Annotated in this window: 50 protein-coding genes, 1 tRNA gene and 1 pseudogene (1 of these 52 only partly in view); 30 read left to right on the top strand and 22 right to left on the bottom strand. The window is 63.4% G+C overall.

Annotated elements, in window-relative coordinates:
- From J5M58_RS05670 to J5M58_RS05620, 11 genes are all read left to right on the top strand, one after another.
- Window positions 1–803: the 3' portion of a major capsid protein gene (locus J5M58_RS05670; protein WP_207877445.1), read on the top strand. The gene continues 193 nt to the left of window position 1, outside the view; 803 of the gene's 996 nt are visible here — the last part of the coding sequence; the start codon falls outside the window, past its left edge; its stop codon occupies window positions 801–803.
- A 13-nt stretch (window positions 804–816) separates the two neighbouring features.
- Entirely contained in the window at window positions 817–1,209 is a 393-nt protein-coding gene (locus J5M58_RS05665) for a Bbp16 family capsid cement protein (RefSeq protein ID WP_207877443.1), read from the top strand.
- Complete coding sequence (locus tag J5M58_RS05660) at window positions 1,202–1,447, top strand: hypothetical protein (protein ID WP_207877441.1); 246 nt, start codon at window positions 1,202–1,204, stop codon at window positions 1,445–1,447. Before J5M58_RS05665 ends, J5M58_RS05660 begins: the two co-directional genes overlap by 8 nt.
- A 56-nt stretch (window positions 1,448–1,503) precedes the next feature.
- Window positions 1,504–2,139 carry a hypothetical protein gene (locus J5M58_RS05655; protein WP_207877439.1) on the top strand — a complete coding sequence of 212 codons (636 nt, stop codon included), beginning with the start codon at window positions 1,504–1,506 and terminating at the stop codon, window positions 2,137–2,139.
- On the top strand, window positions 2,136–4,460 hold the full coding sequence (locus J5M58_RS05650) for a hypothetical protein (RefSeq protein WP_207877437.1): 2,325 nt from the start codon (window positions 2,136–2,138) through the stop codon (window positions 4,458–4,460). Before J5M58_RS05655 ends, J5M58_RS05650 begins: the two co-directional genes overlap by 4 nt.
- A gap of 1 nt (window position 4,461) precedes the next feature.
- The gene (locus J5M58_RS05645) at window positions 4,462–4,905 is read left to right on the top strand and encodes a hypothetical protein (RefSeq protein WP_243432214.1); all 444 of its coding nucleotides are present in this window, start codon (window positions 4,462–4,464) and stop codon (window positions 4,903–4,905) included.
- Window positions 4,905–5,366 carry a hypothetical protein gene (locus J5M58_RS05640; protein ID WP_207877433.1) on the top strand — a complete coding sequence of 154 codons (462 nt, stop codon included), beginning with the start codon at window positions 4,905–4,907 and terminating at the stop codon, window positions 5,364–5,366. Before J5M58_RS05645 ends, J5M58_RS05640 begins: the two co-directional genes overlap by 1 nt.
- A 2-nt stretch (window positions 5,367–5,368) precedes the next feature.
- On the top strand, window positions 5,369–7,480 hold the full coding sequence (locus J5M58_RS05635) for a hypothetical protein (RefSeq protein ID WP_207877431.1): 2,112 nt from the start codon (window positions 5,369–5,371) through the stop codon (window positions 7,478–7,480).
- A complete protein-coding gene (locus tag J5M58_RS05630) occupies window positions 7,477–9,231 on the top strand; it encodes a hypothetical protein (protein WP_207877429.1) in 1,755 nt (584 codons plus the stop codon). Before J5M58_RS05635 ends, J5M58_RS05630 begins: the two co-directional genes overlap by 4 nt.
- Window positions 9,231–11,798, top strand: a complete 2,568-nt coding sequence (locus tag J5M58_RS05625; protein ID WP_207877427.1) for a hypothetical protein — start codon at window positions 9,231–9,233, stop codon at window positions 11,796–11,798. The genes J5M58_RS05630 and J5M58_RS05625 overlap by 1 nt, the downstream gene beginning before the upstream one ends.
- A gap of 116 nt (window positions 11,799–11,914) precedes the next feature.
- Window positions 11,915–14,242, top strand: coding sequence for a hypothetical protein (locus J5M58_RS05620; RefSeq protein WP_207877425.1), 2,328 nt, complete (start codon window positions 11,915–11,917; stop codon window positions 14,240–14,242).
- A 35-nt stretch (window positions 14,243–14,277) separates the two neighbouring features.
- Here the strand turns inward: J5M58_RS05620 and J5M58_RS05615 are convergent, their stop codons facing one another.
- On the bottom strand, window positions 14,278–15,942 hold the full coding sequence (locus J5M58_RS05615; protein WP_207877423.1) for a D-glucuronyl C5-epimerase family protein: 1,665 nt from the start codon (window positions 15,940–15,942) through the stop codon (window positions 14,278–14,280).
- 182 nt (window positions 15,943–16,124) lie between these two features.
- Here J5M58_RS05615 and J5M58_RS28435 point away from each other — a divergent pair.
- Window positions 16,125–16,304: pseudogene (locus J5M58_RS28435) on the top strand (hypothetical protein); the annotation flags it as partial.
- 15 nt (window positions 16,305–16,319) lie between these two features.
- Here J5M58_RS28435 and J5M58_RS05610 read toward each other — a convergent pair.
- Complete coding sequence (locus J5M58_RS05610; RefSeq protein ID WP_207877421.1) at window positions 16,320–17,498, bottom strand: tyrosine-type recombinase/integrase; 1,179 nt, start codon at window positions 17,496–17,498, stop codon at window positions 16,320–16,322.
- A gap of 236 nt (window positions 17,499–17,734) precedes the next feature.
- Window positions 17,735–18,814: a patatin-like phospholipase family protein gene (locus J5M58_RS05605; RefSeq protein ID WP_207877419.1), complete on the bottom strand. Its 1,080-nt coding sequence runs from the start codon at window positions 18,812–18,814 to the stop codon at window positions 17,735–17,737.
- A 279-nt stretch (window positions 18,815–19,093) separates the two neighbouring features.
- Here J5M58_RS05605 and J5M58_RS05600 point away from each other — a divergent pair, with 279 nt between their 5' ends.
- The 5 genes from J5M58_RS05600 to J5M58_RS05580 all read left to right on the top strand — a co-directional run bounded on the left by J5M58_RS05600 (window position 19,094) and on the right by J5M58_RS05580 (window position 23,200).
- Window positions 19,094–19,405 carry a PepSY domain-containing protein gene (locus tag J5M58_RS05600; RefSeq protein ID WP_112252336.1) on the top strand — a complete coding sequence of 104 codons (312 nt, stop codon included), beginning with the start codon at window positions 19,094–19,096 and terminating at the stop codon, window positions 19,403–19,405.
- Window positions 19,405–19,719: a PepSY domain-containing protein gene (locus tag J5M58_RS05595; RefSeq protein ID WP_133971027.1), complete on the top strand. Its 315-nt coding sequence runs from the start codon at window positions 19,405–19,407 to the stop codon at window positions 19,717–19,719. The genes J5M58_RS05600 and J5M58_RS05595 overlap by 1 nt, the downstream gene beginning before the upstream one ends.
- On the top strand, window positions 19,720–20,388 hold the full coding sequence (locus tag J5M58_RS05590) for a response regulator transcription factor (protein ID WP_112252338.1): 669 nt from the start codon (window positions 19,720–19,722) through the stop codon (window positions 20,386–20,388).
- The gene (locus tag J5M58_RS05585; protein ID WP_112252339.1) at window positions 20,385–21,704 is read left to right on the top strand and encodes a sensor histidine kinase; all 1,320 of its coding nucleotides are present in this window, start codon (window positions 20,385–20,387) and stop codon (window positions 21,702–21,704) included. Before J5M58_RS05590 ends, J5M58_RS05585 begins: the two co-directional genes overlap by 4 nt.
- Window positions 21,705–22,045: 341 nt before the next feature.
- Entirely contained in the window at window positions 22,046–23,200 is a 1,155-nt protein-coding gene (locus tag J5M58_RS05580; RefSeq protein WP_207877417.1) for an HPP family protein, read from the top strand.
- On the opposite strand, the gene J5M58_RS05575 is transcribed toward J5M58_RS05580, so the two are convergent.
- A complete protein-coding gene (locus J5M58_RS05575) occupies window positions 23,174–24,040 on the bottom strand; it encodes a LysR family transcriptional regulator (protein WP_112252341.1) in 867 nt (288 codons plus the stop codon). The genes J5M58_RS05580 and J5M58_RS05575 overlap by 27 nt on opposite strands.
- A 180-nt stretch (window positions 24,041–24,220) precedes the next feature.
- Here J5M58_RS05575 and J5M58_RS05570 point away from each other — a divergent pair, with 180 nt between their 5' ends.
- Window positions 24,221–26,110 (top strand): propionyl-CoA synthetase, encoded by a 1,890-nt coding sequence (locus J5M58_RS05570; RefSeq protein WP_207877414.1) that lies wholly within the window; start codon window positions 24,221–24,223, stop codon window positions 26,108–26,110.
- A 127-nt stretch (window positions 26,111–26,237) separates the two neighbouring features.
- On the opposite strand, the gene zapE is transcribed toward J5M58_RS05570, so the two are convergent.
- Window positions 26,238–27,308 (bottom strand): cell division protein ZapE, encoded by a 1,071-nt coding sequence (gene zapE / locus J5M58_RS05565; protein WP_207877412.1) that lies wholly within the window; start codon window positions 27,306–27,308, stop codon window positions 26,238–26,240.
- A 167-nt stretch (window positions 27,309–27,475) separates the two neighbouring features.
- Here zapE and J5M58_RS05560 point away from each other — a divergent pair, with 167 nt between their 5' ends.
- Window positions 27,476–27,901, top strand: a complete 426-nt coding sequence (locus tag J5M58_RS05560; RefSeq protein WP_112252344.1) for a DUF1810 domain-containing protein — start codon at window positions 27,476–27,478, stop codon at window positions 27,899–27,901.
- Between the two features lies 1 nt (window position 27,902).
- On the opposite strand, the gene J5M58_RS05555 is transcribed toward J5M58_RS05560, so the two are convergent.
- Complete coding sequence (locus J5M58_RS05555) at window positions 27,903–28,145, bottom strand: hypothetical protein (RefSeq protein WP_085624636.1); 243 nt, start codon at window positions 28,143–28,145, stop codon at window positions 27,903–27,905.
- Window positions 28,146–28,406: 261 nt separating this feature from the next.
- Here J5M58_RS05555 and J5M58_RS05550 point away from each other — a divergent pair.
- Window positions 28,407–28,481 (top strand) — tRNA-Gln (locus J5M58_RS05550).
- Between the two features lie 92 nt (window positions 28,482–28,573).
- On the opposite strand, the gene J5M58_RS05545 is transcribed toward J5M58_RS05550, so the two are convergent.
- Genes J5M58_RS05545 through J5M58_RS05535 form a run of 3 tightly spaced genes read right to left on the bottom strand, consistent with a single transcriptional unit; the run spans window position 28,574 to window position 33,701 of the window.
- On the bottom strand, window positions 28,574–30,961 hold the full coding sequence (locus J5M58_RS05545) for a response regulator (protein WP_112252345.1): 2,388 nt from the start codon (window positions 30,959–30,961) through the stop codon (window positions 28,574–28,576).
- Window positions 30,962–30,974: 13 nt separating this feature from the next.
- Window positions 30,975–31,436, bottom strand: a complete 462-nt coding sequence (locus J5M58_RS05540; protein WP_112252346.1) for a response regulator — start codon at window positions 31,434–31,436, stop codon at window positions 30,975–30,977.
- A gap of 15 nt (window positions 31,437–31,451) precedes the next feature.
- Entirely contained in the window at window positions 31,452–33,701 is a 2,250-nt protein-coding gene (locus J5M58_RS05535; RefSeq protein WP_207877410.1) for an ATP-binding protein, read from the bottom strand.
- 263 nt (window positions 33,702–33,964) lie between these two features.
- Here J5M58_RS05535 and J5M58_RS05530 point away from each other — a divergent pair, with 263 nt between their 5' ends.
- The 7 genes from J5M58_RS05530 (at window position 33,965) to J5M58_RS05500 (ending at window position 40,302) form a co-directional block, all read left to right on the top strand.
- Window positions 33,965–34,492 (top strand): spore coat U domain-containing protein, encoded by a 528-nt coding sequence (locus J5M58_RS05530; protein ID WP_207877408.1) that lies wholly within the window; start codon window positions 33,965–33,967, stop codon window positions 34,490–34,492.
- Window positions 34,493–34,522: 30 nt separating this feature from the next.
- Entirely contained in the window at window positions 34,523–35,059 is a 537-nt protein-coding gene (locus J5M58_RS05525) for a spore coat U domain-containing protein (RefSeq protein WP_112252349.1), read from the top strand.
- Between the two features lie 18 nt (window positions 35,060–35,077).
- Complete coding sequence (locus J5M58_RS05520; RefSeq protein WP_112252350.1) at window positions 35,078–35,608, top strand: spore coat U domain-containing protein; 531 nt, start codon at window positions 35,078–35,080, stop codon at window positions 35,606–35,608.
- Between the two features lie 3 nt (window positions 35,609–35,611).
- On the top strand, window positions 35,612–36,115 hold the full coding sequence (locus J5M58_RS05515) for a spore coat U domain-containing protein (RefSeq protein WP_112252351.1): 504 nt from the start codon (window positions 35,612–35,614) through the stop codon (window positions 36,113–36,115).
- A 39-nt stretch (window positions 36,116–36,154) separates the two neighbouring features.
- Window positions 36,155–36,931: a molecular chaperone gene (locus tag J5M58_RS05510; RefSeq protein WP_207877406.1), complete on the top strand. Its 777-nt coding sequence runs from the start codon at window positions 36,155–36,157 to the stop codon at window positions 36,929–36,931.
- A 108-nt stretch (window positions 36,932–37,039) separates the two neighbouring features.
- Window positions 37,040–39,337: a fimbria/pilus outer membrane usher protein gene (locus tag J5M58_RS05505; RefSeq protein ID WP_207877570.1), complete on the top strand. Its 2,298-nt coding sequence runs from the start codon at window positions 37,040–37,042 to the stop codon at window positions 39,335–39,337.
- Window positions 39,334–40,302, top strand: a complete 969-nt coding sequence (locus J5M58_RS05500) for a spore coat U domain-containing protein (RefSeq protein ID WP_112252353.1) — start codon at window positions 39,334–39,336, stop codon at window positions 40,300–40,302. The genes J5M58_RS05505 and J5M58_RS05500 overlap by 4 nt, the downstream gene beginning before the upstream one ends.
- Before the next feature lie 167 nt (window positions 40,303–40,469).
- Here the strand turns inward: J5M58_RS05500 and J5M58_RS05495 are convergent, their stop codons facing one another.
- From J5M58_RS05495 to J5M58_RS05475, 5 genes are all read right to left on the bottom strand, one after another.
- Window positions 40,470–41,618 (bottom strand): M14-type cytosolic carboxypeptidase, encoded by a 1,149-nt coding sequence (locus tag J5M58_RS05495; protein ID WP_207877404.1) that lies wholly within the window; start codon window positions 41,616–41,618, stop codon window positions 40,470–40,472.
- A 109-nt stretch (window positions 41,619–41,727) separates the two neighbouring features.
- Window positions 41,728–42,501 carry a helix-turn-helix transcriptional regulator gene (locus tag J5M58_RS05490; RefSeq protein WP_207877403.1) on the bottom strand — a complete coding sequence of 258 codons (774 nt, stop codon included), beginning with the start codon at window positions 42,499–42,501 and terminating at the stop codon, window positions 41,728–41,730.
- A gap of 39 nt (window positions 42,502–42,540) precedes the next feature.
- Window positions 42,541–43,773 (bottom strand): MFS transporter, encoded by a 1,233-nt coding sequence (locus J5M58_RS05485; RefSeq protein ID WP_207877401.1) that lies wholly within the window; start codon window positions 43,771–43,773, stop codon window positions 42,541–42,543.
- Between the two features lie 328 nt (window positions 43,774–44,101).
- Window positions 44,102–44,311 carry a hypothetical protein gene (locus J5M58_RS05480; RefSeq protein WP_112252357.1) on the bottom strand — a complete coding sequence of 70 codons (210 nt, stop codon included), beginning with the start codon at window positions 44,309–44,311 and terminating at the stop codon, window positions 44,102–44,104.
- Window positions 44,312–44,324: 13 nt separating this feature from the next.
- Window positions 44,325–45,107, bottom strand: coding sequence for a VacJ family lipoprotein (locus J5M58_RS05475; protein ID WP_207877399.1), 783 nt, complete (start codon window positions 45,105–45,107; stop codon window positions 44,325–44,327).
- Window positions 45,108–45,273: 166 nt separating this feature from the next.
- On the opposite strand from J5M58_RS05475, the gene J5M58_RS05470 reads away from it, so the two are divergent.
- Together J5M58_RS05470 and J5M58_RS05465 are read left to right on the top strand one after the other, a co-directional pair.
- Window positions 45,274–45,984, top strand: coding sequence for a response regulator (locus J5M58_RS05470; protein ID WP_112252439.1), 711 nt, complete (start codon window positions 45,274–45,276; stop codon window positions 45,982–45,984).
- Window positions 45,981–47,336: an ATP-binding protein gene (locus J5M58_RS05465; protein ID WP_112252359.1), complete on the top strand. Its 1,356-nt coding sequence runs from the start codon at window positions 45,981–45,983 to the stop codon at window positions 47,334–47,336. The genes J5M58_RS05470 and J5M58_RS05465 overlap by 4 nt, the downstream gene beginning before the upstream one ends.
- On the opposite strand, the gene J5M58_RS05460 is transcribed toward J5M58_RS05465, so the two are convergent.
- From J5M58_RS05460 to J5M58_RS05430, 7 genes are all read right to left on the bottom strand, one after another.
- Window positions 47,337–47,801 (bottom strand): nuclear transport factor 2 family protein, encoded by a 465-nt coding sequence (locus tag J5M58_RS05460; RefSeq protein ID WP_085592957.1) that lies wholly within the window; start codon window positions 47,799–47,801, stop codon window positions 47,337–47,339.
- A 260-nt stretch (window positions 47,802–48,061) separates the two neighbouring features.
- The gene (locus J5M58_RS05455; protein WP_207877397.1) at window positions 48,062–49,234 is read right to left on the bottom strand and encodes an MFS transporter; all 1,173 of its coding nucleotides are present in this window, start codon (window positions 49,232–49,234) and stop codon (window positions 48,062–48,064) included.
- Window positions 49,231–50,223 (bottom strand): TIGR03571 family LLM class oxidoreductase, encoded by a 993-nt coding sequence (locus J5M58_RS05450; RefSeq protein WP_112252361.1) that lies wholly within the window; start codon window positions 50,221–50,223, stop codon window positions 49,231–49,233. The genes J5M58_RS05455 and J5M58_RS05450 overlap by 4 nt, the downstream gene beginning before the upstream one ends.
- A 4-nt stretch (window positions 50,224–50,227) precedes the next feature.
- A complete protein-coding gene (gene dkgB, locus J5M58_RS05445; RefSeq protein WP_112252362.1) occupies window positions 50,228–51,031 on the bottom strand; it encodes a 2,5-didehydrogluconate reductase DkgB in 804 nt (267 codons plus the stop codon).
- 223 nt (window positions 51,032–51,254) lie between these two features.
- Window positions 51,255–52,826, bottom strand: coding sequence for a hypothetical protein (locus J5M58_RS05440; protein ID WP_207877395.1), 1,572 nt, complete (start codon window positions 52,824–52,826; stop codon window positions 51,255–51,257).
- Window positions 52,827–52,950: 124 nt separating this feature from the next.
- Window positions 52,951–53,445 carry a DUF934 domain-containing protein gene (locus J5M58_RS05435; RefSeq protein ID WP_013971943.1) on the bottom strand — a complete coding sequence of 165 codons (495 nt, stop codon included), beginning with the start codon at window positions 53,443–53,445 and terminating at the stop codon, window positions 52,951–52,953.
- A complete protein-coding gene (locus J5M58_RS05430) occupies window positions 53,429–55,081 on the bottom strand; it encodes a nitrite/sulfite reductase (RefSeq protein ID WP_112252363.1) in 1,653 nt (550 codons plus the stop codon). The genes J5M58_RS05435 and J5M58_RS05430 overlap by 17 nt, the downstream gene beginning before the upstream one ends.
- A 213-nt stretch (window positions 55,082–55,294) precedes the next feature.
- On the opposite strand from J5M58_RS05430, the gene J5M58_RS05425 reads away from it, so the two are divergent.
- On the top strand, window positions 55,295–56,371 hold the full coding sequence (locus tag J5M58_RS05425) for an ABC transporter substrate-binding protein (RefSeq protein WP_207877393.1): 1,077 nt from the start codon (window positions 55,295–55,297) through the stop codon (window positions 56,369–56,371).
- A 378-nt stretch (window positions 56,372–56,749) separates the two neighbouring features.
- Here J5M58_RS05425 and J5M58_RS05420 read toward each other — a convergent pair whose 3' ends face one another.
- Entirely contained in the window at window positions 56,750–56,965 is a 216-nt protein-coding gene (locus J5M58_RS05420) for a DUF2970 domain-containing protein (RefSeq protein WP_112252365.1), read from the bottom strand.
- Between the last annotated feature and the right edge of the window lie 137 nt (window positions 56,966–57,102).

Here is a 57,102-nt window from a genome sequence, read left to right as displayed (position 1 = left end):
GGCGCATGTTCAACCAGGGCGTGCAGCCAAGCAAATCGACCACCGTCCCGGTGCTGGACACCACCGGCATGATGGAGGACTACGGCCTGGTGGATAAGGGTCTGGCTGACCTTTCCGGTAACGAGGCTGCATTCCGCGCCTCTGAAAACCTGGGCAAGCTGCAAGGCTTCAACAACAAGGCCTCGCGCTACATGTTCTACGGCAACACCCAGACCGAGCCACAGGCCTTCCTGGGCCTGTCTCCGCGCTACAACTCGCTCGCTGCCGAGTCCGGGCGAAACATCGTTGACGCCGGTGGCACTGGCTCGACCAACACCTCGATCTGGTTCGTGACCTGGGGCGAACTGACCACCCACCTGCTGTACCCGAAGGGCAGCGTGGCCGGCTTCCAGCACCGCAATCTGGGTGAAGATACCGTCAAGGACGACGTAGGCGGCGAGTTCCAGGCCTATCGCGACCACTTCAAGTGGGACATCGGCATGTCGGTTCGCGACTGGCGCGCCAACGCACGCGTGGCAAACATCGATGTCACCACCCTGACCTCGGATGCGGCCTCTGGCGCGAAGCTGATCGAAAACATGATCAAGGCCTACTACCTGCTGGAAAACCCAATGCAGGGCGAAGGCAAGACCGTGATCTATTGCAACCGCACCATCCAGACATTCCTGCACCTGCAGGCGATGAACTCGAAAAACGTCAACCTCACCCTGGGCGAGTACGCCGGTCGCAAGATCCCTGAGCTTCTGGGCATCCCGATCAAGCGTTGCGACGAGCTACTCAACACCGAAGCCCGCGTTGTCTAAAGGAGAACAGATCATGCTTTTCGACAAGAAACTGCTCATGTCGAACGCCCAGGCGATCACCGCCTCGGCGGCTTCGACCGACGTAATCGACCGTGGCGACACCAAGGACGTTGGGCGCGCGGGCGACATCCCTCTGTGCGTCCAGGTAGTCGAGGCTTTCAATACCCTCACCAGCCTGACCATCGAGCTGCAGGCTGACGACAACTCGTCGTTCAGCTCGCCCCGCATCCTGTTCACCACGGTGGTCCCTCTGGCCGACCTGAAAGCCGGCTACCAGACCCCGGTAATCACCCTGCCGCAGAAGACCGAGCGCTATCTGCGCATGAACTACACCGTGACTGGTACCGCGCCAACCACTGGCAAGGTAACCGCCGGCATCGTTGCGGGGGTGCAGACCAATGCCTAGCACCTATGAAGTGCTCGAGCGCTCGTTCATCAACGGGCAGCTCTACGAGAAGGGCGCCAAGATCGTACTGGAAATCGACGGTCATGGCGGCAACCTGAAACTGGTCGATGCTGGCGATGCTGATGGCGATGAGAGGGATGCAATCATCGCCGAACTGAAGGCTTTGGGTGTCGATGTGGACAAGCGCACCGGCCTTGAAAAGCTCCGCGCCAAGCTCGCAGAAGTCAAAGGCGAGTAATCCAGCCAGCAATGCCAAGGGCCCTTCGGGGCCCTTTTTCATGGAGCCATCAACCAATGTCATCTGTGATCGACATCTGCAACATGGCGATCTTCCGCATCGGCAACGGCACCCGCATCGATGACCTGGAAGAAAACAGCCAGCCGGCCAGGATCTGCAAGCAGTTCTACGAGAGCAGCCGCGACTTTGTGCTGCGTGCCGACTGCGACTGGGGCTTCGCCACCGCTTTTGCGCAGCTCGCTGAGGTGGCCGACAACCCGAACCCCGATTTTCAGTACGCCTACGCCGTGCCGAATGACTGTATGCGCGTGCGCCGAATCGTCAACCCTGGCTGGCCGCAGGGCGCTATCCCGGTTGGCTATGAGTGCTACATGCCTGAGCTGCCGCGCATCCCGTTCCGGGTGGTAAACGGTTCGAGCCAGCGCCTGATCAGCACCAGCGTGAGCCCGGCTACCCTGGAGTACACGCTCAAGGTCACTTCGCCTGAGCTGTTCGACCCGATCTTCGTGTCGGCCCTGGCCTGGTACTTGGCCAGCGAGATCGCCGGGCCGCTGGCCAAGGACGCCGGCATTACCAGCGCCTGCTTTGGCCAGTACAAGGCCACGGTGCTGGAGGCCGCTGCTACCGCGCTTAACGAGGGCACCACCCAGTACCAGCGCGAATCGGTCTTCATCACGGGGCGCGGGGCATGACTGAAGTTATCCAACCGTCCTTCAGCGCTGGCGAAGTGTCGCCGGCCACATACGCACGGGTTGACCTGGGCCGCTATTACACCGCGCTCAAGACCTGCCGCAACTATCAGGTGCTGCCCGAGGGCGGCGCGCAAAACCGATCCGGCACGCGCTACGTCGTCGAGACCAAGAACAGTGCTGCCAAGTCGCGGCTGATTCCGTTCCAGTTCTCGACCGAACAGACCTACATCCTGGAGTTCGGCAACCTGTATATCCGCTTCATCAGCATGGGCGGGCAGGTTGTGAGCGGCGGTCTGCCCTATGAGATCGTTTCGCCGTATACCTCGGCGCAGCTGTCGGCGCTGAAGTTCACCCAATCGGCCGATGTGCTGACCATTGTTCACCCGGATCATCCGCCGCGAGAGCTTTCTCGCCTCGGCCCAACGAACTGGACCCTGACGGCAATTGTGTTCGAGCCCAGCATCGCAGCGCCGACCGGGTTGTCGGCAACTGCACGCACGGGTGGCTCGGGCGATACCACCGAGTACCAATACAAGGTGACAGCCGTCAGCAGCATTTCCGAGGGCTCGGTCGAGTCGAACGCCAGCAACACCGCCACGGTGAACAGCTTCGACAACAAGCCAGGGGCCAGCCTGAGCTGGACGGCATCGGCCGGGGCCGACCACTACAACATCTACAAGAACAAGTCTTCGGGCGTGTTCGGGTTCATCGGCCAGGCCACCGGCACGACCTTCACCGACATCAACATTACCCCCGAGACCGATGACACCGTGCCCATTGCGTATAACCCGTTCGCTGATGGAAACAACCCATCAGTGGTCGGCTACTACCAGCAGCGCATGGTGTTCGCGGCCAGCAAGGCCAACCCTCAAACCGTATGGATGTCGCGCACCGGGGACTTCCACAACTTCGGCTATTCCGACCCGAACAAGGACGACGACGGCATTGAGTTCGTCATCGCCAGCCGGCAGGTCAACCAGATCCGTCACCTGGTGTCGTTGCGCGAACTGCTGGCCATGACCTCCGGCGCCGAGATCGCCATCACCGGGTCTACCGATTCAGGGGTCACAGCTGCCAACGTCTCGGCGATCGAGCAGAGCTACTTCGGCACCAGCGACGTGCCGCCGGCGATTTACGCCAACACGGCGCTATATATCCAGGCCCGCGGTGGCAAGCTGTCGACGCTGGCTTACAACTACGTCTCGGACGGCTTCCAGCCCCAAGACGTCAGCGTGCTGTCGTCGCACCTGCTGCGCGGCTTCACCATCCAAGACATGGCCTTCACCCTGCAGCCCAACGGCATTCTGTGGATGGCTCGCAATGACGGGATGCTGCTGGGCTTCACCTTCCTGCCCGACCAGCAGGTCTACGCCTGGCACTGGCATGACACTGACGGTCAGGTTGAGTCTGTGGCTTCGGTGCCGGAGGGCGACGAAGACGCGCTGTACCTGATCGTCAAGCGCACTATCAACGGCATTACCAAGCGCTACATCGAGCGCATGGCCACCAGGCAGCTGACCAAGTTCGGCAGCGGCGATTACTGGTTCGACCGGGCCTTCTTCGTTGATTGCGGTCTGACCTACGACGGGCGCCGCACCGGAACCGCCGTACTGAGTGGTGGCACCACCTGGCAATACCCGGACCTCCTGACGTTTACCGTGTCCGTTGCCACCTTCGACGCGGGCATGGTGGGCCGTAGCGTGATCATGTATGGCGGCGGCAACGAATACGCCATTGGCGATGTGCTGACCGTGAAAATCACCGCGTTCGTCTCGGCCACGGTCGTCACCGTGGAGCCTCAAACCGTCGTACCTGGATCGCTGCGAGGTGTATCCGCCACCCGTTGGGGTATTGCAGCCACAACCGTTAGCGGGCTTGGCCACCTTGAAGGGAAGACGGTCAGCATTCTGGGTGATGGCAATGTCGTGCCCCAGCAGGTCGTCACCGGCGGCGCCATTACGCTGGACAGTCCAACCCTGATTGCCCATATCGGCCTACCTATCACCGCCGACTTCGAAACCCTGGACCTCACGCTGCAGAACAACCAGGCGTTCTTGGGCAGCAAGAAGCGCATCAACCAGGTGGTGGTGATCTGCCAGGAAAGCCGCGGCATCTTCGCCGGTCCCGATGCAGAGCACCTGGACGAGTTCAAACAGCGGGCCGACGAAGACTACGGCGAGCCGATCGAGCTGCTGACCGGCCGGGCCGAGATGGAGATCCAGTGCCAGTGGGATAACTACGGGCGCCTGTTTATCCGCCAGTCCGACCCGTTGCCGCTGACCATTCTGGGGGTCATGCCCAATGTCCAGTCCGGTGGCTGAAATGTTGCCGGTTGATGACCGGCTGATCGCAATGACGGTGGCCAATGCGCGCATGGCTGATCGGCTGGAGTTCGAAGCCATCCGAGGCCTGACCGTAGAGCAGGAGCTGCGCTATTCGGTGGAAAAGAGCGTGAGGCCCCTGGCCTACGTGGTGGATGGCCGGGTGGTCGCGATGTTCGGCGACATCAAGCTCGATGAGCAGACCGGGGTGCCATGGCTGATCAGCACCACGGAGATCGATCGGCACCACCGCTCCTTCCTGATCGAGTGCGACCGCGAGGTTGCCGCCATGCGCCAGCGTTACCAGGTGCTGATCAACTACACCGATGCCCGCTATGTGAAGGCCCTTCGCTGGCTGCGCTGGCTCGGGTTCCACATGCATGACGCCGTGCCCTACGGGGTCAACGGTGAACTGTTCCATCCAATGACATTGAGGGGGCTGTAATGGGCGCAGCAGCAGGGGCTGGCGCAGCGGCGGGCGGTGGCCTGCTCAATGCGTACTCCCAGATTCAGCAGGGGAAAGACGCGGTCAAGGCCGCCAATCGCCAGCAGCGCTACCTGAATGACCAGGCGCGCGACGTGATCAGCCAGGGCGACTTCGCTGCAGACATGTCGAACGAACAGGGCCGACAGACTGCCGCCAGCCAGCGGACAGGCTTTGCAGCCAATGGTGTGGCGGTAGGCCAGGGATCCGCCGGCCGTATCGAGCAAGGCACGCTGGACATTGCCCGCCAGGATGCTGACCAGCTTCGCCGGAACGCCTTCAACCAAGCCATGGGCCTAGTTGACCAGGGTAACGAGGGCATCAAGCAGGCCAAGGCAGAATTCCGAACTCGCCGTCTCAACGCCTTCAGCTCGCTGCTGACCGGTGGAGGGCAGGCCTACAACATGTACAGCAGGGGTTGAGCATGGCCGCACGAATTCCACAACTCCAGATGCGCCGGGTGGCTCCCGAGGTCGTCAACGCGCCTCGTGTGGCCCAGGCCTCGACTGATGCCTCGGGCTTGGCTCGGGGCCTGTCCAGCCTTGCTGGAGATCTCGCTGACGTTCATCAACGCGAGGTCCAAGACGCCAACCAGACAGCGCTGCTTAATGCCGACAACCAGCTGGGCAGCTGGCAGAACAACGCGCTGTTCAACCCGGAAACCGGGGCGTTCACGCGCAAAGGTAGTGCTGCGCTGAACATCAGCCAGACCGTCCTTGGCGACTTCGACAAGCAGCAGCAAGCCATCTACGACACTCTTGCCAACGAGCAGCAGCGCCAGATGTTCCGCCAGTCTTCGCTCCAGCGCCGAGGAAGCCTGGAGGCGAAGCTGGGCAGCTACGAGTTTGGCGAGCAGCAGCAGTACAAGGACGATGTCGACAAGTCGTCTATTCAGCTGGCCATGGACAGCGCAGCCCTGAACTACAACGATCCTGAGGCCGTGGCTCAGAACCGGGCGAAGATGGATGCGGTGCTGCAGTTGCGCGGCGCCCGTAACGGCTGGTCGCCAGAAGAAATGCAGGCTCAGCGCCAGCGGATGAACAGCAGCCTGTCTCAAACGGTGATTCAGCGGACGTTGGTTGATTCCCCGCAGAAGGCACGCGGCCTTTATGAGCAGTTCAAGGACGGCATGACCGCTGAAGACCAGATCCGTGCCACCAATGGTATCGATCAGGGCTTCCGGCGGCTTGAGGCCGAGGCCAGGCAGCGCCAGGTTGAAGCCCGTCAGCTGCAGGCCTTTGCCAGGGTAGAGCTTCAATCGCGCGTGCAGGACGCCCAAGCGGCCTACCTGCAGGGCTTCGACTTCGACAACCCGCCGTCTCGCGCGGACTTCAACGCGGCCTATGGTGAGAATGGCGGCCAAGCCTATGAATCGTTCGCCAAGGTTCAGGCCGTGGCCCCGGCGATACGCGAGTTCGCGACGGCTACACCGGAGGAACGCCGGGAGATCCTGGCCAAGTTCCAGCCGGCCCAAGGCGGTAATGCTGGCTCCGGATTTGCGGAGGATGACCAGTTGTACCGGCGCCTGGCGACTGTGGCCACTGGCTTGATGAAGCAGCAGCAGGATGACCCGGCAGCCTATGTTGCTCGCTATAGCCCATCCGTTCGCGAATCCTTTGCCGCTGCACAGCAGGCTGGCACCCAAGAGGCATACCAGGCCTACGCCGACGCGACTATTGCCGAGCAGCGCCGCTTGGGTGTGCAGTCGCCAAAACTGTTACCCGACGCGGCAGCCGATCAGATCGCAGCCGGATTCAATAGCCAGGTGGCCGGCGGCGAGAATGCCGCCACGCTGATCGAGCAGCAGCAGGCGCAGTGGGGCGCCAACTTCCCGCTCATAGCCCAGCAACTTGGCAAGAAGCTGCCGCCCGAGGCGCAAGTGATCGCTACTGGGCTACCGAAGGACGTGGCCGAGCGCATGGCATCGGTTGCCAATCTCAGCGATGCAGACCTCAAGAAGGGGCTCGAAAATGGCGTTGCCGCCAACGTCGCCACCGCAGTCCAGAGCGCAATGGGGCCTTTCGCTCAATCCCTTCAGGGCCAGGCAGGCGGAGATGAGACGTTCAACACCATGTACGACGCAGCCACCAAGACGGCGCTCTCCTACGTTCGTCAGGGCATGACCCCAGAGAAGGCTGCCCAGCGTGTAGTGAACGGCATGGTGAACGATAAGTACGACTTCTTCGACACCTACCGGGTGCCCAAGAGCCTGGATACTGCGGCAGTGAAGCGCGGTGCCGACCGGGCCCTGGCCAACATTAGTGCTGATGACCTCGCCCTGCTGCCTGGACTGCGCGGCGTGCCGGCCGACGTTAACCTGGAGCAGCTGCGCGAGGCGGTGATCGACGGCGGTCAATGGGTGCCGAACAACGACGAGAGCGGCCTGAGCCTGACCCTCAATGGGTACCGCCTGCTGGGCAAGGATGGCAAACCCATCACCCGCACCTGGGATGAACTGACAGCCGATGGCCTGAACCGCCAGGAAAGCGATGCATCGCGCATCGGACGAGTACGCGGCCTGGGGATCAATAATTGACTATCTATGCAGGCGATGCCCCGGCGCTTGACCGGCGCACATTACTGGACGTACCGGCTGATAGCAGCGACGTGTTTGGTGCAGCGTTCGACGAAGCGTTCTCGACCAACCCCAGCACATCGGCTTTCCGCCTCGAAGAGCTCAACCAGCAGAACCAGGGTCGGGCCGTTGTCATGGGGCCGGAATCCTATCTCGCTCCGAATGCTGGCCGGCTTGAGCCTGAAACCCCGCTGATCGACGCCGAGCAGGCGCGCAGCCAGGTCGCAGGCGCCGGGCTCGACATTAAGATCCCTGACCAAGGCATTCGCCAAGGGGCGCTGGAAATCCTGATGCAGCGCCACCAGGAGCAGCTGGCGCGGCAGCAGATCATGGCCAGGGCGAACGGCGGTTCATTGCCCACCAAGATCGCGGGCAGCCTGGCTGCTTCGCTGCTGGACCCGCTCAACATCGCATCTGCTTTTGTGCCGGTGGTGGGTGAGGCGCGCTACGCCCGGCTGCTGGCCGGCGCCACTACTCCGCTTGGTCGTGCTGCAGTGCGTGGTGGCGTTGGTGCGCTTGAGGGTTCCGTGGGCGCTGCGATCCTTGAGCCGCTTCCGCTGCTGGCCGCCCAGCAGGACCAGACCGAATACGGCCTTTCGGACTCGCTGGCAAACATCGCCTTGGGCGGCCTGCTGGGGGGCGGCCTGCATTCGGTGGGTGGCGCGGTCAGTGATGCGCTGCGCCGTCGCCTGGCCACAGAAGCGGCACCGGTTGAAACGTCGGTGAATGCTGGTGCAGCAGCGCGACCTGTAGATTCCGGCCGCAACATCGATCTTGGCCGGATGTTCGACGAAGACCCGGACCTTGCCCTTCGCACTGGACTTTCCAGGCAGTTGGAGGAAGATCAGGCGTCGTTATATCGATCGGCGGAGCAGCAGGCACTGGACGAGATAAGGCCATCACTGGCCGGCGAGCGCGTTGGCAACGTGGCAGACCTCAAGGCTGAGCGTGTTGGTCTAGTGGCGCAGGATATGGCGCTGGACGCGACTTACCGCGACCGCGCCAAGGTCTTCCAGGGTCAGCGTTTGAGCCGCAAGCAAGCCGAACGGGCTGCACGGGACGCCATCATTGCAGAGCGTGAGCAGATTCGTGCGCGCACCAGCGAGATCGACACCATGCTGGAGCGCAACCGGGCCGGAGAGCTGGATCGCCGTGACCTGGGATTGATCGAGCGCGGGCAGGTTCCGGAACGCCTGCAGCCGCAGATACAGGCCAGGGCCCGACAAATCATGCAGGGCTACCAGCAGCGACCGCTGGGCGCGGCCATCCGCACAGCCCGGGAGACAGCCGAGGGCGCTGATTGGACGATTCGTGACAATGCCCTTCGCACCGCCGTGGCTCAGGCCATGACGGGCCGCGATATCGATGTGGCCAAGCTGTTCGAATTGGACGAGCCGGCGAAGGCCGCCAGCGCGCTGGAGTACCTCAAGCGTCCGCAGACCAGGCGCGTCGATCAAGAGGGGCAGGCCGAAAGCCGGCGCGTGGACGGACACGGCCAGGCTGCAGACGATCTGGAGGAAGCCCGCGCCGCCTTGGCTGAGGACGAAGCCATGGCCCGCGAGATGCTCGAGCAGCTTCCCGAAGAGCAGCGCGCCCAGGTTGAGGCCCTAGGCCGTGACGAATTGGCCGCCGCCGATGCTGAAGCTGCAAAAGCCGAACAATACGCCAAGGCCTACCGGGCCGCGGCTATCTGTGAACTGGGGAGAGGTTGATGGCACTTCCATCAGGTATCAGTCCTTGCGCCGACGCAGTGCGGGCAGCCGCCGGCGACATGGAATCGAACGAGATTCAGGAGATCTTCCAGCTGCTGCGCGGGAGAACCCAGGAGATCATGGCCCGCGAAGGCGCGTTGGGCAGCGAGCAGGCCGCGTTGCGCGCTGCCGATGAGCTGGCCAAGCAGGCAGAGCACGCCGCCATCATCGAGAAGCGCAACGCGCTGATCAACGTGCGGGCCCGCGCCCGGCTTGTGGCCTTCGTCCGTGACCAGTTCGCCGACCGTCCTGACCTAGGCGTCGAGTCGTTTCTTGTGGGCACCAACCTTGCGCGCCAGGGCTCCCGGTTGTCGGTAGCTGCTGAGCAGAAAGCCTTGGGTGATGCTTATATCGGCGGAATGCTGGCCGACCTGGATCGCGCCGACCTGACCGCTGTGCTTGCCCGTGGAGATTCTGACCAAGACATCGCTGATGCACTGTGGCGTATCGGCAAGGACCAGGACACCAAAGACCTGAACCCACAGGTGGTGGAAATCGCCAAGATCATCCAGAAGTACCAGGAGGGCGCCCGAATCGACGCCAACCGCGCTGGTGCCAGTATCGGCAAGCTGCCCGGATACATCGCCCGCCAGAGCCACGACAGCGAGAAGATCGGCGCTGCCGGCTTCGATCGCTGGGCAGAAGAGATCCTGCCGCGCCTCGACACGGCAACGTTTCGCGAGGGCGGCGACCCCATGGTTTTCCTCAAGGGTGTCTATGACGGCCTGGTATCCGGTGACCACTTGAAGTCACCAAGCGGTCAGCAGCCTAACGGCTTCCGCGGGCCGTCCAACCTGGCCAAGAAGCTGAGCCAGGAGCGCGTTCTGCATTTCAAGGATGGCGTGGCATGGCATGAGTACAACCAGCTCTTTGGCACCGGGAACCTGCGAGAAGCGGTGTTGCGCGGCCTTGATCTTTCTGGGCAGAACACTGCGCTGATGCGACGCCTGGGCACCAACCCAGAGGCCAACCTGAACATGGCCATGGACGTCATCAAGGAAGATGTTCGGGCCGGTGGCGATCCGGCCGCCCTGGCCAACTTCAATACCGCCCGCCGAGGCGTGATCGACAATCGGTTCAAGGAAGTTAGCGGCCAGACCCGTATACCGGGCAATGCCACCCAGGCGCGTGTGGCGGCGAACGTCCGGGCGTGGCAGTCCCTGTCCAAGCTCGGCGGCGCGCTGCTGTCCAGCTTCACCGACCTGCCGGTTGCGGCCAGCGAGATGCGGTACCAAGGGAAGAGCTTCCTGGGCAGCCTGGCCGAGATGGGGGCGGGCCTGCTCAAAGGTCGAGGCAGCGCTGAGCAGAGGCAGATACTTTCGGCCTATGGCGTATACGCCGACTCGATGCGCGGCGAGATCATGCGCCGCTTCTCCGCCGATGACTCGGTCGGCGGCAAGATGTCCCGCGGCATGAGCCAGTTCTTCCGCCTCAACGGACTGTCCTGGTGGACAGACGCCAACAAGGCAAGCGCCGGACTGATGATGGCGCACAACTTGGCACAGAGCAAAGGCAAGGCCTGGGGCTCGCTCAACAGCGACTTCAAGCGCGCATTGGGCCTATACGACCTCGATGCCGGCAAGTGGGATTTGCTGCGCGAGATGGACATGCGCATGGCGGACGGCCGCGATTACATGACACCGGACGGCATCGCCAACATCAGCGATGAGCGTATTGGCCAGTATCTGGCAGAGCGTAACCGCCCGGTATCTGCTGGCGCGATCCGCGAAACCCGCCAGGACCTGGAGCGCAGCCTGCGCGCCTACGTCAACGACCGCGTTACCTATGCGGTTCTGGAGCCCGACGCGCGTACCCGCTCGATCATGAACCAAGGCACCCAGCCCGGCACGGTACCGGGCGATCTGCTGCGATTCGTTACGCAGTTCAAGAGCTTCCCGGCTGCGTATATGCAGAAGACCTTGGGGCGCGAGCTATACGGTCGCGGCTACACCCCGACAGCACTGGGCAATAGCTTCCGAGGTGGCCGGGATCTGGTTCAGGCCCTGCGCAATGGTAACGGCGAGCGGCTGGCGCTGGCTCAACTCATGCTCTGGACCACGGCATTCGGCTATCTGTCCATGGCATCCAAGGATGTAACCAAGGGCCGCGAGCCACGGCCGGCGGATGATCCAAAGACTTGGTTGGCGGCAATGGTGCAGGGCGGCGGGCTGGGAATCTTCGGCGACTACCTGTTCGGTGAGGCCAACCGCTTTGGCAACACCGCCCTGGAATCAGCTGCCGGTCCGGCCCTCGGCACTGTCGCCGATGCCTTAAACCTGTGGGCTCGGGCGAAGGAGGGCGACGACACCGCTGCATCCGCCCTGCGCCTCGCCCAGAACAACACCCCGTTCATGAACCTGTTCTACACCCGGATCGCGCTAGATCATCTGTTCTTGTACTCGGTACAGGAGGCCATGAACCCGGGGTCGCTGCGCAGGACTGAGGAAAGGATCAGGCAGCAGAACGGCCAGGAGTTCCTGGTTCGACCTTCGCAGATCTACCAAGACCCGCTGGGAATAGCCCGCTGACTATCCAAGCCCGCCGAAGCGGGCTTTTTCATGCCCGGCTTTAGCGCATCCGCCCAATCAAAACCCAAGAGAGCCCCGCCAAGTGCGGGGCTTTCGCATTTCTGGAGCACTGAAAATTGACCGTATCGACCACTGATAGCGTTGTTGAATACGTATCCGGCGGACCGGCGTTCCCCATTCCATATCGTTTCCTGCAGGACTCCGACATCGAGGCTGTCCTGGTCAAGCAAGATGGAACATCGGAAACCCTGACGGGGGCGCAATACACTTTGTCCGGCGCCGGCTCCCAGAATGGCGGTACGCTGACGTCGTCCTACGCCGCAGGCTTTCTCGGCGTGGCCGGGGCATCACTCACTATTTCGCGAGTCATGGACCCGGTTCAGCCAACCGACCTCCGCAACCAGGGCAAATTCCTGGCCGAGACGCATGAGACCGTCTTCGACCGTCTGACCATGCTCATTCAGCAAGGGTTCGCAGGCCTGTCGCGGGCGCTGGTTCGGCCCATCGGAAAGAATTACTACGATGCGCAAGGCCGCCAAATCAAGAACCTTGGTGATCCTACAGAGAACCAGGATGCAACCACGAAGAGCTGGGTTCAGGATCTCATCGCCTCGATCCTGGCAACCGGGCAAGGTCCAATCAACAATGCAGCGAATGTAATCTTTGCTGGTGCAAATGGGTTCATTGGAGTTGTGCAGGACCTCGCCAATAAACTTGACCCACTTAAAGGCTCAAGGATGCTGGGTCACGATGGCTGGACTGTCGGCGACCGCATCAGCAACTTGAAATTTCCCGAGCAGTTCGGCGGGAATATCCAAGCCTGGGCAGCAAGCGGCGGGTCTCTCGGAATCAACGGAGGTACATACCCAGCCACTGGAGAAGTTGCTTTCCCATTCGGGACCATGGTGCGGACCTTCGGCGACGTAGTAATTGATGCCAGCGCCGCAGTTACGGTCGGCAACTTCCCGAATGCCTGCGCCGTTCGACTGGGCGGCGGTAGCTTCTCGGCCTTGCCAGCACTCAGCATCAACTACCTGAAAGGCGCCAACCTCCTAACGTTTGCAGCTCCGCACGGCCTGAATGTTGGCGATGTGTTCGTTATCTACAACCCGACCGACTTCAGTTACTCCAGCTTCCGCAGCTACTACCGAGCCGGCGAGTACTGCCGTGTAGCTGCCGTGACTAGCCCGACGCAGGTTCGCCTGACCAAGCCTCTTTACGCCGGGTACACAGCTGCAGCGGTGAACATCTATAAGATGAACGGCGGCAAGTTCAAGCTGGAAGGATCGCTGAAGGTCATTGCTCCCGAAACCCTTCCAACAGTGATGGCTGTAAGGGCGCAGCGCCTTATCGACTTCGATATCACCGGTCTGAAGGGCTACAGCAAGCAGTCTTCGTCAGCTATCGAACTGGAAAAGTGCTTCAACGGTGAGGGCGGAGCTCTAGTGGCCGAGCAAGGTCTCATGTCCGGAACTGGCAATGACTACGGCCTGGTCTTCTCCAATTGCCAGCATATGCGTATGGAGGGCTACTTCTCGGCTTCGCGCCACGGTATTACCACTGGCGGGTATGGCGATATTGGCAGCGTTCCATGTCGCGACATTGTGTGCCGAGGAACAGCAACTACTACCTTCGAAGGATCGGCGCATGCGGTTGATACGCACGGCAACACTGAATATTTCACCTTCGAGGGAGACATCTACGGCGGCTTCGATGGCGGCGGCAACCACATCACCGTTAAGGGGCGCGTGTTCGCGGCTGACGATGGGATTTGCTTCTATCACGCTGAAATGACTGGCTACGACCGAGACTACTCGGGCGTTCGCTGCTATGCAGATACAAACCCCGCTGCCGCGTCCCGTGGGGTTGTCGACTGCGGCGGCAATAACACCTCGAGCGCGGCGGCCGACACCATCGGTGGAACATTCGATTGCTCTGGCATGGTTGTCTATGCCCCCGCTGCGATGTCCGTGTTCAAGATCATCCAACGCAACTCTCTTGCGACCGATGCCCGGGTGAAGCTCGACGGCGCCCAAGTCGCCCAAGCTGCGTCAGGGTATGAGTCCGTCCGCGTCACAAACTCAGGTGGAGCAGCATTTGCACGGACCAGCATGACCGGCTTTGAGGCTCCAGGTGAAGCCGCTCAGGTTCACACTGCTACCGAGGTCACGGGAGTATCTATCGGTGGATTCGTAGACATCCCTGTTACCACCGCGCAGGCCTCTGCGAGCGCGGTGGTAACCTTCCCATCTGGCATCTTTAAAGACCCGCCAATTGTTACTGAGAACGTCAACACTACTGCTCTCGGGGCAACCGCAGTCGTCTGCAACAGCAACACACCAACAGCATCCTCGGTGACCCTGACCGTCAAGACTGGCAGCCTTGCCAACTTTGGCGCAGCCGGTACTGTTCGAGTGTTCTGGCGCGCGTCTACGCCTCGGTAAAGAAAAAGCCCACCTCATCGGGTGGGCTTATCAGCTCAATTAACTGCTGTGCTGATCTCTGTTATTTCATGCGCTTCGCGCTTGAACTCGATCTTGGCATATTTCGCGTTGATCCTGACAGGCTCACCGGAAGAGATCGGCACACGCTTCACCACTTTCCACTTCTTCATGTCCCAGCTTTCTAGAACTGTGAACTCAGCGCCCTTCACGCCTCGCGCAGTGGCTCGAAGGTAGGGCTTTCCCTTTTCCATGGGCAGGAACACCCAGCCATCGCACCTAACTGGCATAGTCTCTGCCGGGTCGTCGCTCATCGCGCTATTGATGGTGTAGACGATATCGTTTGTTCCCGACTTTCGGCGGTAATTGCATTGGTTGGTCACCGGCGCAAGCTCGATGTCTTTGCGAATGGCCATCATCGAAGTGATGGCTGTAATCCGGTCACCCTTGGTGAAGGTGACGTCTATTTTGTCCGCCTGAACTGGCCATTTGAAAAGAACATCTGTCCAGAGTTTATCGTTCCCGACCACCTCTTTCCTGGCTACTTCCCGGCCCTTCATATAAGCAGTGACTGTGAAGTCGATAGGGCGGCGCGCGTGATCCAGGGCGTCAATAGCGACTCCCTTCACGCGGGTTGGCTTTTCAGGCGTGATCGTAAACGTTGTCGGAAATTCGTTGGTAGTCCAAGAAGCACCAAACATGATTGCCTTCGCCCGCTCTGGGCCGTTCGTCTTAGCGTTCACGGAGTAGGTGGACGAGTATTTGTCGCTGTTCATTTCATACGATTGGAAATGCGAAGCCCATTTCAGGTACTTCGGGTCTTGGAAGTATTCGTACATCCAAAGCAACTGGTCAACGTGGAGGGAGTTGTACCCACCCCGTTCAGCCATGCGGCGAGTAGGAGATGGCCAGTCGAGCGAGTAGTAAGAAATGAATCCGCCGTCGAACTGGGTCAGATCGCGAGATACAGCAGCCTCTCCCTGCTGAATGAGGTCCTTCCAGCGCTCGTCCTTGGTGATGTCGTAAATGTCGACCAGGCCAGCCAAGGCGGTAATGTGACCGTTCAGCACCTTATAGCTGCGGCCTTTAGGGTCTGGCGCTTCCTCAATCCAGGTGACGCCATTGTCTCGAGTGATGACACCGCCTTCGGTGATCTCGTGGGTGTACGATTCCATGGCCAGGTCGGCGGTCTTTTTGTACGTCTCTTTCGGGGATACCGCATTGGCGCGGTAAAGCACGCCTGCAATACGAGCCTGCCCAATTCCGGAAATCCAGCCTGGATCAAGATCAAAATATTGGTTCCGGAATGGATAGGTCCACAGGGCCATCCCGTTCTTGATCTCAGCAGTCTCCACGTACCAGTCTGCTACACGAAGGAACTTGTTTTTTAAATCCTCATCGGTGCATTTGGTTTGCAGCCAGTCGCGATATAAAGCGTATGCAAAGTTTGAATTGAAGTAGGGATTTGCCCATTTGCCCAAGTTGTTGTAGTTGGTTCCATAATCAAACAGTGCAATACCATCTTCACTCAGTGTGAATTTGCCGCTCGTTGCATAGGATAGTCCTGGGGCGTGTGGCGTGCGCTCGGCCACGCCGATAGCTGGGCAGCTGGCTGATGAAGTGGTGGCGGCGGGTTCTTCAGCCTGCACCTGGTTGATAACCATAGCCAGGCTAGCGGCAAGAATTGAGCGCTTGATATCCATGCGGTTTATTTTTCCAAGAGTTGTGCGATTGCTAGGCGCGGACCTTACACCAGTGGGCTGGCATGCTTCAACGAATAGGAAACATATTGCCATCATTTTCAGTGCGCGGAGATAGGCTTTGGTGTGGCGCTGCGCGGTTTATCTGTCAACAAATCCACATCCTATGGCTAGATCGCGGACTCATTGCCAACAGCGGACCGGTCTGTGCTGATGCTCTGTTGGCCGATCCTGATGGGCGCGCAGCCGTCCTCAGCGAGATGGCCTATGCCGGGCACCGCCGAAAGGAGGTCGACGACGGTGATCTGGCCGACATGCTTGAGCTGGCAGAGGCGACCAGGCTGTGGGCGCTCCAAGGGCACGAGTGATTAGGCTGACCATCACCCCTTTGGTGGCAGCACCATGTCGGCCCAGGCCTGCATCATGTCGCGGCGCTGCTCTATATATGTGGCGTGGTTGTACACATCACGGATGGCGCTGCTGTCGGCGTGGGCCAGCTGGCGCTCGATCCAGTCCTTGTTGTAGCCACGGCTGTTCATCTCCGTGGAAAACAGGTGCCGGAAACCGTGGGGCGATTGCCGGCCTGTATACCCGCAACGGTCCAGCAGGTTTACTGCGTAGTTGATGCCGATCGGCCGTACCGCATCGGACCGGTTGGGGAACACGTATTTCATCCCGCCGGAGATCGGCAGCATCGAGCGCAGCAGTTCGACGGCCTGGCGCGACAGCGGGACCACGTGATCGCGGCGCATCTTCATCTTGCTGGCAGGGATGGACCAGGTCGCTGTGTCGAGGTCGATTTCCGCCCACTCGGCTTTGCGCACCTCAGCCGGCCGGCAAGCAGTGAGGATCAGCAGCTTGGTGGCGCACTGCAGTTGCAGGCCTGACTGGCTTTCCTCAATCGCCTTGATGATGGTCGGCATTTCCGAGAAGTCGAGGAACGGCCGATTTTTGTGCGGGGCCATTTTCTCAGTGACAGTGTGCATTTCCGCCGTGGGGTTGTTCTCGATCATGCCGGTGGCGATCGCATACCGAAAAACCTGCCCCATCCACTGCCTGGTCTTGACGGCAGTTGTCACCGAGCCGCGGCGCTCAATGCGGCGAATCAGCGTGATCACATCGGACCGCTTGATCGAATCGATCTGGCGCAGGCCGAACGCCGGCAGTACATCCAGCTCCATCGCATTCGAGATGATCTTGACCGTCGATTCGGTCAGGCTTCCCTTCCTGAATTCCAGCCACTCGTCGTAGACGCGGCGGAATGTCCTCTCCTGGGCGCCAAGGCGCTCTGTCTTCTTCATCCTCCTTGATTCGCGTGGGTCTATTCCCTGCGCAACCTCTTCGCGCGCCTCGTCCCTTCGCGCACGCGCCTCCTTCAAACCGATCTCTGGGTAGGTCCCAAGGGAAATCCTGGCCTGCTTTCCAAGCCAGGTGAACCTGAAGTGCCAGCTCTTTACGCCGGTTTCGGCGATGTACAGCGTGAGCCCGAGCGAGTCCGCAAGGGTATAGCCCTTTTCCCGGGGCTTGGCCTGCCTGGCCGCGGTGTCCGTGAGCGCCACTAGTACATTGCCTCTCGCTGTGTGTTGGATGTACTGGATGATGTACTACGTTTTTGGGATTGGGAAGATACAGCTTGGTACGAGGTGATACGCCAATGACGCCTGTTTAAGGGCGTCATGGCCGGTTGTGGTATCTCTCGGTTTTCGGCGGGAATCCACTGTGGAATCTTTGAAAATTTCCACGCTGGCATGACTCTGTGTGAATCGATAATGCGCGCAGTCTACCAGCATGGCAGCTACAAGGCTTGCAGGCGTTCGTGCAACCGCCCGGTGGTGATCAGCTCCAGCAGCTCGTCACCCAGCCGCTGGCTCTCGGCAATGGCCTTGTACCAGTAGCGTTTACGGCTTGCTGCATCACCCATGAAGCGCTTGAAATCGTTGCGATCGGGCAGTTTGCCGTAGGGCAGGGCTGCCAGGTACTGCGGCGAAGGCGTCATCAACAGCACGTTCTGCAGGCGTGTGGCATCGCCCCTGCGCCAAGGCAGGGCCTTGTCGAACCAGCCTGGCACGACCTTGTCGGTGAAATGCGGGTACAGCACCAGGTCGTCGCCGCGGTAGGGCAGGTCGAGGTGGTAGTCGAGCAGGCCGCCGTCGCGGTAGGTACCCGTACCTGCGCCGGGGATGTCTTTCACACCTGCCATGACCATTGGGATGGAACCCGAGGCGAGCAGGGCATGGCGGAGGTTGGCCAGGTCCAGCGGCAGGCAGCGCGAGGGGAAGTCGGTCAGTGCATCGAGCGGCGGCGTGGCGCGGCCGTCGTGCAGGATGATGCGCTCGAAGTGCCGAGCCAGGCGCGAACGGCCGAGCAGGTTGCTGGCTATCACCGCGCCCAGGCCGAGGCCCAGGCGGCCGCGATGGTCGTGGGCGAGCTGGCCATGGCTCTTCACCACCAGGATGTTCAGGCGATAGTGCGGATTGGCCAACAGCTGGCCGTCGCGGCCTTGCAGCAGGTCATCGAGCATGTGCTGGCAGCTGCGGCTGATTTCGGCCGGGGTGACGCCCTTGGCGAAATCCTGCTCGGTGTACAGTTCGCCAAGGCGACGGATGCCTGTGACCGGGTCGTCGAGGCAGGCACTGGCGAAGCGCCAGGCGCCGATCGAGGCGCCAATCAACGCACGCTGGCGTGGTGCCGACGGTAGCCACTCACCGAACAGCGCCAGGTCCAGGCCCTGGATGCCCAGCGGCTTCGGCCCACCCGCCGCACCCGGCAGCACACCGACATCGGCTGCCTGCAGGCCGCGCTCGCGGACCTGCCGCAGGGCACGTTGGCCGGCCTTGAAGGTGAGGGCGGGGTATTTGATGTGAATGGCGCTCATGGCGGGACTCTTCGGCGGCAGGCGGTCATTATAAGGCTTCATGCGGATACCCTGTGGGAGCGGGTTCACCCGCGAAGCATGCAACGTGGTGTATGGCACCGGCTGGGCCGGTGTTCGCGGGCAAGCCCGCTCCCACAGGGACCGGGCAGGATTCAGCGATGGCGAGACAGCAGCCTGACCTGCGCTATCATGCCGCCAGTTGTTTTCAGGTTGAATTAAGGACCGGTGGTTAATCTTAACCCCGTAGACAACTTGCACAGTTCTCAGGAGAGAAGAACGATGAAACACATGACTGCCCTGTTCACCGTAGCCGCCGCCCTTGCCCTGGGCGCCCATTCCGCCATCGCCAAGGATGTGCAGCCCGACGAAGTGGTCAAGCTGGTCAATGCCAAGACCGTCAAGTCGCTGGACGAGCTCAAGGCCGCCGCCGTGGCCAAGCACCCGGGTGCCACCGTCACCGACTCGGAGCTTGAAGACGAGTACGGCCGTTATATCTACAAGGTCGAGCTGCGCGACATGCAGAACGTCGAATGGGACGTGGCGCTGGACGCCAAGACCGGTGAAGTGCTGAAGGACGAGCGGGACAACTGATGATCCACCTACTGCGGCCGGCGCGCTACCTCGCGCTGGCGCTGCTGGCCGTGTGTTCCCTGGCCGTTGCCCGCGACCTCGATCAGGACGAGGCCCTGGAACTACGCCAGAAGGGTGTCATCCTGCCGCTCGAGCATCTGCTGGAAACCGCCCTGGGGCGTCACCCCGGGGCGCGCTTGCTGGAGGCCGAGCTGGAAGAGGACGACAATCGCTACGAATACGAAGTCGAGTTGCTGACGGCTGAAGGCGTGGTGCGCGAGATCAAGCTCGACGCCAGCAGCGGTGCCCTGCTCAAAGACGAGGAAGACGACTGAATGCGCCTGTTGCTTGTCGAGGACAATGTACCGCTGGCCGATGAACTGACCGCCGCCCTGCAGCGCCAGGGCTACGCCGTGGACTGGCTGGCCGACGGCCGCGACGCGGTGTACCAGGGCCAGAGCGAGCCCTACGACCTGATCATCCTGGACCTTGGCCTGCCGGGCCTGCCGGGCCTGGAGGTGCTGGCCCAGTGGCGTGCCGCCGGCCTGGCCACGCCGGTGTTGATCCTTACTGCCCGTGGCTCGTGGGCCGAGCGTATCGAAGGGTTGAAGGCGGGGGCCGATGACTACCTGAGCAAACCCTTCCACCCCGAAGAACTGCAGTTGCGCATCCAGGCGTTGTTGCGCCGTGCCCGTGGCCTGGCCAACCAGCCGACGCTGGAAGCGGCCGGCCTGCACCTGGACGAAAGCCGCCAGTGCGTGAGCCGTGACGGCGTGGACATCCAGCTGACCGCCGCCGAGTTCCGCCTGCTGCGCTATTTCATGCTGCATCCGCAGCAGATCCTGTCCAAGAGCCACCTGGCCGAACACCTCTACGACGGTGAAACCGAGCGCGACTCCAACGTGCTGGAAGTGCACGTCAACCACCTGCGGCGCAAGCTGGGTCGCAGCGTCATCGAGACCCGCCGCGGGCAAGGCTACATCTATGCCGGGAGCGCTGCGTGAAGTCGATCCAGGCACGCCTGAGCCTGGGCCTGGTGGCGGTGCTGGTGGTAGTCGGCCTGGTACTGGCGCAACTGACCCTGTGGTTGTTCGAGGTCGGCCTGCAGCGCTACCTGGAGAACGGCCTGCGCAAGGAAAGCGAAAACCTGCTGGTGGCCCTGGTGCGCGGGCCCTCGGGCCTGCAACTGGATGAGCGGCGTATCTCGGCCGCCTACCAGCGGCCGTTTTCCGGCTATTACTTCCGCATCGATTTCGATAAAGGCACCTGGCGTTCCCGTTCGCTGTGGGATCTGGACATGCCCAAGCCCGCTGCGCCGGGGCTTTCCGACAGCCACGAACTCGGCCCGGAAGGCCAGCAACTGCTTGCCCTGCGTGCCGACTACCGGCGCCTGGGTCAGGATATCTCGATCAGCGTGGCGCAGGATTATTCGCCAGTGCGCGAAGGTTTCCGGCGCCTGCAGCAGATCGGCCTGGGCATGGGCCTGGTGGCGCTGATCCTGGTGCTGGTGCTGCAGCGCATCACCGTGACCCGCTCGCTGCAGCCACTGGAGCGGGCACGCCAGCAGATCGCCCAGTTGCAGCAGGGCCAGCGCTCGCAGCTGGATGCCGAAGTGCCCAGCGAACTGGCGCCGCTGGTGGGGCAGATCAACCATTTGCTGAGCCATACCGAAGACAGCCTGCGCCGCTCGCGCAATGCCTTGGGCAACCTGGGCCATGCACTGAAGACGCCGTTGGCGGTGTTGCTGAGCCTGGCCTCCAGCGAGCGCCTGAAGGACCTGCCGGATGTTCGCACGCAGATGCGCGAGCAGCTGGAGCAGATTCAGCAACGCTTGGCGCGTGAGCTGAACCGTGCGCGCCTGGCGGGGGATGCGCTGCCGGGCGCGCAGTTCGACTGCGACGTCGAACTGCCGGGGTTGCTGGGGACATTGGGCATGATTCATGGCGAGGGCCTGCTGCTGGCCAGGGATGTACCGCCCGGGCTGCTGCTGCCGTGGGACCGCGAGGACTTCCTGGAGCTGCTCGGCAACTTGCTGGACAACGCCTGCAAGTGGGCCGACAGCGAAGTGCGGCTGGGTATCGCGGCGAATGCCGAGGGCTACCAGGTGTGGGTCGATGATGATGGCCCCGGTATCCCCGAGGGCCAGCGGCAGCAAGTGCTTGAGCGTGGTTCGCGGTTGGACGAGCAGGTGTCAGGGCATGGCCTGGGGCTGGGCATCGTGCGCGATATCGTCGAGGCCTGGGGCGGGCGCCTGGCGCTGCTGGATAGCCCCCTGGGTGGCTTGCGGGTGAGCATTGACCTGCCGCGCAAGGCTCGGTAATACCGGGTCCCTGTGGGAGCGGGTTTACCCGCGAACACCGGCGAAGCCGGTGCCATGCACCGTGTCGCATTCTTCGCGGGTGAACCCGCTCCCACAAGTTGCGCGGCGCGCTTGAGGAATTTGCTGGCCATATCACCACTGCAAAAAAATTGCAGTACAGCCGCATTTTTTTGAATTGGCCCAATCTCACCCCACCCGGCAAAATTCCCCCACGAAACCCTGCGGTTTCCATCTCTCCATGGACGGAGCCCCTTGTGATATTGCACTCGCAATACGAGGCCCAGGCCACCTCGGCTGGGCTTTCTTTTTAATCAAGAAAACCAAAGATCTCGATTACTTACATGTCTGCCTCGCGTTCCGAAAGTCGTCTGCAGCGGCTGTTGCCAGCGCCTTTGAATATTCCCCCCAAAGAATGGTTGCGTGCCGGTATCGGCGCGTTGTTCGGCCTGTTCCTCGCCGGCTGGCTGACCAGCATGGCCTATGGCCCCAGTATTGCCTTGCACCTGCTCGGCCCGCTTGCGGCATCGGCCGTGCTGGTGTTCGCCGTGCACTCCGGCCCGTTGGCCCAGCCTTGGCCGGTATTGGGCAGCTATGCCCTGGCCGGTGCGGTCGGTCTGGCCATGCGCCAGGGCTTCGGCCCGGAGCTGTGGGTGGCTGCTGCCGCTCTGGGTATCTCGATCCTGGTGATGTGCCTGCTGCGCTGCCTGCACCCACCCGGTGGCGGAGTGGCAGTAAGCGCAGTACTGGCCGACCCGGGGCTGAGCGCCATGGGCGACCACCTGCTGGAGCCGGTGCTGCTCAACGCGCTGATTCTGGTAACTGTGGCGATCTTCTACAACCGCCTCACCGGCGTGCGTTACCCGAAAGGCGCGGTGCCGCGCAAGGACCTGCACCACACCCATGACCCGCTGCCCAGCGAACGGGTCGGCATTCGCGCAGAAGACCTGGACCAGGCCCTGGAGGAACTGGGCGAGTTCGTCGACGTCACCCGTGACGAACTGGAGCGCATCATCCTGGCCACCGAGCAACACGCCCTGCAGCGCAGCCTCGGCGGCATCACCGCGGCCTCGGTCATGTCCCGCGACGTGCAGTTCGCCACGCCCGACACCACCCTGGAGCAGGCCTGGAAACTGCTGGCCAGCCACCACCTGAAAACCCTGCCGGTGCTGCAGCAGGGCAAGCTGGTGGGCATCGTCAGCCTCAGCGACCTGGTCGGCCCGGCCATGCAGCGTGGTCACTTCAGTTGGCGCGGCTTGTTCGGCCGCAAGGCGGTGCGCATGGAGCAGGTGATGAGCCGCCGGGTGATCAGCGTCAGCAGCCAGCACCCGCTGGAGCGCTTGCTGCCATTGCTGTGCGAACAAGGCCTGCATTGCCTGCCAGTGCTCGATGGCGACCAGTTGGTGGGGGTGATCACCCAGACCGACCTGATCGCCGGCCTCAAGCGCCAGCTGCTCAGCAAGGCCGAGGCTTCAGATAACCGGGTCCCAGCGTTGTGACCAGTCGCTGGCGCCGGCGGCCACCAGCCGGCGCAGGATGGCAAAAGCCTGTTGCAGGGCTTCGCTGTCGCGTTTGCGCGGGTACACCAGGAAGGTCGGGTAGGTGAACTCCGGCGCCTGCGGTACCCGCTCGAACACACCGCTGTCCAGATAGGCCTGCACCACCCGCGTGCGGAAGTAGCCACTGCCGCCCTGGTCGAGTATGAACTGCAAGGCCAGCGGGCCAAGGTTGAAGCTGAGCGCCGGGCGCGCGCAGTCGGGCAGGGCAGCATCATGCTGGCGCCGGAAGGCCTCGCCCCAGTCGATGTAGATGTACGGGTCTGGCTGGTCGACCCGGCGCACACGGATCAGCTTCTCCTCCATCAACTGCTCCACCTGCAGGCCCGGGCCATAGGTAGGCTGATAGACCAGCGCGGCATCCAGCAGCCCCATCTCGACCTTGCGCAGCAGCGATTCGCCATCGCTCACCTCGCTGCGGATGGCATGGCTGGGCAGCTCGCGGTGCAGGGCGCTGACCCAGTCGAGCATCATCGGGTTGCCCAGGCTTACTTCACCACCCACGTGCAGCACCTGCTGGCAGCCTTCGGGCAGCGGCAGGTCGCGGCGCGCCGCTTCCCAGGTTTGCACCAGCTGGTTGGCATAACTGACGAACGCTTCGCCGTCGCTGGTCAGGCTGGCACCGTTGCGGCTGCGCACGAACAGTTGGCAGCCCAGTTGCTGCTCCAGGCGCTGTACCCGCGCGGTGATCGCTGTCTGTGACACGAACAGGCGTTCGGCGGCGGCGACCAGGCTGCCGCAACGCACGATTTCCAGAAAGGTACGGGCCTGATCGATGTCCATGAGCTGCTCGGTGGCGGAAGGGGTGGCCTATTCTAGAGGCTTTGCACCGTTGTGGGGCGTTTTTGCCTTGTCTGCAAATTTGCAGGTCGGTTGTGACTTTAGTCCCATGGCGGCGCGGGCGTAGCGGTCCATACTTAAGTTTCGCCCTTCAATAACAACAAGTACCGGGTTCCCTTCGATATGAGCTACCAGCACAGCTACGCCCATTCCATTTCCGACCCTGCCGCTTTCTGGGCGGAACAGGCCGCGCACCTGGCCTGGCACCGCAAGCCTGCCCTCACCCTGCAAGACAACGCCGACGGCACCCACCGCTGGTTCGCCGATGGCCGCCTGAACAGCTGCTACCTGGCCCTCGATCACCAGATCGAGCAGGGCCGTGGCGAGCAGTTGGCGCTGATCTACGATTCGCCGGTGACCGGCGTGCAGCAGGCCTACACCTACCACCAATTGCGTGACGAGGTGGCGCGCCTGGCCGGCTTGCTGCGCCAGCTGGGGGTGAACAAGGGCGATGGCGTGATCATCTACATGCCCATGGTGCCGCAGGCGGCCATGGCCATGCTGGCCTGCGCACGGATTGGCGCGGTGCACTCGGTGGTGTTTGGTGGTTTTGCCGCCAACGAGCTGGCCCTGCGCATCGACGATGCCCGGCCGACGCTGCTGCTGACGGCATCGTGCGGGCTGGAATTCGACCGGGTGATCGAATACAAGCCGCTGGTAGACCGCGCCCTGCAACTGGCCCGGCACCAGCCGCGCAACGTGCTGGTGCTGCAGCGCCAGCAGGCGCATGCCGAACTGCAGGCGGGCCGCGACCTGGACTGGCAGGCAGCATTGACCGGCGCCGAACCGGTGGCCCCGGTCGAGCTGGATGCGGGCGACCCGCTGTACATCATGTACACCTCGGGCACCACCGGCAAACCCAAGGGCATCGTGCGGGAAAACGGCGGCAACGCCGTGGCGCTGTGCTATGCCATGCGCCATATCTACGGCATGCAGGCTGGCGATGTATGGTGGGGCATTTCCGATGTGGGCTGGGTGGTTGGCCATTCACTGATCGTTTACGGGCCGTTGATGAGCGGCTGCACCACGGTGTTCTACGAAGGCAAGCCGATCCGCACCCCGGACGCCTCCGCCTACTGGCGGGTAGTGGAGCAATACAAGGTCAACGCGCTGTTCTGTGCACCCACTGCCATGCGTGCCATCCGCAAGGAAGACCCGGAGGGCGAGCTGATCCGCAAGCATGACCTGAGCTCGTTGCGCCAGTTGTTCCTGGCCGGGGAAAAACTTGATTCCAGCACCCACGAATGGCTGGAACGGGTCAGTGGCAAGCCGGTGCACGACCACTGGTGGCAGACCGAGACTGGCTGGCCAGTCACCGCGCCCTGTGTGGGGCTGGAAGGCAGCGCGGCGAAGCCGGGGTCGAGCAACCGGGCGGTGCCGGGCTATCACGTGCGCGTGCTGGATGACGAGGGCAACCTGCTGGGGCCGAACCACCAGGGCTCGATCGTCATCGCCCTGCCATTGCCGCCCGGGTGCAGCCAGACGCTGTGGGGCGACCACGAGCGTTACCTGCAGGCTTACCTGCGTACTTACCCGGGGTATTACCACACTGGCGATGGCGGCTACCTCGACGATGACGGCTTCGTCTACATCATGGGGCGCACCGATGACGTCATCAACGTGTCCGGGCACCGGCTGTCCACTGGCGAGATGGAGGACCTGGTGGCGCGCCACCCGGCAGTGGCCGAGTGCGCGGTGATTGGCGTGCATGACGAGATCAAGGGGCAGGTGCCGTTGGCCCTGGTGGTGCTCAAGGACGGCGAGGGCATTGCCGAGGCTCAGCTGCTGGTGGAGCTGGTGGGCAGCGTGCGTGAGGAAATTGGTCCGTTGGCCTGCTTCAACCGGGTGCGTCTGGTCAAGCGCTTGCCCAAGACCCGCTCGGGGAAGATTCTGCGGGCGGTGCTGCGCAAGATTGCCGATGGGCAGGACTATGTGCCGCCTTCGACCCTGGACGACCCTGCGGTGCTGGGCGAGATCGAGGCGGTGCTGGCGGATTTGCCCAGGGCGGGTTGATGTTTTGACTTTGCTGGCCTCTTCGCGGGCATGCCCGCTCCCACAGGGATGTCGCAGGACTTGAAAACTGCGCAGCATCTGTGGGAGCGGGTTTACCCGCGAAGAGGCCGGCCCAGGCAATGCAGTTCTAGGGGGCTATCTGATGCAACTGCCCCAACCGGCTACGGGTACGCATCAGGTCGGCAAGCGGCCCGCCTAGGCTTTCTTCCAGCGGCCGCTTGCCGATCACCAGTACCTGCCGGTCCTGGTCATACAGTACATCCACCAGGTTGACGAAGCGCTGCTGCGCTGCCAGCGAACACTCCGACAAGTCATCCAGCCCATCGATGATCCACTCATCGTACTGCCCGGCCAGTACCAGGTAGTCGATCACTGCCGTGGCCTTTTCACACAGGTCGTCAAAGCCCAGCACCACCCGCCGGCCATCGACGGCCAGTGCGCGCAGCGGGCGCTTGTTCACTTCCAGCATCACCGGCTGTTCATCCGGCACCTTGAGCGCCTGGCGCTGCGCCGTATTCCCCGGCCATACATAGTGGCCCCGGGTAAAGCGCTGATGCTCGCGGTTGGCCGGGAGGCTGCGGAAATCGGTGTCACCACCCACTTCGAGCACTGTCATCGAGCTGTTGATCAGGCGGATCACCGGCAGGAAGCGCTCGTGGTACAGCGGATTGGGCAGCAGCCCTTCGGGCGCATAGTTGGAGGTCACCAGCAAGAACACGCCACGGGCGAACAGAGCATTGAACAAGCGGGTGAGCAACATGGCATCACCAATGTCGTGCACATGGAACTCGTCGAAGCACAGCACCCGACAATCTCCCACAAGTTCGTCGAGGGCCGCGCCCAATGCGTCGTCCAGCGCCCGGTGGCGGTGCATGCCCTGGTGCAGGCGGGCAAAGAAGTCATGGAAGTGCAGGCGCCGCTTGGCCTGCACCGGTACGGCCTGGAAAAAGCCATCGAGCAGCCAGCTCTTGCCGCGGCCCACCGCGCCGTACAGGTACAGACTGCGCGGCTGGCCTTGTTCGAGCTGCGCCAGTTGTTCGGCCATGCAGTGGATCACCCGGCGTTGGCCGTCGCTAAGCTGGTAGCCGCGGCTGTGCGCCTTGTCCTCGAACCAGCCGAGCAGTTCACTCTGGTTGGCGGTGGCGCCGAGCAGGCGCTGACCAAGCTGGCGTAGCGGGATAGGGATCCAGGCAGGCAAAAGCAAAGCTCCTCGGGTGGCGGGGTAGCGTGACGGGGTAGCGTGCAGCTTGCCCGACAGCGGCCATTTTGACTAATACAGAAAATGTGCGGCATTGATCACCTGACGAGATAGGTTTGCCATGCAGGCGTACAGTAAAGGCTGAACCAGAGCGAGGAGGGGCGAGCATGCATGCCGACGTCGATCTGCAGCGCTTCGTCGAGGCGCAGAACCCTGTGTATGACCAGGTGATGCAGGAACTGCAGGCCGGGCGCAAGCGCAGCCACTGGATGTGGTACGTTTTCCCGCAGCTCGATGGCCTGGGCCACAGCACCATGGCCGCACGCTATGCGCTGGCCGGTATCGACGAGGCCCGTGCCTACCTGGCTCATCCGCTGCTTGGCCCGCGCCTGCAAGCCTGTGTGACTGCGCTGCTGCAGCACCGCGACAAGAGCGCCCGTGAAATGCTCGGCAGCCCCGACCACCTCAAGCTGCGCTCGTGCCTGACCCTGTTCGCCCAGGCAGCGCCCGGCAACCCGTTGTTCCAGGCGGCGCTGGTGCAGTTCTATGACGGTGAGCCAGACGCCCTGACCCTGGCCAGGTTGCCGGGTTAGCTCAGGCCTTGCGCTCCAGTTGGCGCTCGATCATGTACTTCACGGCCAGGCGGCGTTCCTTGAGGTGACGCAGGTCTTCGTCCTCGAAATTGCCAGCCGAGATCGACTCGGCAGCAAGCACCTGGTTGTCGATGTCCATGTACTCGTCGAGCAGCCGGTCCAGCGCCTTGTCCTGCTGGCGGCGTTGCTGGACGATTTCACGCGGGTAGTGCAGGTCCTGGTAAAGATCGTGCGAAACAGGCATGGGAGTCCTCCATGGTCAATGCAATTGCCTCATCTGATTGGAAGGGAGGAATGCGATTGTGTTGAAGCGAGGCGGGGGGAAAGCGACGGATGGTCGCCGCCTGAAAGGCGAAAATGACTAACTCGCTGTTTTTTGGTAATTTTTTTTCATCAGGGGGTTCACAGACCGAAAGTTTGTTGTTAAAGTGCCGCGCATTCCAAGACAACAACCCAGTTGTCACTCAGTTGGAATTGTCAGAGCAGCTAACGCTGCATCCGATACAGGGGCGTCGCCAAGCGGTAAGGCAGCAGGTTTTGATCCTGCCATGCGTTGGTTCGAATCCAGCCGCCCCTGCCATTTTCTGCTTAAAACGTATCTCGGTCCGGTGCTTGGAAAGACAAGCGCTGGGCTTTGTCGTTTCCGCACGTTTTTCCGGGGGCTCTGTCAGGTCACCTGGCAGTTCCAAGCATCTCGTTCAGCAAGCGGGCCAGTTCATCGGCTTGTACCGGCTTCTGGATCACCAGGCTGCCCGGCAACTCCAGGCCCTGCAACTCCGCATAACCGGTAAGAAGTACCACCGGCAGCTGCGGGTAGCGCTCGCGTGCCGCCAGTGCCAGTTGCGCGCCGTTGAACTCGGGCATGGCGAAATCGCTCAGTAGCAGGTCGATCTGCTCATCCAGCAAGGCCAGGGCCTGTTCGCCACTGTGCGCCTGGCGCACCTGATAGCCGTACTGGCGCAACACGTCACCGAGCATGTCGCGTACCAGATGGTCGTCATCTACCAGCAGCACGGTGCGGTTATGGCCGCTTTCGCTTGTCGAGTGGCTGAGCAGCGACGGCATCGGTTCGCTGACGGCTTCACCCTTGACTGCCGGCAGATACACGGCCACCTGCGTGCCACGCCCAGGCGTGGTGTCGATGCGCACGCCACCCCCGGACTGTTTGGCGAAGCCGAATACCTGGGCCAGGCCCAGGCCCGAGCCCTTGCCGATATCCTTGGTGGTGAAGAACGGCTCGAACACCTTGGCCAGCACCTCTTCGCTCATGCCGCAGCCGGTATCGCGGATGCTCAGCATCACATATTCGCCGGGGTCCGGGTCTTCCGGGCGCTGCGGGCGGGCGTCGATCCGGGTGTTGCGGGTAGACAGGGTCAGCTGGCCGCCGTCGGGCATGGCATCGCGGGCATTGATCGCCAGGTTGAGAATGATCATTTCGGTCTGGGTCGGGTCGGTCAGTGCCTGCCACAGGGTTGGTTCCAGGTCCAGGCGCACCGAGACGTTGCCGCCCAAGGTGCGGCGCAGCAACTCTTCCAGGCCGGCCAGGGTGCGGTTGAGGTTCAGTGCCACCGGCTCCAGGCGCTGGCGCCGGGAGAACGCCAGCAACTGCGAGGTCAGCTTGGCGCCACGCTCGCCGGCTTCGCGAATGTGCTTGAGCCGCGCACGGGCCTTGTCCAGGTCGGCTTTGGCCAGATCGCGCTCGAGGAAGCTGGCGCCGGTGAGGATGACCGTCAGCAGGTTGTTGAAATCATGAGCCACACCGGCAGTCAGCTGGCCGACCGCTTCCAGCCGCTGCATCTGCTGCAGCGCAGCCTCGATGCGTTCGCGTTCGGCGATCTGCTCGCGCAGGCGGGCGTTGGCTTCGGCCAGGCCGAGGGCGGCCTCGCGCTCGCTGGTGATGTCGCGCGCCACCACGTACAGCAGGGTGTCTTCCGGCACCACCACCCACGACAACCAGCGTTGCTGGCCACCGGCATCCAGGATGCGCCCGACAAAGCGGGCGCTGGTGCGGCCATGGGCGAGGGCGGCCAGCTCGGTGAGCAGCAGTTCCTGGTCGTGCTCGGGCAGCAGGTGCAGCAAGGACGACTGGCTCAGGCGTTCGCGGGACAAGCCCAGGCTGGCTTCCCAGGCGGGGTTCAGCGCGACTGGGGTCAGGTCCTTGTTGAGCACGGCCAGCAAGTCTTGCGACAGTTCCCAGGCGCGGTCGCGTTCGCGGGTGCGGCGTTCTACCCTTTCACCCAGCATCTCGTTGAGCTGGCGCAGTGCCTGGTTGGCCAGCCGCTGGGTGTGGATGTCCTGCAACACCCCGGAAAAGCGCACGCACTGGTCGTTGACGAACTGGCTCTGGCCGCTGCTGAGCAACCAGCGCGGTTCCAGGCCAGCGGGTTGGGCGATGCGGAATTCGACCCGGTAGTGGCCGCCACTTTCCGGGCACATGGCGTGTTCCACCGCCTCGCGCACCTGCGCCAGGTCGTCGGGGTAGATGCCGGCGTAAAATACCTCGAGGCTCATTTCGGTATCGGCGGGCAGGCCGAACAGGGTCTTGCAGCGGTCATCCCACAGCAACAGGCCTTCTTGCGGGCGCATGTTCCAGGTGCCCATGCCGGCAGCGTCGATGGCAATGCGCGCACGTGCCTCGACGTCGGCCAGGGCCTCTTCGGCGCGGCGTCGGCGCTGGCGCTCCTGCACTTCGGTCAGGGCCCGGCGTACGGCCTTGGGCAGCAGCGGCAGGTTTTTCTTCAGTACATAGTCGGTGGCGCCCAGGCGGATCATTTCCACCGCATGTTCTTCGCCGTAGATGCCAGACAGGAAGATGAACGGCGTGTCCGGTGCCAGGCGCTGGGCGATGGCAAGCACTTCAGTGCCGGACGAGCCCGGCAGCACGCAGTCGCACAGGATCAGGTCGTAGCGGGCTTCGCGCAGGGCCTGCTCTACACCGGCATGGTCGAACACCAGTTGCGCCTGCACCTGCAGCCCGCTGCGTTCCAGGCGCATCAGGGTCAGCTCGGCGTCCATCGAATTGTCTTCGACCATCAGCAGGTTCAGCGGTGTTGGCTGCATCGTCGCGGCCACCTCAGATGCCGCCACGCCGGTTCAGGCGCAGCGAGCCGGGTGGCGGTTCGTTGAGTACCGCCCAGAACACCCCCAGGTCGGAAATGGCGGCGACGAATTCCTTGAACTCCACCGGTTTGACCACGTATGCGTTCACCCCCAGCTCGTAGGCGCGCAGCAGGTCAGGCTCCTCGCGCGATGACGTCAGCATCACCGTCGGGATGCTGCGCAGCTCGGCGGTGGCGCGCACTTCCTTGAGCACCTCCAGGCCGTCGACTTTTGGCAGTTTCAGGTCCAGCAGCAACACGGCGGGGTTGCCATCGTCACGTTCGGCATAGGCATTGCGCCTTAGCAGGTAGTCAAGTGCCTCGGCGCCATCGCGCAGCACGATGACCTCGTTGGCCAACTGGCTGCGCTCCAGCGCCAGGAGCGTCAGCTCCAGGTCCCGAGGGTTGTCTTCGACCAGAAGGATGGGTTTGAGCATGATGGTAGCGGTGCCTCAGGTGGTCGCGGGGTGGCGCGGGAGGGTGAAGTGGAAGGTAGCACCCTGGTCAACCTTGCCATGGGCCCATACCCGACCGTCATGGCGTTCGATGATGCGACGCACGCTGGCCAGGCCGATCCCGGTGCCTTCGAAGTCTTCCATGCGGTGCAGGCGCTGGAACACGCCGAACAGCTTGCCGGCGTAGGCCATGTCGAAGCCCACGCCGTTGTCACGAATGCAGATCTCGGTTTCACCCGGGTGTTGCACGGCGCTGATGCCGATGCGCGCCGGGGTGCGCCCACGTGTGTACTTGATGGCGTTGGCCAGCAGGTTGTGCAAGGCCATGTTGATGAACGCCGGGTCACCGATCACCTTGGGCAATTGCGCGATGTCCCAGACAATTTCGCGGTTTTGGTAGTCGGGCGCAAGTTCGCTGCGAATGGCCTCGACCAGGGCGTTTAGGTCGACCTCGGACAGGCGCAGGGCCGAGCGGCCCATCTGCGAGAAGTTGAGCAGGTTGTCGACCAGGCTCCCGGCAAAGTGCGCGGCTTCCTCGATGTGTTGCAGAAAGCGCCTGCCGCGCTCGCCAAGGCTCTGGCCCTCGGTTTCGCTGAGCAATTCGGAGTAGCCGGCAATATGGCGCAGGGGCGCGCGCAGGTCATGGGACACGCTGTAGGAAAACGCTTCGAGCTCCTTGTTCGAGCGGCGCAGCTCGCCGGCCAGCTGCGCCAGCTCCTCGGCCTTGCGCAGGACAATGCCGAGCACTGCCGTGCGCAGTTCCTGCACGCCTTCGATGACCAGCGGGTGCCAGGGTTCGCAGTAGCCGCGCAGTTTTTCCTGCCAGCGTTCGAAACTGTGCCGTGGGTCGAGGTTGCCCTGCGGCCCTACCTGTTTGTTCGGCTGCCCGGCCCAGTTCACCGTGCGCACTTGCTCGGGGCGGAACCAGAGCAGGTAGTGCGAGTGGATCTGCGAAATGGCTACTGCCAGGACACCGCCAGCATGGGCCGCGAGCTCGGGCAGCTCGTCGATGTCGCGGCGCAGGTTGTCGCTGTGGAACACACTTTCTTCGCTACGCTGCGATAGCCAGTGCACCAGGGCGTTTACCTGAGCGGCCGGTGGGGTCTTGCCGATCAGGTCGCAACGTTCGGCGGAAATGACCGCGGCACCTTGGGCGCCGGCGAAGGCCAGCAGTACTTCGGGCAAGTCGCGCAGGCCGTCACCAACACTGTCATGGTCGGCCATGGACGAGATCATGCGCACGATGTGTTGGCGCAGCTCCAGCAACTGGCGAGTGTTGGCGTGGGACTCGCGCGACTCGATCTGCAGCGACAGCACACTGGCCAGCAGCTCGCAGGCGGTACGGGTGCGCAGGTCCACCGGGCGTGGCTGTTCGTGGTGACAGGACACCAGCCCCCAGAGTTGCCCGTCGACCACGATCGACAACGACATCGATGCCAGGGTACCCATGTTGCGCATGTACTGCAGGTGTACTGGCGACACGCTGCGCAGTGCGGCAAAGCTCAGGTCCAAGGGCTTGCCGGTGCGCGGGTTGGCAGAGGGCAGCAACGGCGAAGCCTGGTAGTTGGCGTCCTCGATCACGCGGATGCGGTTGATTCGGTACAACTCGCGCGCCTGGCGTGGTATGTCCGAAGCGGGGAAGCACAGGCCCAGGTAGCTCGGGTACCCCGGGTCGGCCACCTCGGCCAGCACCTGGCCGTTGCCTTCGGCATCGAAGCGATAGGCCTTGACCCGGCCAAAGCCGGTGATGCGCTTGAGCTGCAGCACTGCTTGCTGCAGCAGTTCCTCGAGGCTGCCGGCCTGGTGCAGGCGGCCTACGAAGCTGCGCACCAGTGGGTAGTAGTCGCCTTGCCCGGCAAGGTCCGCTGGCAGGCGAGGGGGTTCGAACTCGGCGATCAGCACCTGGTCGTGGCGATGGACCAGCAGGTGCAGGTTGCCGCGAAAAGGAGCGTCCTGGCGCAGCTGCACATCGCTGATGTGGAACGGAAAGACCTCGTCCTGCGGCAGGCGGGCCAGGTGCAGGCGCAGGTCGAAGGCACCGCTGACCAGTTCGGCAAACTCGCGACCTATCAGTTCACTGGCCGGTAAGCCCAGCCAGTGCTCGACATTTTCACTGGCCTGGAGTACCTGCATGTCGGTTTCGTCCAGCACCAGCAGGAAGCCGTGGGGCTGAATGCTGCCAGGCAGCTGGATCGGCTCCTGGGCGCAGCGCTCGAGGGCTTGGGTGAGCGTGCTGTCTGCAATCATCTATGAAAACGCTCCTGTCGTGTCCTTCCATGCATGCCGCATGAGTCTAGGCAGGATGAAAGGGGTACACCCTAACAGAATATCGACCCGGATAACGGCCTTTGGCCATTTGAGGGGAATGCTGGCAATGCGTTCTGTGGCGTGCGGTTTTTTTTTCAAGTGATAGCGCTTTTTGGCTAATACAAAAAAATGGCTGCATGCCAGTACTGTGACACCATCTCGCTGCTACGCTCAGACCAGCAGACATCGACAAGGAAAATAAGGTGACGGAGCGCTTCCTGGCCGCCCTGTTGGGCCTTATGTTGAGCAGCAGTGCCATGGCGGCGGACTTCCTGGTGGAAGTACGGGTGCTGGTGCAGCGCGGTTGCATGCTGGTCAACCAGGCCCCCGATGCCGGCGCACAGGCGCTGGGGCGCATCGATCTGGGTGCTGCTGCACGGCTGGATGGCCCTGGCGCGCCGCTGACCGGCGTGCTGCCGAGCCAGCGCCCGCCACGGCTGGAATGCAACCCTGGCACCCCCTACCAGGTCCGCGTTGACGGTGGCCAGCATGGCGGCGTCGGCGAGCTGCGCTTTCTGGCCAGTGACGATGACACGGCCCGGCCCATCCCGTATCGCCTTTATCGCGACGCTGCCTGGCGCGAACCGCTGGCGGTGAATGTGGCGCATTCGGCGCGGGTGCCGGACAGCGGCTCGGTCGAGCTGCCGTTGCATGCACGGATCGACAAGCTGGCCTGGGTACCGCCTGCAGGCCTGTATGCCGACCTGCTCAAAGTCACCGTCACTTGGTAGGGATGCCACCATGCTCAAGGACCCGACGCCATGAACCGCACCTCGATCCTGCTGCTTTCCCTGGGCCCACTGCTGGTACCAGGTGGTGCTGCGCATGGCACCAGCACCGGTTTCATCCAGGCGCGGCTGGTGATCAGCAGCGCATGCCAGATCAGTAGCAACGAGACGCAACCGGCAACGGTGGGTAACCCCGGCGTGATGGACTTCGGCGAGCGCGGACCGAACTGGGACCAGCCGCTGCGCAGCCGGGTTGACGAGGTGAGCGGCGAGGGCAGCCTGCAGATCAGTTGCACGCCCGAGGTGCGGGCGTTCAACGTGCGCATCAACGGCGGCCTGAATGGCAGCGACGGCATACGGCGGCTGAGCAACGGCCGCGAGCTGATCCCCTACCAACTGGCGATCGACCCGGGCGGTAACAGCCGCTACGGCATCGGCCAGGCACGTGCCTTCACCATCAGCAGTACCCGGCAGATCCCGATCCCGATCTACGGTGTGGTAGTGGCGCACCCGCGCGCACTGCCGGCCGGGCTGTACCGTGACACCCTCAGGGTGACCCTGGACTGGTAACGACGCAAGGAGACTTCGATGCGAATGAACCTTTCACGCTGCATCCTCGCCGGTCTGGGCCTGGTGCTGGCTTCCCAGGCCCAGGCCGCCACGACCGGAACCATCGACTCGAAGCTGACCTTGACCGCGGCGTGCCAGGTCAATGGCAGCTCGGGCACCTCGGGGGTGAACTTCGGTGCCTTGGACTTCGGCACCAAGGATGCTCTGTTCACCACCGTCGACGCCCAGGTAATCGGTGGCGGCGGAGGGGCGATCAGCATTCTCTGTTCGGCCGGCACGGTACCCGTGATCCGTGTGGGTGCCGGTGCCCACGATGGCCAGTCGGCCGGCGGCAGTCGTGCGCTGGCGGATGGCCTCGGCAACTTCGTGCCGTACGACTTCTACACCGATACCGGGCGCACGCAGCTGTTGGCCATCAACGGCACCATCACCTTGCCGACCAGCAGCGGTGCGGCCCAGACCGTCAACCTGTATGGCCAGGCACGCGGCAAGGCCGGCCTGCCGGCGGGGGTGTACACCGACACGGTGTCCGTCGAGCTGTCGTTCTGAGCCATGCGCATCTGGCTGGCGGGCAGCCTGAGCGGCCTCGGCGTACTGCTGGCCGGGCCCCTGGATGCGGCGACCACCAGCAGTTTCATGGTGACGGCGCAGATCGTCGCCGGGTGCCTGGTGGTTGGCGGTGTGAGCAGCTACGGGACGCTCGACTACGGTACGCAATCGGCACTCGCCACCGGGGCCATCGGCACCTCGTTGGGCGGTACCACGGTGACCTTTCAGTGCACCCCGGGGGTGGCCTTGAGCATGAGCGTGGATGGTGGGCAGAACAGTGCCAGCGGCACACGCAACCTCAAGCGCACGGGGGGCACGCAAGTGCTGGCCTATCAGTTGTACCGGGACGCGGCCTACAGCCAGAGCCTGGGGATCGGCCAGAGCGTGGCCGTGAACTACAGCGACCCGACGGCGATCAAGCTGCCGGTGTACGGGCGGGTCCAGTTGAGCGGCACGCTGCCGGCCGGGACCTACACCGATGTGGTGCAAGTGACGGTGACCTGGTGAATGCACCGGCACCAACGACCAGTAGCCAAGGAGAGTTTCATGGGGGCAGGCGCGAAGTGGGCGCGTGGATTGACAGGGCTATTGTGGCTGGCGAGCCTGCCGGCCTGGGCGGCCACCTCGGTGCTGATCTGGCCGATCGACCCGGTGCTGGAGGCTGACCAGAAGGCTGGCGCACTGTGGCTGGAAAACCGCGGTACTGCACCGGCCAACCTGCAGGTGCGGGTGTTCGCCTGGCGCCAGGGGGACTATCAGGAACAGTACCAGGCACAGCGCGAGATCATCGGCAGCCCGCCAGTGGCCAGCATCGCCCCCGGACAGAAGCAACTGATCCGCCTGACCCGCACCGGCCCCTCGCCAGTCGGCCAGGAGCAGGCCTACCGCATCATCATCGACGAAATCCCTGCCGCCATCCCCGTCGACAAGGCCGAGCCCGGCACCACCGCGGCGATCCGCCTGCAGATGCGCTACTCGGTACCGCTGTTCGTCTACGGCGAAGGCCTGTGGGGCAAGGCCGATCCCGCGGGCAAGCGCAATGCCGAGGGCGTCGGAAAGCCGCAACTCAGCTGGCGTGCGGTGACCGTACAGGGCAAGCCGTACGTGGAACTGCGCAACACCGGCGCGGTGCATGCGCGTTTGACCGATGTGGTGGTGCAGCAGGGCAGCCAGAGCAAGCCACTGGCCGATGGCCTGCTGGGTTATGTGCTGCCGGGGGCCAGCATGCGCTGGCCGGCACCGCTGGTACCGAATGCCGGCAGCGTGCTGAAGGGCAGGGTAAACGGCCAGAGCAGCGCGGACGCCATCCGCCAAAGCCAATGAGCCTGCGCCTGAATGCCGCGCAGGGGCCATGGGGGACCCGGCAATGGTTGGAAACCGTGTGTGAGGTGGCTGACAGGGGGTACCCACCGCTGGTGCCTGGGGCTTGCCCTGGTCGGCCCTGGCCTGGTGTTGGCCGACGACCTGCCGCCACCACCTACGGAGCTGGCCGCCATCGCCGATGCCACGTTGTACCTCGAGCTGCTGGTGAACCAGATGCCCAAGGCTGAGCTGGTGCCGGTGCAGCAGCGCGCCGGGCGGTTGTATCTGGACAGCGAGGTGTTGCGGGCAGCCGGTATCGCGCCGCCTGGCAACCCCCAGGGCGAGGTGGCGCTGGAGGCCATCGTGGGGCTGCATGCCGACTACGACAGCCAGAACCAGCGCCTGCTGCTGCAAGTGCCGCCGGCCTGGCTGCCCGAGCAGCAACTGGGCGACCGCAACCTGTACCCGGCCAGCGATGCGCGCAGCAGTTTCGGCGCCTTGTTCAACTACGATCTGTACCTGAACGACACCGATGACGGTGGCAGCTACCTGGCGGCCTGGAACGAACTGCGCCTGTTCGACAGCTGGGGTACGTTCTCCAGTACCGGGCAGTGGCGCCAGTCGTTCAACGGTGCGCCGACCGACGACGTGCGCCAGGGCTTCTTGCGCTATGACACTACCTGGCGCTTCACCGACGAACAGCGCCTGCTGACCTACGAAGCCGGTGACCTGGTGACTGGGGCCTTGCCCTGGACCAGCTCGGTGCGGGTCGGCGGCCTGCAGGTGTCGCGCGATTTCGCTGCACGTCCCGACCTGGTCACCTATCCGCTGCCGGCGTTCTCCGGTGAAGCGGCGGTACCCACCTCGCTGGACCTGTTCATCAATGGCTACAAGTCCAGCACCGCCGAATTGCAGCCGGGCCCCTACACATTGACCAACGTGCCGTTCATCAACGGCGCCGGGGAGGCTGTGGTGGTCACCACCGATGCCCTCGGCCGGCAGGTGTCGACCACCTTGCCGTTCTACGTCACCAGCAGCCTGCTGCAGCAGGGCCTGGCGGATTATTCGGTGGCGGCCGGCAGCCTGCGCCGTGACTACGGGCTGCGCGATTTTGCCTACGGCCACGGGGTTGCTTCGGCAAGCCTGCGCTACGGGGTCAGCGACGTCTTCACCCTGGAGACTCATGCCGAAAGCGCCGAATCGCTGATGCTGGGCGGCCTGGGCGGCAACATGCGGTTGGGCAATTTCGGCGTTCTCAACGCGGCCTTGGCGCAGAGCCGGTTCGACGGCGACAAGGGCCACCAGGTCGCCCTCGGCTACCAGTACAACAGCCAGCGCATCGGCTTCAGCTACCAGCGCCTGCAACGTTACGGCGACTATGCCGACCTGACCCGGGTCGACAGCCGTGACATTCAGCTGAGCCAGCGCAGCGAACAGGTCACGTTGAGCCTGAACCTGAACCAATACGGCAACATCGGCGCCGGCTATTTCGATGTGCGCGCCGGCGACGGCACACGTACGCGCTTGATCAACCTGAGCTACAGCAGGCCGCTATGGGGCAACAGCAGCGTGTATCTGTCGGCCAACCGTGAAGTGGGGGACAGCCAGTGGGCGGTGCAGGCGCAACTGGTGATCCCGTTCGACCTGCACGGCACCCTGGCCCTGGGCATGGAGCGCAGCCAGCAAGGCGAAACCCTGCAGCGGGTGAACTACAGCCGCGCCACGCCGGTGGGTGGTGGTGTCGGTTACAACCTGGGCTATGCCGCCGGTAGCGAGCGCGACGCCTACCGCCAGGCCGATGTCACCTGGCGCTTGCAGTCGGTGCAGTTGCAGGCCGGTTTGTATGGCAGCAGTGGCGAGATGACCCGCTGGGCTGACGCCAGTGGCTCGCTGGTGTGGATGGATGCCGGGCTGTTCGCTGCCAACCGTATCGACGATGCCTTCGTGGTGGTCAGCACCGGAGGTTACGCCGATGTGCCGGTGCGTTATGAAAACCAGGAAGTCGGCCGTACCGATGCCGACGGCCACTTGCTGGTGCCGTACAGCAGCGGTTACTACCGCGGCAAGTACGAAATCGACCCCATGGACTTGCCGCCGGATATCCTCGCGCCGGAAGTGGAACAGCGGGTGGCGGTGCGCCGGGGCAGCGGTTACCTGCTGGAGTTCCCGCTCAGGCGCGTGCTGGCGGCCAGTGTCGAACTGGTGGACGCTGACCGGCAGGCACTCAAGCTGGGCAGCCGTGTCACCCATGCTGAAAGCGGCAGCCAGGCGGTGGTCGGTTGGGATGGCCTGGTGTATCTGGAGAACCTGACGCCGTATAACCGACTGCAGGTGGAGCTGGAAGGGGGCGGGCATTGCCAGGTTGCGTTCGACCTGCCTGAAGCGCAAGGCTCCATCCCGTTGATTGGCCCGTTGGTGTGCAAGTGAACGCCTGCTGGCGTGGGTTGTTGGCATGCGCCTTGTTGCTGTGGGCGGGCTCGGCCTGGGCCAAGTGCACATCAGTGTTGACAGCGCCGGCGGCGTTTGGATCGCTCAACTCGACCCAGGTACGTGGCACGGTACAGACGGCTTCCAGCACCAACTCTGGCCTGCAATGCAACGGTTCGGTGATCAGCCTGCTCAGTAGCAGCGACTCCTTCAAGATCAAGATTACTGCTACTACCAGCGGCCTGGTTGGGCCTACCGGGGATATCATCCCCTACACGCTGTATGCCGACGCCACAACCACCTATCCGATCACCCGTGGCACCCCCTTCGAATTCAGGACTACCGGCATCCTCGACTTGCTCGGGTTGCTTAACGGTACACCGAAGAACGTGCCCATCTATATGCGCACGCAGGTAGGCAGCAACGTATCGGCGGGGCTGTATCAGGAAACCCTCGATGTCCAATGGGAGTGGGACTATTGCGACGGGATTGGTGTTGGCGGGCTTTGCATCGGGCGAGACCAGGGCTCCGGTACCAGGACCCTGCTGGTAAGCATGACGGTGACCAACGACTGCCAGATCAGCACACCCAGCATCAACTTCGCCAGCGCCCCGGTGGTGGCGGGGTTCGGCACGGTGAGCCAGAGCCTGAGCGTTTCGTGCACCAAGGGCAGCAACTACACCGTGGGCCTGGATGACGGGCAGAACGTGGCCAATGGGCGGCGACGGATGAAGTCGGCGGCCAACAACTACCTGGCCTACGACATTTTCAAGAGCGCCGGTGCGGTGCGCTGGGGTTCGGTAGGGGCTGCGCGACGGGCCAGCGCCGATGCCGACGTGAACCCCGGCACGGGTACCGGTACCGGTAGCCAGGTGTTCAACTACAACGCCAAGGTCTACACCGACCAGGCTACACCACCGGCGGCGACCTATACCGACAGTGTGATTCTGGATGTGCAGTTCTGAGCGCAGGGACCTGTGGGAGCGGCTTTAGCCGCGAAGAATCCAACACGGTGCATGGCACCGGCTACGCCGGTGTTCGCGGCTGAAGCCGCTCCCACAGGGGCCCTGCTAATTCCGTGAGTCATGTGCAGTCCTGTGAGAGCCGGCTTGCCGGCGATGGGCCGTTTCACTCAGCGCAAATCACCAACCATCTTCGCCAATGTCTCCAGCACCGCCCCGGCCAGCGCCTTCGAGCGCGCCCCCGACCAGCCGGTGACGGCATCCGGCGCGTCGTCATGGTCCTTGAACGGCATTTCCAGGGTCAGTGACAGGCAGTCATGCGCCATCCCCACCGCGTTGCAGGCCAGCGTCGTGTTGGCCTGCCCCGGTTCGTCGCGGGTGTAGCCATGCACGGTCTGGAAGTCGCGGGTCAGGCTGCACAGGGTGCTGCGGAACTGCTCCTCCAGTTTGGCCAGCCGCGGCGTGTAGCCTGGGTTGCCCTCGCAGGCCGCGGTGAACACATGGGGAATCTCTTCGTCGCCATGCACATCGATGAACGCATCCACGCCGTATTGCTTCATCTGCGCCTGGGCGAAGAACACCTCGGGGCTGAGCTCGACGCTGGCGTCCTGCCACGCGCGATTGAGGTCCTTGCCCTTGAAGTTGGTGCGCAGGTGGCCGAGGAAGGCACCGTCGGGGTTCATGTTGGGGATCAGGTACAGGTCGGCCTTGGCCAGCAACTGCCGGATCACCGCGTCGTTGGCCTGCAGGCGGTCGATCACGCCCTCCATGAACCATTCGGCCATGTGTTCGCCCGGGTGTTGCTGGGCAATCAACCACAGCTTGCGCTTGCCTGCGGCACCATCACCGGCACGCAGCAGGGGAATGTCGCGGCCCTGTACGCTGCGACCACTGGCGAGCAATTCGACCCCCGGCAGTTGCCGTGCACGTTCGATCAGCTGGTTGTGGCGCGCGCGCGGGTAGGGCTCGAAGTAGGCGAACCAGATGTGTGGCTGCTCGGCCTTCACCTCGAACGACAGCGCCGTGCCGTCGAACTGGCTGGGGACGCGGAACCAGGTTTGCTGGTCGTAGGAGGCCACAGCGTTGTAGCCGCTCCAGGCGTTCTTGTAGGACGAGCCGGAGGCATTGTCGAGGCTGAAACGATGGACCTGGCCCGGCGTCAGCCCGCTGACCTTGAAGTGGAACCACTGATAGTGGCCGCTGTGGGTGTCGGGGCGGATGGCCAGGTGCACCCGGGCCGGGTTGCTGGCATCCAGCACCTGGATGTTGCCGGAATCGAAATCGCAGTCGATCTGCAGGGGGGACAGCGTCACGCTCATGTGCCAGGCTCCTTCTGGGGGCTTTGTTGTGAGGGTACTGTACACGGCTTGGCAGGGTTGCTGCGCGAGATCAGGCGACGCGGGGGCGATCTCATATGTTTCCTACAGGCTATTTGAAGAACTGACTCGGCGTGATGCCGAACTGGCGCTTGAACATGCTGGCGAAGGCACTAGGGCTGTCATACCCCAGCGTCCCCGCCACATCGATGATTCGCTCGCCCAGGGCGATCCGCTCCAGTGCCTGCATCAGCCGCGCCTGCTGGCGCCACTGGCCGAAGGTCATGCCGGTTTCCTTGCGGAACAGGCGCTGGATGGTCTTTTCGTCCACCCCCAGCTGCTGGCCCCAGTCGGCCACGGTGGCGTTATCGTCAGGCCGCTCGTGCAGCGCGGAGCAGATTGCCTGCAGGCGCTTGTCGCCGGGCTGAGACAGTTTCAGCGGCAAGGTCGGCAGCACGCAGATCTCGTCGAGGATCAGGCGCATCACCCGGGCTTCACGCGAATCTTCGGCAAACGGCGCGGTAAAGCCCACGGAGGCCTTGATCAATTCGCTGAGCAGCGGCGAGATGCTGATAGCCTTGCTCTGCGCAGGCAACTGCACTGCCGCGTCGGTGCGCACGAACACACTGCGCATCTTCACATCGCCCACGCAGCGGATCGCGTGCACCTGGCCGCAGGGCATCCATACGCCGCGGCTGGGGGGCACGGTCCAGCGTTCGTTACCGGACTCGACGATCATCAGGCCTTTGATGGCATAGATCAGTTGGTGCTTGGCATGGCTGTGGGGCTCGATGAACCAGTCGGTCGGGTAGTCCGTCGCACGGCTGCCGACCTCCCAGCTCCACTCATCCACCTCCACCAGCAATTCGTGTTGCGGCTTCAGCATTTCGCTCCCCCTTGTACTGGCCAGCCTGGCGCGCCCACTTTAACAGCAGCGGCTGGGGCGGGCTTGCGAGCGGGTTGCTGGCAGCAGCGCCGTGGCCAGCCCCAGCAGCGGCAGGAACGAGATGATCTGGTACACCCAAGCGATGCCATGCCGGTCGGCCAGCTCGCCAAGCCCGGCGGCGCCGATGCCGCTGATACCGAACATCAGCCCGAACATCACCCCCGACACCATGCCCACCCGGCCCGGCACGGCCTCCTGGGCGTACACCACCAGTGCGGCGAAGGCCGAGGACATCACCAGGCCGATGGCCACCGCCAGTACCGCCGTCCAGGCCAGGTTGGCGTAGGGCAGGGCGAGGGCGAAGGGCGCCACGCCGAGGAACGAGACCCAGATCACCGCCTTGCGCCCGATACGGTCACCCACCGGGCCACCGGCAAAGGTACCCAGTGCCACGGCCGCGAGGAATATGAACAGGTACAACTGGCTGTGCTGCACGCTCAGGCCGAAATGCTCGATCAGGTAGAAGGTGAAGTAATTGGTGAACGAGGCGATGTAGACGAACTTGGCGAACATCAGCACGGCGATGACCGCCACGGCACGCCACATGGCGCCACGCGACAGGCCGGGGGCCTGCTGGCCGGCGAAGGACTTGAGCCGGGTCTGGCCGTGGCGCACGGTCCAGCCGGTCACCCGCAACAGCACGAATACCGCCAGCGCAGCCGCCAGCATGAACCAGGCGATGGCCGGCTGGCCGTAGGGTATGACGATGGCAGCGGTCAGCAGCGGGCCGAGGGCCGAGCCGGTGTTGCCACCGACCTGGAAGGTCGATTGCGCGGTGCCGAAGCGCCCACCAGAGGCCATCCTGGCCACTCGCGAGGCTTCTGGGTGGAAGGTCGCCGAGCCCACGCCGACCACCGCTGCGGCCACCAGCAGCATTTCATAGCTGCCGGCGAAGGCGAGCAGGGCGATGCCCACCAGGGTCACCAGCATGCCGGCCGGCAGCAGGTAGGGTTGCGGGTGCTTGTCGGTGTACAGGCCGACCCAGGGTTGCAGCAGGGATGCGGTTACCTGGTAGATGAGGGCGATCCAGCCTACCTGGGCGAAGCTCAGCGTGAAATCGCTCTTGAGCATCGGGTAGATGGATGGCAGCACGGCCTGGATCAGGTCATTGAGCAGGTGGGCGAATGCGGCGGCGCCGACGATGCGGACCAGAAAGCCCTGGGGTTGATCGGCAGGTGTGGTGGCGGCCATGGAGGCGGTGGAGGTCGTCATGGGCGATCTTCTTCTGGCGAAAGGGAACAAGGCATTGCGGGGGCAGGTTAGTCAGTACCCGGGTTGCCTGTCTCACGCCGAACAGGCAGCTACTGTCGCGTTTCGGACATCTTGGGCCAGACGCCCAAACGCAATTCCTTTAGGAAATTTGCCGAGGCCTTTGGGCTGCACTGTTGGGTAGAGAATTGCATTTGCAAGCGGTCCGCGCGCCCTGTGGGAGCGGGTTTACCCGCGAAGAATCCAACGCGGTGCATGGCACCGGCTGCGCCGGTGTTCGCGGCTAAAGCCGCTCCCACAGGTCCCTGCTAATACCCGGCCGCACTCGGATTCATCGCTCGTGCCGCGCCACCCAGCGCAGCAATGCTGCAATCGGTACGCTGCGATGAGCCTCATGCCGGTAAGGCTTGCCGTCGGCGGTAAAGCGTTCGCGATAGCGGCTCAGCACCAGGCTCCGGCCATCGGCCGAAACCCGGGCCTCCAGTTCGTGCAGCAACAGCGGTTGCCGGGCAGCGCCTTCCAGGCGCCTGAACAGCAGCATGGCGGCTTGGGCATCATTCCTCACGGGCACCCCCTGCACAATCCACTGGCCACGCTCCCGGCTCGCCGGCCTTGCCTTCTGCCACCCGGTTGCTGCGCCGCTGCGCGTTGTAGTCGCGCAGCGCAAGGTAGTAGTCAGGCCAGGTGCGCAGCAGGTCGGTCAATGGCAGTGCTTCGGCCCGTGCATCGACAATGCCGCCGGCCGTGGCTAGGTTGCCCATGGTTTCGACGGTATCGCTGTTGCCGCCAAACGGGTCCAGCGCCAAGCCCAGTACTGTGCCAGTGGCATCGCGCAGGTTGTGGGTGCCCAGCAGTGGCAGTTCGACGATGGGGCCAGCGGCAATGTTCCACACCCCGAAGGTCTGGCCAAAGTCCGAGCGATGCTGGCTCAGACCCATCTTGCCAGACACATCGACCAGCCCTGCCACACCCAGGGTGGTGTTGAAGATGAAGCGGCTGAGGCTGGTCATCGCCCGTTCGCCATTGCCCTGCAGCAGGTCGTTGACGAACACCTTGGGCTCACCGAAGTTGCTGGCAAAGTTGTGCATGCCCTGTCGGGCAAAACCGGGCAGCGCGCTGTAGCCCCGTGCGACGGGGGCCAGCAGATAGTCGTCGACCCTGCGGTTGAAAGCGAACACGGCACGGTTGGCGGGCTCGGCCGGGTCACTGACCTGATAGGCGACATTACCGCAGGCAGCCGTGGCCGGCGCACGTTGGCTGCAGCCTCCCGCCGCAAGCAGCGACAAGGCCAGCGCGGCAGAGCGCACTGAGCGGGAGGCGGATGATGAACGGGACATGGATGCATTCCTGGCAAGAACTGGCGGCGATGCTGCGCAGTTTTCTTTGCCTGGGAATGTCCGGATTGTCTCGGCATCGACACTTTGTTTCCGGGTTGAAATATATGACGGCTGCGTGGGGATGGCCTTAAAGTACGGCTTGGTAACCTTGTTTTGCGGTGCTTTTGTGAGCCATTTGCTGATAGTCGACGATGATGTCGAGGTGCTCGACCTGCTGCAGAAGTTTCTCTGCCAGCATGGCTACGAGGTTGATGTGGCCAGGGATGGCAAGGCGCTCTGGCAGGCCGTCGAGCGGCGGGTGCCGGACCTGGTCATTCTGGATGTGATGCTGCCAGGCGACAGTGGCCTGGTGTTGTGCCAGCGTTTGCTGGCCGAGCACAAGGTGGCAGTGATCATGCTCACCGCCATGGGCGAGTTGAGTGACCGGGTGGTTGGCCTGGAGCTGGGGGCAGACGACTACCTGACAAAACCGTTCGCCGCCCGTGAACTGCTGGCCCGGGTGAGGGCAGTGCTGCGACGTGCCGGTGAAACTCCCGGTGGCACGGCGGGCCATGCCTGCGCGACCCTGGAGTTTGCCGGGTGGCGGCTGGATGTGGTGCGGCGCGAACTGCGTTCGCCGGACAACGTCATGATCCCCTTGTCCAACGGTGAGTTCGAGCTGCTGCTGGTGTTCGCCGAGCATCCACGGCGGGTGCTCAGCCGCCAGCAGTTGCTGGACATGGCCCGTGGCGATGCCTACGACGCCTATGACCGCAGCATCGACGTACAGGTGAGCCGGCTGCGTCGCAAGCTTGAAACCGACAACGGCAACGAACCCCTGATCCGTACCCTGCGCAACGCCGGTTACCTGTTCACGCCCACGGTCGCGAAGCGATGAAGTTGCTGGCCAGGGTTCGTCAGGCCCTGCCGCGGCCCAGAATCACCATCGCCCGCTGGATCGCGTTGACCACTCTGACGGCGATGCTGTTCTTGCTCTTGCTAAAGGTGCTGTTCAGCCTGTTGCTGAGCGTCTGGGCGCAGCCACCACTGCTGGAGAGTGGGGTGATCGAGAAGGTTGCAGCGGTCACCCGCATCCTCGACGCCGCGCCTGTGGCGCAGCGTGCCAACATCGCCAGTGCGGCGGGCGACGGCTCATACTCCGTGCGATGGTTGCACCGCCATGACGAAGCGGGCGTGCCGGCGCTGGTCGATGCCGAGTTCAGCCAGGGCACGCCTATCCTGCGCGCACTGCTCAAGCGCCCGGACGCCAGGATCGAGGCTTTCGAACCGTCCGATATGCCGCAGTACGCACCTGAACGTGGTTATGCGCTGATGATCGAGCTGAGCGACAAGTCCTGGGTGCTGTTCCGTGCCACCAGCCGTAGCTGGGGCCTGGATGAACTGCCGCGCAACCTGATCATCCTCGGGCTGATGCTGGTTTCCAGCCTTGTCGTCGCGCTGCTGGCCACGCGCTACCTGGCCAAGCCGCTGGAGCGCTTTGCCGAAGGTGCGCGGCGTTTTGGCAAGGACTTCAATGCCCCACCCATTCCGGTGGTCGGCCCGCACGACCTGCGCCAGGCCATTCTCGCGTTCAATGCCACCCAGGCGCAGCTCAAACATTTTCTCAACGACCGTACCCAGATGCTTGCGGCCATTTCCCACGACTTGCGGGCACCGCTGACGCGCATGCGCTTGCGCGCCGAATTCATCGACGATGCCCAGCTACAGGCCAAGCTATTCAAGGATGTCGACGAGATGCAGGCGATGGTCGATGCGGCGTTGGGGTTCTTCCGTGATGACGCGCGGCTGGAACAGAGCACCGTGTTCGACCTGGGCCAGTTGCTGCTGACCGTGGTGGACGACTTCAAGGATGCAGGGGTAGAGGTCGGCCTCAGCGGGCCCCGCCGCTGCGTGTATACGGGGCGGCCAGTGGGTATCAAACGTGTGCTGGTCAACTTGATCGACAATGCGGCGAAGTACGGCCTTGAGCCCATGGTGGTGTTGGCGGTAAGCGCCAGGCAGATCGAGATTACCGTGCAGGATCGCGGGCCGGGTATCGCGCCGGAGCTGCATGAGCAGGTATTCGCGCCGTTCTACCGTATCGAAGGTTCACGCAACCGCAATACCGGTGGCGTGGGGCTGGGCCTGCCAGCAGCACGGGCCATCGTGCTCGAGCAGGGCGGCAGCGTGACCCTGGCCAACCGCCCGGGTGGTGGGCTGGAAGTCAGGGTCATGCTGCCGCCGGGCTGATCAGAGCCCCAGTTCGCTGAGCCCGGGGTGATCATCCGGGCGCCGGCCCAACGGCCAGCGGAACTTGCGCTCGGCTTCGCTGATAGGGTGCTCGTTGATGCTCGAGTGGCGGTTCTGCATCAGCCCGTCGTCGGCAAACTCCCAGTTCTCGTTGCCATAGGCGCGGTACCACTGACCGCTGTCGTCGTGGTACTCGTAGGCATAGCGCACGGCAATGCGGTTGCCGGTGAAGGCCCACAGCTCCTTGATCAGGCGGTACTCCAGTTCATGGTTCCATTTACGGGTCAGGAACGCCTCGACCTCGGCACGGCCGCGGGGGAACTCGGCGCGGTTACGCCAGACGGTGTCGATGGTATAGGCAAGCGCGACCTTGGCCGGGTCGCGGCCGTTCCAGCCATCCTCGGCCAGGCGGACCTTTTCGATGGCGCTTTCGCGGGTGAAGGGTGGCAGGGGTGGGCGGGACATCGGGATACTCCTCAGTTCGATTGGCCTGTAGGAGAGTAGTAGCCGCTGGCCGAACAGAGAATGGGTGTGCCTGGCACATCATAATTGCAGTGCGTGGAACAATGCTGAGGTGCCATGGCAGGCGCGGTCCACGTGTAGGAGCGGCCTTGTGTCGCGACAGGGCCGCCCAGCGGCCCCAGCAATTCATGCTGCGAAGCTGAAAATCTGGGGCCGCTGTGCGGCCCATCGCGACACAAGGCCGCTCCTACAGGGGGGCTTTATCAGGCTGCGTCGGCTGCGGTTTGCCCGGCAGCCTTGCTACGCCCGCCCAGCCACACCAGCAGCAGCCCGGCAGCCGCCAGCACGCCACCTGCCATCGGCACTGCCGCATAGCCCAGGTCCAGGCTGATCACCGCACCGCCCAGCGCCGCGCCCACGGCATTGCCCAGGTTGAACGCGCCGACGTTGATCGACGAGGCCAGCCCCGGTGCTTCGATGGCGGCGATCATCACCCGCATCTGCAGCGGCGGTACCACGGCGAAGGTGAACATGCCCCACACCAGCAAGGCGATGGCGGCGCCGATGTGGCTGCCCAGCACCAGCGGCATCAGCAGCATGATCACCGCCAGTGCCGCGAGGAAGATCCGCGCCGCCCCATCCAGCGACCAGTCGGCCAGGCGGCCACCCAGGCTGTTGCCCAGGGTAAAGCCCACACCGATCAGCACCAGGCCGAGGGTGACGAAGCTGTCCGAGGCGCCGGTCAGTTCGGCCAGTACCGGTGCGACATAGGTGTACAAGGTGAACATGGCGCCGGCACCGAGCACGGTGGTGGCCATTGCCAGCAGCACGCTGGGGCGGGCGATGACCGCCAGCTCCTTGCGCACGTGCGGCACGCTGCCGCGTTCGCCCTTGGGCAGGGCATACCACAGCGCGGCCATGGCCAGCAGCCCCAGCACGGCGGTACCGGCAAAGGCCATGCGCCAGCCGACCTGCTGGCCGATCCAGGTGGCGGCCGGCACACCGCCGATGTTGGCGATGGTCAGGCCCATGAACATGGTGGCCACGGCACTGGCCTGTTTCTCCTTGGGCACCACACTGGCAGCCACTACCGCGCCCAGGCCGAAGAACGCGCCGTGGTTGAGGCTGGTGACCAGGCGTGAGGCGAGCAGGGTGTAGTAGTCCGGTGACAGCGCCGACAGCAGGTTGCCGAGGGTGAAGATGGCCATCAGCGCCATTAGCGCGGCGCGTTTGCCGAAACGGCTGAACAGCAGGGTCATGATCGGCGCACCGACCATCACTCCGATGGCATAGGCGGTAATCAGCATGCCGGCGCTGGGGATACTGACATCAACCCCTTGGGCGATCACCGGCAGCAGGCCCATCGGGGTGAACTCGGTGGTGCCGATGCCGAAGGCGCCGATGGCCAGGGCAAACAGGACGCGTCCGGCGTTCATTGCGCGTGCTCCGGCGCGGCCAACTCGGTCAATGGGCATGGGGTGGCCTCCGTCAGTTTGACTGGTGTCTCATGGAACTGTGGCAGTACGTATTCGGCGATTTCGTGCAGGGTTTCGTCCAGCGGTCGCACGTTACGCCGCAGGTGCAGGCCGATATGGTCGACGCCCGCCGCGCGCAGGGCGCCCAGCTCGGCCACCAGCGCCTTGCGCCCGCCGCGGAAACCGAAGCGCCAGCGTTGCAGCGGTTCGTCGGGGTTGTCCGCCAGGTCCAGGTGGATGAAGCTGCTGTAGGGCTTGTTGCCCGCCACCGCGCGCCAGGCGGCGACCCGGTGTCGGTGGTCTTCCGGTGTGCCGGGGTAGGCCAGGCAGCCGTCCAGGTTGCTGCCGATCCATTCCGGGCTCTGCTGCGCCAGGCCGGCTACCAGCAATGGTAGCGGCGAAGCGGTGCCGGGTAACATGGCCAGCCCTTCGGGCAGGTGGCCGTTGGCACCATCACGCAGCAGCGCGACCTGTTCGCGGAATGCGTTGCCACGCCCCTCGAAATCCCGACCGAACAGCGGGTACTCCACCGGCCGGTCACCACTGGCCACGCCCAGCAGCAGGCGGTTGCCACTGAGGCGCTGCACGCTGTTGGCCGATTTCAGGGTCAGCAGCGGTTCGCGAATCGGCAGCACCACGGCAGCCGTGCCGAGCAGGATGTCGCGGGTTACCCCGGCCAGGTAGCCGAGGTAGGCAAACACCTCGAACACCTGGGCGGCGTCGCCGAACGACGGGTCGTACAGCGGCACATCGCGAACCCACAGGGCGCGGTAGCCCAGGCGGTCGGCCAGTTGTGCCAGTTCTGCGTGGCGGGCCAGGTCCGGCTCGCCGAACTGGCGGCCGTCGCGGCGCCGCGCCTGGTCGCCGGCGGGCGTCCAGTCGTGGTCCAGCGGCGCTTCCAGGCCGATGCTGAAGCCGCCAGCCGTCAGGCGTTCAAGGGGCGTGGTCATGGCTTCAGTCCCAGATTGGCGCCAGGCCGTCAGGGCTGACTTCGCGGCCATTGCGCTCGAGCTTGGCGATGCGTGCCATGTCGTCGGCGTCCAGCTTCAGGTCACGGGCGAGCAGGTTGCTGGCCAGGTTTTCGCGCTTGGTCGACGACGGGATCACCGCGTATCCCAGCTGTAGGGCCCAGGCCAGGGCAACCTGGGCGACGGTGGCCTTGTGCTTGGCGGCGATGTCGGCCAGTACTGGGTCTTTCAGCACCTTGCCGTAGGCCAGGGTCATGTACGAGGTGACGGTGATGCCTTGCTCCTTGAGGAACGCTGTCAGCTTGACGTTCTGCAGGTACGGGCTGAGTTCGATCTGGTTGGTTGCGATTTCGCCTTTGCCGACCACTTCGATGGCCTGGCGGGTCAGTTCGATGTTGAAGTTGGACACACCGATCTGGCGCGTCAGGCCCAGTTTCTTGGCTTCGGCCAGGGCGGCCATGTACTCGGGCAGTTCAACGCCGTTGCCTGGGGCTGGCCAGTGGATCAGCAGCAGGTCGACGTAGTCGGTACGCAGTTTCTGCAGGCTGTCGCGCAGGCTGGCGATCAGCTTGTCGGCGGCGTAGTTCTCGACCCAGATCTTGGTGGTGATGAACAGCTCGCTGCGCGGTACGCCGCTTTCGGCGATGGCCTGGCCGACGTCGGCTTCGTTCTGGTAGATCTGTGCGGTGTCGATGACCCGGTAGCCCAGTTCCAGGGCGGACTTGACCGAATCGATGACGGCTTGGCCGGTGAGTCGGAAGGTGCCGAGGCCGAAGGATGGAATGCTCATGGATCTGCTCCTGCTGCTTGAGAGAGGTGAACGGAACCGAGGCGGGACGCTCGGTACGTTCGTGTGGCAGCAGTGTGCGGGTTTGGCGGGGATAGATTAAGGGGCGGCGGGGCCAAGGTCCTTTGATCCGCAGTCAACAATAGGCAGCTCGGTCGTGATCGTGAGCCACCCAATCTGCCCCAAGCGCCCATTGAAGGGCGATAGGGGCAGGCAGATGCAATGATCAGTCGTCGATCAGCGACGGGTTGGACTGCAGCAACCACAGGCCTCGCAGCGACTGGACCTGTTGCTCCAGACTCGAGGCGAGGCCAAGTCGCCGCGCCTGCCGGTCCTGGGCCAGAAGTTTTTCGAGCATGTCCAGCAGGTCGCGTGACTGTTCGGCCGAGGCAGAGGTGGTGACATCGGACTGCAGTTCGGCTTGCTGGTAAGTGCGTACACGCTCCCGCTGGCTGGCCTGTTGCGTAGCAGTGGCCTCGACCAGGACGTTGTTGACAAAGCCTATGCGGGTCGAGCTGCTGGCTTCGTCATCCACCTCATGGTAACGGTAGTCCTGCGATTTGCTGTCGAGGCTTAGTTGCAGCTCTACCCAAGGGTTGAGGCTCTCGTGCCAGGAGGCCTTCAGCGCGCTCTGCTGGTCCTGTTGCAAGCTCAGGTTGGCTGCTCCGCCCTTGCGGGTGGTGGTTTGTGAAACGTTGTAAGTGAAGCTGTCTACTTCCTCCCGCCGCATGGGGTTGGTTCGCTTCTCGGGTGTGGTGAGCGAAGCATTGAAGTCGGCCATGCCACTCAGCAGCAGGCGGCTGGTCCTGCTTGACCAGGTGTCATGACCCGCCGGGCGCAGGGCGGCGTCGTCGACGCTATTGAGTTGGCGGAAAGCATCCTTGAACAGCGTCATCAGCTGTTCATCGCCGTTTCCGCGTTGCTGTGCAGCATCGAACTGGGTCAGGTAGTTCGACACTGCTGCCTGTCGTTGCGTCTCGCTGCCGAGCAAGGTGCCGCCCTGGGTGTCGAAGTTCATCTTCACATTGCCGGACGGTCCCTGGAGTTCAAGGCTGCGCGTATGCTCATCCATCTGCAGGGCAAAGGTCTGCTGAGCGCCGCCTGCGGTTTGCAGTTGTGCTTCGAATTGCAGGCCGGTGAAAAGCGCGGGGTCGAGCTTCACCAGCGCGCCGAGCTTCAGGCTCGGAGGTTCTTGAGCAAGGCCGTTGACGGCGGTCTGGAAGCTGTCCGCCATCATCGCCAGGCCTTTTAGTTCACTGGCTGTCAGGTCGCCACCGAGCACCTCGGCATCTACCGCCAGGCCCCTGTCGCTGTTGAACAGCCCCAGTGAAACGGTCGCGCCGGACGCGGTGTTCAGGGTGAAGGTCACGCGGTCGGTGGCGAACTCGCGCAGCCTGGCCTGTTGCAGGCCAAGCAGCAGGGGCTCGGTTGCCGTACCGCTGTCAACTGCCAGGCCTGACTGGGCGATACGTTGCCCGCCGTTGGCTGCCAGTTGTTCCAGCAACGCTGCGCCCAGGCCCTGGAACCGGGAAGCGGTGGAAGAGGCCTGAATCGCGCTGTACATGTTCAGGCTCAGCTTGTCGATGCCGTTGTGCTCCCAGATGTGGCGAACCTGCCCATTGCCGAGGGTGCCTTTGGCGTTGTAGATGCCAATGTCGGCGCTGGGCGGCGACTTGCCAATGCTGACCTCGTTGCTCGCAGCTGTGGATTCTGCGGCTTTTATGGCAATGCCTGGAGGTGCGGTAGCGGCAGGCATGTAGGTCTGCGTCGTGCGTATGATCGGTGTAATCGGATTCATTCACGCTCCCTGCGTTTTCTGGTACGTTCGTACGTGATGTCGGCGCGCCATCAGCGAACTTGAATTTTGACCCGAAAACGCAACGGCCCGCCATGAAGGCGGGCCGTCAGGCACAGCATGACGATCAGCGGCGGCGGAACAGCGGCAGCGGCTCGTCGGTGGCGGCCTGGTAGGTCACCGAGAAGTCCTTCAGGCTTTGCAGCGCGTCTTCCGGGTCCTTGTCGGCACGGATGGCGAACGCGTCGAAGCCGCAACGGGCCATGAAGAACAGCTGGTCGCGCAGTACGTCGCCAATGGCGCGCAGCTCGCCCTTGAACTTGTAGCGGTCACGCAACAAGCGCGCATTGGAGTAGTTGCGCCCGTCGGTGAAGGCCGGGAAGTTCAGGGCGATGACCTGGAAGTGCTGCACGTCTTCGCCGATTTCTTCGGCTTCTTCGTCACTGTCCAGCCAGATGCCCAGGCCGCCGTCGCGGGCTTTGAGCGCGTGGGCATGGTCGCGCCACATCTGTAGCGGGACGATGTAGTCGTCGCAGTTGGTCAGCTCGTCAAACGAGGTTTCCTTGGGCAGCAGGTGCCAGGTTTCGTCGACGATCTGGTTGTTTTTAATGATTCGCTGCATAGACGCGTTCCTTGAAGGGGTCGATGCCGATACGCTGGTAGGTGTCGATGAAACGCTCTTCCTCGGTACGTTGCTCGACGTACACGGCGATCAGCTTCTCGATCACATCGGCCATGTCATCCTGGGCGAACGACGGGCCGAGGATCTTGCCCAGGCTCGCGCCACGCGCGGCGTTGCCACCCAGCGACACCTGGTAGAACTCTTCGCCCTTCTTGTCCACGCCGAGGATGCCGATGTGGCCCACGTGGTGGTGGCCGCAGGCGTTCATGCAGCCGGAGATGTTCAGGTCGATTTCGCCGATGTCGAACAGGTAGTCCAGGTCGTCGAAGCGGCGCTGGATGGATTCGGCGATCGGGATCGACTTGGCGTTGGCCAGCGAGCAGTAGTCACCGCCCGGGCAGCAGATGATGTCGGTCAGCAGGCCGATGTTCGGGGTGGCGAAGCCGCCTTCGCGCAGTTCCAGCCACAGGGCGTGTAGTTGACGCTGCTCCACGTCGGCGAGGATGATGTTCTGCTCGTGCGAGGTGCGCAGGAAGCCGAAGCTGTAGCGCTCGGCCAGGTCGGCCACGGCGTCCAGCTGCTTGTCGGTCACGTCGCCAGGGGCAACGCCGGTCGGCTTCAGCGACAGGGTCACGGCCACGTAGCCAGGGCGCTTGTGGGCGCGGGTGTTGCGCGAGCGCCAGCGGGCGAAGCCCGGGTTTTCGGCATCCAGAGCGCTGTAGTCGACATTGTCGAGCGCCAGGTACTCGGGGTCGACGAAGTGGCGCGATACGCGTTGTACTTCGGCTTCGGTCAGGGTAGTGCTGCCGCCACGCAGGTGGACCATTTCGGCCTCGACCTTTTCGGCGAACACTTCCGGGGTAAGGGCCTTGACCAGGATCTTGATGCGCGCCTTGTACTTGTTGTCACGGCGACCGTAACGGTTGTACACGCGCAGGATGGCGTCGAGGTAGCTGATCAGGTCCTGCCACGGCAGGAACTCGTTGATGAACGAGCCCACCACCGGAGTACGGCCCAGGCCGCCGCCGACCAGCACACGGAAGCCCAGCTCGCCAGCGGCATTGCGCACCGGCTCCAGGCCGATGTCATGCACTTCGATGGCGGCGCGGTCTTCCTGCGAGCCGTTGATGGCAATCTTGAACTTGCGCGGCAGGTAGGCGAATTCCGGGTGGAAGGTAGTCCACTGGCGGACGATTTCGCACCACGGGCGCGGGTCGACGATTTCGTCTGCGGCCACACCGGCGAACTGGTCGGTGGTGGTGTTGCGCAGGCAGTTGCCGCTGGTCTGGATCGCGTGCATCTGCACGGTGGCCAGCTCGGCGAGGATGTCCGGGATGTCTTCCAGGGCCGGCCAGTTGTACTGCACGTTCTGGCGGGTGGAGATGTGGGCGTAGCCCTTGTCGTAGTCGCGGGCGATCCTGGCCAGGGTGCGGACCTGGGTGGCGTTAAGCTGGCCGTACGGCACGGCGACGCGCAGCATCGGTGCGAAACGTTGGATGTAAAGGCCGTTCTGCAGGCGCAGAGGGCGGAATTCTTCTTCGCTCAGCTCACCGGCCAGATAGCGGCGGGTCTGATCACGGAACTGCTTGACGCGGTCCTCGATGATCCGCTGATCGTACTCGTCGTATACGTACATAAAAGTCCTGTCTCAGGCATGCAGCTATTCGCGCGCACGGCCGCGCACTCCGCTTCGGAGCCGGGGAACGATAGCAGGTTGCGTTTATGCGCTAAAGTGATGTTTTTGCATATGAAAAGAACCAAATGGACTATGTGAGACTGACTGCCATTTGTGCGCTGGGTGTGGCCTGGCGTTTATAATCCGATGTTTGCTTTGCAGGGATGTCAGCCCATGCTCAAGGCGTTGTGCCAAAGCTTGTGTCTTGCCTTGCCGCTGGCGGCAAGCGCACAACCGGCTTCGGTGGTTTTCCTCAACCCGGGGCTATCCACCGAGGCGTTCTGGACCAGTTATACGCGTTTCATGCAGGCCGCCGCGAACGAGCTGGGCATGACCCTGCGCGTTGAATACAGCGAACGCCGCGCCGACCTGGCGCTGACCCAGGCCAGGGCGATCCTGGGCGGGGCGCAGCGCCCGGATTACCTGGTAGTGGTCAATGAGCAGTACGTGGCGCCGGAGATCCTGCGGCTGTCGCGCGGCAGCGGGGTCAAGCTGTTCCTGGTCAACAACGGCCTGACTGCCAGCCAGGCCCGCAGCATCGAGGCCCAGCCCGACAAGTATGCCGAGCTGCTGGGCACCTTGACGGCCAACGACGAGCAGGCGGGCTTCCAGATGTTGCACCAGATGGTCGCGCAATTGCCCCGTGACAGCGGGCCGGTAGACTTGCTGGCGTTTGCCGGGGTCAAGACCACTCCGGCCTCGCAGCTGCGCGAGGAAGGCATGCGTCGGGCCCTGGCCGACTTCCCTCAGGTGCGCTTGCGCCAGGTGGTGTATGGCGGCTGGAGCCGTCAGCGCGCCTACGAGCAGGCGCAACAACTGCTGGAGCGTTACCCGGCCACCCGTCTGGTGTGGTCGGCCAATGACGAAATGGCCTTTGGTGCCATGCAGGCGTTCGAGGAGGCGGGGCGCAAGCCGGGGCGCGATGTGCTGTTCAGCGCCATCAACAGCTCGCCCGAGGCTCTGCACGCACGTATCGACGGGCGCCTTAGCGCGCTGATGGGCGGGCATTTCACCCTCGGCGGCTGGGCCATGGTGATGCTGCACGATGATGCCCTGGGGCTGGCGGTGAACCGCGATGGCGTGCGCGAGCATCGCGTGCCGGTGTTGCAACCGATCGACCAGGCCAAGGCAACCCATTGGCTGAAACTGCTGGAACAGCCCGACTACGGCATCGATTTCCAGCATTACAGTGCCGAAGGACGGCCGCCCGACTACCAGTACCCATTTCTGACATCACCGATCAATTATTGAAAGACCCTGCTTGAGAGAAGGGCATTGCTCGTCTTAACTGCTGGTGGTGAAGTGCATTCCCATAACCACTACAAGAGGCAATGCAATGGGAAACTCAACCAAGGTCCGCAAAGCTGACAGCAGCGTCGATGCCTGGGCGATCCTCTGCCTGATCGTCCTGGTGGTGGTCACTGCCGTGTATTGGGTCAGCCACCAGTAGACTTGTATTCAAGACCATGATGCAGCCTGAGCGCCTGCGGGAGGGAATCCTGCAGGCGTTTTTGCTTTACCTGTGCTGGCCCTTTCGCGGCTGAAGCCGCTCCCACAGGTACTGCACAGGCCTTGAGCACTGTGGTGTCCCTGTGGGAGCGGCTTTAGCCGCGAAGGGGTCGGCACAGGCTAGCGAGCAAGGTGCAGGGCCAATTGCACCAGGCCGATCAGCACGGCAATGAATATCAGGGTGAACAGCGTCCCCAGCGCAATGAAATGGCTGGCCTTGCCGTGGGTGAAGTCGCGGGCGCGGTTCTTGCCGCTTTGCACGCCGAAGGCTGCAGCGAGGATGCTGTGCAGCATCTGCCAGAAGGTCGGGGGCTTGCCCTGGCTGGAATCGTCCATGGTGGCTCCTGAGGAAATCAGAGGCAATCAGGGACAGTGTAGGCAATGAGGGTGAGGTTGGCTTTGCCGGCCTATTCGCGGGCTTGCCCGCTCCCACGGGGACCGCACTGCTCTTCAGGGCTGCGCAGTACCTGTGG

This window comes from Pseudomonas sp. 32_A, from assembly GCF_017490905.1.
Taxonomy (GTDB): Bacteria; Pseudomonadota; Gammaproteobacteria; order Pseudomonadales; family Pseudomonadaceae; genus Aquipseudomonas; species Aquipseudomonas inefficax.
Note: the sequence above shows the minus strand (reverse complement) of the source record. Positions and strands in the feature narration are given on the sequence as shown.

Bases quoted from the DNA above. Each gene is read 5' to 3' on its own strand.
- J5M58_RS05660 (WP_207877441.1), top strand. From the start codon at position 1,202: ATGCCTAGCACCTATGAAGTGCTCGAGCGCTCGTTCATCAACGGGCAG.
- J5M58_RS05465 (WP_112252359.1), top strand. From the start codon at position 45,981: ATGAAGTTGCTGGCCAGGGTTCGTCAGGCCCTGCCGCGGCCCAGAATC.
- dkgB (WP_112252362.1), bottom strand. From the start codon at position 51,031: ATGAGCATTCCATCCTTCGGCCTCGGCACCTTCCGACTCACCGGCCAA.
- J5M58_RS05485 (WP_207877401.1), bottom strand. From the start codon at position 43,773: ATGACGACCTCCACCGCCTCCATGGCCGCCACCACACCTGCCGATCAA.
- J5M58_RS05495 (WP_207877404.1), bottom strand. From the start codon at position 41,618: ATGAGCGTGACGCTGTCCCCCCTGCAGATCGACTGCGATTTCGATTCC.
- J5M58_RS05655 (WP_207877439.1), top strand. From the start codon at position 1,504: ATGTCATCTGTGATCGACATCTGCAACATGGCGATCTTCCGCATCGGC.
- J5M58_RS05475 (WP_207877399.1), bottom strand. From the start codon at position 45,107: ATGTCCCGTTCATCATCCGCCTCCCGCTCAGTGCGCTCTGCCGCGCTG.
- J5M58_RS05535 (WP_207877410.1), bottom strand. From the start codon at position 33,701: ATGATTGCAGACAGCACGCTCACCCAAGCCCTCGAGCGCTGCGCCCAG.
- J5M58_RS05595 (WP_133971027.1), top strand. From the start codon at position 19,405: ATGATCCACCTACTGCGGCCGGCGCGCTACCTCGCGCTGGCGCTGCTG.
- J5M58_RS05625 (WP_207877427.1), top strand. From the start codon at position 9,231: ATGGCACTTCCATCAGGTATCAGTCCTTGCGCCGACGCAGTGCGGGCA.
- J5M58_RS05525 (WP_112252349.1), top strand. From the start codon at position 34,523: ATGAACCGCACCTCGATCCTGCTGCTTTCCCTGGGCCCACTGCTGGTA.
- J5M58_RS05490 (WP_207877403.1), bottom strand. From the start codon at position 42,501: ATGCTGAAGCCGCAACACGAATTGCTGGTGGAGGTGGATGAGTGGAGC.
- J5M58_RS05665 (WP_207877443.1), top strand. From the start codon at position 817: ATGCTTTTCGACAAGAAACTGCTCATGTCGAACGCCCAGGCGATCACC.
- J5M58_RS05515 (WP_112252351.1), top strand. From the start codon at position 35,612: ATGCGCATCTGGCTGGCGGGCAGCCTGAGCGGCCTCGGCGTACTGCTG.
- J5M58_RS05425 (WP_207877393.1), top strand. From the start codon at position 55,295: ATGCTCAAGGCGTTGTGCCAAAGCTTGTGTCTTGCCTTGCCGCTGGCG.
- J5M58_RS05615 (WP_207877423.1), bottom strand. From the start codon at position 15,942: ATGGATATCAAGCGCTCAATTCTTGCCGCTAGCCTGGCTATGGTTATC.
- J5M58_RS05450 (WP_112252361.1), bottom strand. From the start codon at position 50,223: ATGACCACGCCCCTTGAACGCCTGACGGCTGGCGGCTTCAGCATCGGC.
- J5M58_RS05455 (WP_207877397.1), bottom strand. From the start codon at position 49,234: ATGAACGCCGGACGCGTCCTGTTTGCCCTGGCCATCGGCGCCTTCGGC.
- J5M58_RS05580 (WP_207877417.1), top strand. From the start codon at position 22,046: ATGTCTGCCTCGCGTTCCGAAAGTCGTCTGCAGCGGCTGTTGCCAGCG.
- J5M58_RS05650 (WP_207877437.1), top strand. From the start codon at position 2,136: ATGACTGAAGTTATCCAACCGTCCTTCAGCGCTGGCGAAGTGTCGCCG.
- J5M58_RS05645 (WP_243432214.1), top strand. From the start codon at position 4,462: ATGTTGCCGGTTGATGACCGGCTGATCGCAATGACGGTGGCCAATGCG.
- J5M58_RS05640 (WP_207877433.1), top strand. From the start codon at position 4,905: ATGGGCGCAGCAGCAGGGGCTGGCGCAGCGGCGGGCGGTGGCCTGCTC.
- J5M58_RS05520 (WP_112252350.1), top strand. From the start codon at position 35,078: ATGCGAATGAACCTTTCACGCTGCATCCTCGCCGGTCTGGGCCTGGTG.
- J5M58_RS05605 (WP_207877419.1), bottom strand. From the start codon at position 18,814: ATGAGCGCCATTCACATCAAATACCCCGCCCTCACCTTCAAGGCCGGC.
- J5M58_RS05635 (WP_207877431.1), top strand. From the start codon at position 5,369: ATGGCCGCACGAATTCCACAACTCCAGATGCGCCGGGTGGCTCCCGAG.
- J5M58_RS05510 (WP_207877406.1), top strand. From the start codon at position 36,155: ATGGGGGCAGGCGCGAAGTGGGCGCGTGGATTGACAGGGCTATTGTGG.
- J5M58_RS05590 (WP_112252338.1), top strand. From the start codon at position 19,720: ATGCGCCTGTTGCTTGTCGAGGACAATGTACCGCTGGCCGATGAACTG.
- J5M58_RS05555 (WP_085624636.1), bottom strand. From the start codon at position 28,145: ATGCCTGTTTCGCACGATCTTTACCAGGACCTGCACTACCCGCGTGAA.
- J5M58_RS05545 (WP_112252345.1), bottom strand. From the start codon at position 30,961: ATGCAGCCAACACCGCTGAACCTGCTGATGGTCGAAGACAATTCGATG.
- J5M58_RS05460 (WP_085592957.1), bottom strand. From the start codon at position 47,801: ATGTCCCGCCCACCCCTGCCACCCTTCACCCGCGAAAGCGCCATCGAA.
- J5M58_RS05540 (WP_112252346.1), bottom strand. From the start codon at position 31,436: ATGCTCAAACCCATCCTTCTGGTCGAAGACAACCCTCGGGACCTGGAG.
- J5M58_RS05435 (WP_013971943.1), bottom strand. From the start codon at position 53,445: ATGCAGCGAATCATTAAAAACAACCAGATCGTCGACGAAACCTGGCAC.
- J5M58_RS05440 (WP_207877395.1), bottom strand. From the start codon at position 52,826: ATGAATCCGATTACACCGATCATACGCACGACGCAGACCTACATGCCT.
- J5M58_RS05560 (WP_112252344.1), top strand. From the start codon at position 27,476: ATGCATGCCGACGTCGATCTGCAGCGCTTCGTCGAGGCGCAGAACCCT.
- J5M58_RS05420 (WP_112252365.1), bottom strand. From the start codon at position 56,965: ATGGACGATTCCAGCCAGGGCAAGCCCCCGACCTTCTGGCAGATGCTG.
- J5M58_RS05570 (WP_207877414.1), top strand. From the start codon at position 24,221: ATGAGCTACCAGCACAGCTACGCCCATTCCATTTCCGACCCTGCCGCT.
- J5M58_RS05480 (WP_112252357.1), bottom strand. From the start codon at position 44,311: ATGCTGCTGTTCAGGCGCCTGGAAGGCGCTGCCCGGCAACCGCTGTTG.
- J5M58_RS05575 (WP_112252341.1), bottom strand. From the start codon at position 24,040: ATGGACATCGATCAGGCCCGTACCTTTCTGGAAATCGTGCGTTGCGGC.
- J5M58_RS05430 (WP_112252363.1), bottom strand. From the start codon at position 55,081: ATGTACGTATACGACGAGTACGATCAGCGGATCATCGAGGACCGCGTC.
- J5M58_RS05600 (WP_112252336.1), top strand. From the start codon at position 19,094: ATGAAACACATGACTGCCCTGTTCACCGTAGCCGCCGCCCTTGCCCTG.